45 protein-coding genes and 1 tRNA gene (2 of these 46 only partly in view) are annotated in these 57671 nt (G+C 41.0%); 27 read left to right on the top strand and 19 right to left on the bottom strand.

The genetic code is table 11. The features are described 5' to 3' along the window. The 10 genes from QVH07_RS02680 to QVH07_RS02635 all read left to right on the top strand — a co-directional run. Positions 1 to 275, top strand: the 3' end of a protein-coding gene (locus QVH07_RS02680) for a DUF1549 domain-containing protein (RefSeq protein ID WP_435367052.1). 2173 nt of this gene lie to the left of the window's left edge; the window shows 275 of its 2448 coding nt (coding positions 2174-2448); its start codon lies off the left edge, out of view; it ends in the stop codon at positions 273 to 275. A gap of 3 nt (positions 276 to 278) precedes the next feature. After that, positions 279 to 1706 (top strand): DUF1501 domain-containing protein, encoded by a 1428-nt coding sequence (locus QVH07_RS02675; RefSeq protein ID WP_289998585.1) that lies wholly within the window; start codon positions 279 to 281, stop codon positions 1704 to 1706. 307 nt (positions 1707 to 2013) lie between these two features. Next, positions 2014 to 2832 (top strand): MotA/TolQ/ExbB proton channel family protein, encoded by an 819-nt coding sequence (locus tag QVH07_RS02670; protein ID WP_289998584.1) that lies wholly within the window; start codon positions 2014 to 2016, stop codon positions 2830 to 2832. Between the two features lie 50 nt (positions 2833 to 2882). Then, entirely contained in the window at positions 2883 to 3212 is a 330-nt protein-coding gene (locus tag QVH07_RS02665) for a hypothetical protein (protein WP_289998583.1), read from the top strand. 1 nt (position 3213) lies between these two features. Continuing rightward, positions 3214 to 3846, top strand: a complete 633-nt coding sequence (locus QVH07_RS02660; protein ID WP_289998582.1) for an ExbD/TolR family protein — start codon at positions 3214 to 3216, stop codon at positions 3844 to 3846. A 1-nt stretch (position 3847) separates the two neighbouring features. Beyond that, positions 3848 to 4312, top strand: coding sequence for an ExbD/TolR family protein (locus QVH07_RS02655; RefSeq protein ID WP_289998581.1), 465 nt, complete (start codon positions 3848 to 3850; stop codon positions 4310 to 4312). 63 nt (positions 4313 to 4375) lie between these two features. Beyond that, on the top strand, positions 4376 to 5698 hold the full coding sequence (locus tag QVH07_RS02650) for an MFS transporter (protein WP_289998580.1): 1323 nt from the start codon (positions 4376 to 4378) through the stop codon (positions 5696 to 5698). After that, positions 5695 to 7158 (top strand): NAD(P)H-hydrate dehydratase, encoded by a 1464-nt coding sequence (locus QVH07_RS02645; protein ID WP_289998579.1) that lies wholly within the window; start codon positions 5695 to 5697, stop codon positions 7156 to 7158. Before QVH07_RS02650 ends, QVH07_RS02645 begins: the two co-directional genes overlap by 4 nt. 50 nt (positions 7159 to 7208) lie before the next feature. Further along, positions 7209 to 8396, top strand: a complete 1188-nt coding sequence (locus tag QVH07_RS02640; RefSeq protein WP_289998578.1) for an MFS transporter — start codon at positions 7209 to 7211, stop codon at positions 8394 to 8396. Between the two features lie 52 nt (positions 8397 to 8448). Further along, positions 8449 to 9291 carry a DUF3667 domain-containing protein gene (locus QVH07_RS02635; RefSeq protein ID WP_289998577.1) on the top strand — a complete coding sequence of 281 codons (843 nt, stop codon included), beginning with the start codon at positions 8449 to 8451 and terminating at the stop codon, positions 9289 to 9291. A 43-nt stretch (positions 9292 to 9334) separates the two neighbouring features. Here the strand turns inward: QVH07_RS02635 and asnS are convergent, their stop codons facing one another. Then, a complete protein-coding gene (asnS, locus tag QVH07_RS02630; protein WP_289998576.1) occupies positions 9335 to 10786 on the bottom strand; it encodes an asparagine--tRNA ligase in 1452 nt (483 codons plus the stop codon). A 175-nt stretch (positions 10787 to 10961) separates the two neighbouring features. Between asnS and rpoN the strand changes: the two genes are divergently transcribed. Next, on the top strand, positions 10962 to 12407 hold the full coding sequence (rpoN, locus tag QVH07_RS02625; RefSeq protein ID WP_289998575.1) for an RNA polymerase factor sigma-54: 1446 nt from the start codon (positions 10962 to 10964) through the stop codon (positions 12405 to 12407). Positions 12408 to 12466: 59 nt separating this feature from the next. After that, entirely contained in the window at positions 12467 to 13027 is a 561-nt protein-coding gene (locus QVH07_RS02620) for a phosphatase PAP2 family protein (RefSeq protein WP_289998574.1), read from the top strand. Positions 13028 to 13074: 47 nt separating this feature from the next. Here the strand turns inward: QVH07_RS02620 and QVH07_RS02615 are convergent, their stop codons facing one another. Then, complete coding sequence (locus QVH07_RS02615) at positions 13075 to 13824, bottom strand: porin family protein (protein WP_289998573.1); 750 nt, start codon at positions 13822 to 13824, stop codon at positions 13075 to 13077. Between the two features lie 169 nt (positions 13825 to 13993). On the opposite strand from QVH07_RS02615, the gene QVH07_RS02610 reads away from it, so the two are divergent. Both QVH07_RS02610 and QVH07_RS02605 read left to right on the top strand, forming a co-directional pair. Further along, positions 13994 to 14067, top strand: a tRNA-Arg gene (locus QVH07_RS02610). A 122-nt stretch (positions 14068 to 14189) separates the two neighbouring features. Then, positions 14190 to 14420, top strand: coding sequence for a hypothetical protein (locus QVH07_RS02605; protein WP_289998572.1), 231 nt, complete (start codon positions 14190 to 14192; stop codon positions 14418 to 14420). Between the two features lie 36 nt (positions 14421 to 14456). Here QVH07_RS02605 and QVH07_RS02600 read toward each other — a convergent pair whose 3' ends face one another. The 5 genes from QVH07_RS02600 to QVH07_RS02580 all read right to left on the bottom strand — a co-directional run bounded on the left by QVH07_RS02600 (position 14457) and on the right by QVH07_RS02580 (position 28446). Further along, positions 14457 to 15689, bottom strand: a complete 1233-nt coding sequence (locus QVH07_RS02600) for an MFS transporter (RefSeq protein ID WP_289998571.1) — start codon at positions 15687 to 15689, stop codon at positions 14457 to 14459. Between the two features lie 111 nt (positions 15690 to 15800). Continuing rightward, entirely contained in the window at positions 15801 to 18512 is a 2712-nt protein-coding gene (locus QVH07_RS02595) for a hypothetical protein (RefSeq protein ID WP_289998570.1), read from the bottom strand. 80 nt (positions 18513 to 18592) lie between these two features. Then, complete coding sequence (locus QVH07_RS02590; RefSeq protein WP_289998569.1) at positions 18593 to 22003, bottom strand: T9SS type B sorting domain-containing protein; 3411 nt, start codon at positions 22001 to 22003, stop codon at positions 18593 to 18595. A gap of 175 nt (positions 22004 to 22178) precedes the next feature. Then, entirely contained in the window at positions 22179 to 22931 is a 753-nt protein-coding gene (gene yaaA, locus QVH07_RS02585; protein ID WP_289998568.1) for a peroxide stress protein YaaA, read from the bottom strand. Between the two features lies 1 nt (position 22932). Continuing rightward, positions 22933 to 28446, bottom strand: a complete 5514-nt coding sequence (locus QVH07_RS02580) for a T9SS type B sorting domain-containing protein (RefSeq protein ID WP_289998567.1) — start codon at positions 28444 to 28446, stop codon at positions 22933 to 22935. Between the two features lie 82 nt (positions 28447 to 28528). Between QVH07_RS02580 and QVH07_RS02575 the strand changes: the two genes are divergently transcribed. From QVH07_RS02575 to QVH07_RS02560, 4 genes are all read left to right on the top strand, one after another. Beyond that, a complete protein-coding gene (locus tag QVH07_RS02575; RefSeq protein WP_289998566.1) occupies positions 28529 to 29575 on the top strand; it encodes a PorP/SprF family type IX secretion system membrane protein in 1047 nt (348 codons plus the stop codon). 5 nt (positions 29576 to 29580) lie between these two features. Next, a complete protein-coding gene (locus QVH07_RS02570) occupies positions 29581 to 30819 on the top strand; it encodes a M48 family metallopeptidase (RefSeq protein ID WP_289998565.1) in 1239 nt (412 codons plus the stop codon). Between the two features lie 524 nt (positions 30820 to 31343). Then, a complete protein-coding gene (locus tag QVH07_RS02565) occupies positions 31344 to 32525 on the top strand; it encodes a DUF4934 domain-containing protein (RefSeq protein WP_289998564.1) in 1182 nt (393 codons plus the stop codon). 196 nt (positions 32526 to 32721) lie between these two features. Beyond that, entirely contained in the window at positions 32722 to 33600 is an 879-nt protein-coding gene (locus QVH07_RS02560) for a phytanoyl-CoA dioxygenase family protein (protein ID WP_289998563.1), read from the top strand. 7 nt (positions 33601 to 33607) lie between these two features. Here QVH07_RS02560 and QVH07_RS02555 read toward each other — a convergent pair whose 3' ends face one another. Then, positions 33608 to 34429, bottom strand: coding sequence for a sugar phosphate isomerase/epimerase family protein (locus QVH07_RS02555; RefSeq protein WP_289998562.1), 822 nt, complete (start codon positions 34427 to 34429; stop codon positions 33608 to 33610). A gap of 91 nt (positions 34430 to 34520) precedes the next feature. Here QVH07_RS02555 and QVH07_RS02550 point away from each other — a divergent pair, with 91 nt between their 5' ends. The 6 genes from QVH07_RS02550 to QVH07_RS02525 all read left to right on the top strand — a co-directional run bounded on the left by QVH07_RS02550 (position 34521) and on the right by QVH07_RS02525 (position 40110). Next, positions 34521 to 35564 (top strand): twin-arginine translocation signal domain-containing protein, encoded by a 1044-nt coding sequence (locus QVH07_RS02550; RefSeq protein ID WP_289998561.1) that lies wholly within the window; start codon positions 34521 to 34523, stop codon positions 35562 to 35564. 16 nt (positions 35565 to 35580) lie between these two features. Beyond that, on the top strand, positions 35581 to 35961 hold the full coding sequence (locus QVH07_RS02545; protein ID WP_289998560.1) for a VOC family protein: 381 nt from the start codon (positions 35581 to 35583) through the stop codon (positions 35959 to 35961). 116 nt (positions 35962 to 36077) lie between these two features. Further along, positions 36078 to 37379, top strand: a complete 1302-nt coding sequence (locus QVH07_RS02540) for a sensor histidine kinase (RefSeq protein ID WP_289998559.1) — start codon at positions 36078 to 36080, stop codon at positions 37377 to 37379. 77 nt (positions 37380 to 37456) lie between these two features. Next, entirely contained in the window at positions 37457 to 38473 is a 1017-nt protein-coding gene (locus QVH07_RS02535) for a ThuA domain-containing protein (RefSeq protein WP_289998558.1), read from the top strand. A gap of 8 nt (positions 38474 to 38481) precedes the next feature. Then, a complete protein-coding gene (locus QVH07_RS02530) occupies positions 38482 to 39333 on the top strand; it encodes a sugar phosphate isomerase/epimerase family protein (protein WP_289998557.1) in 852 nt (283 codons plus the stop codon). A 39-nt stretch (positions 39334 to 39372) separates the two neighbouring features. Then, a complete protein-coding gene (locus tag QVH07_RS02525) occupies positions 39373 to 40110 on the top strand; it encodes a class I SAM-dependent methyltransferase (RefSeq protein WP_289998556.1) in 738 nt (245 codons plus the stop codon). 88 nt (positions 40111 to 40198) lie between these two features. Here the strand turns inward: QVH07_RS02525 and QVH07_RS02520 are convergent, their stop codons facing one another. Continuing rightward, positions 40199 to 40732 carry a dihydrofolate reductase family protein gene (locus tag QVH07_RS02520; RefSeq protein ID WP_289998555.1) on the bottom strand — a complete coding sequence of 178 codons (534 nt, stop codon included), beginning with the start codon at positions 40730 to 40732 and terminating at the stop codon, positions 40199 to 40201. Between the two features lie 68 nt (positions 40733 to 40800). Between QVH07_RS02520 and QVH07_RS02515 the strand changes: the two genes are divergently transcribed. After that, the gene (locus tag QVH07_RS02515) at positions 40801 to 42138 is read left to right on the top strand and encodes a sulfatase family protein (RefSeq protein ID WP_289998554.1); all 1338 of its coding nucleotides are present in this window, start codon (positions 40801 to 40803) and stop codon (positions 42136 to 42138) included. 54 nt (positions 42139 to 42192) lie between these two features. Here QVH07_RS02515 and QVH07_RS02510 read toward each other — a convergent pair whose 3' ends face one another. Continuing rightward, positions 42193 to 42669 carry a thioredoxin family protein gene (locus tag QVH07_RS02510; RefSeq protein WP_289998553.1) on the bottom strand — a complete coding sequence of 159 codons (477 nt, stop codon included), beginning with the start codon at positions 42667 to 42669 and terminating at the stop codon, positions 42193 to 42195. Continuing rightward, positions 42666 to 45029: a TonB-dependent receptor gene (locus QVH07_RS02505; protein ID WP_289998552.1), complete on the bottom strand. Its 2364-nt coding sequence runs from the start codon at positions 45027 to 45029 to the stop codon at positions 42666 to 42668. The genes QVH07_RS02510 and QVH07_RS02505 overlap by 4 nt, the downstream gene beginning before the upstream one ends. A 253-nt stretch (positions 45030 to 45282) precedes the next feature. Here QVH07_RS02505 and QVH07_RS02500 point away from each other — a divergent pair, with 253 nt between their 5' ends. Next, positions 45283 to 47499 (top strand): DUF5916 domain-containing protein, encoded by a 2217-nt coding sequence (locus QVH07_RS02500; protein ID WP_289998551.1) that lies wholly within the window; start codon positions 45283 to 45285, stop codon positions 47497 to 47499. A gap of 22 nt (positions 47500 to 47521) precedes the next feature. Here QVH07_RS02500 and QVH07_RS02495 read toward each other — a convergent pair whose 3' ends face one another. The 6 genes from QVH07_RS02495 to QVH07_RS02470 form a co-directional block, all read right to left on the bottom strand. After that, entirely contained in the window at positions 47522 to 48721 is a 1200-nt protein-coding gene (locus QVH07_RS02495) for an acetate/propionate family kinase (protein ID WP_289998550.1), read from the bottom strand. 1 nt (position 48722) lies between these two features. Next, on the bottom strand, positions 48723 to 50816 hold the full coding sequence (gene pta, locus QVH07_RS02490) for a phosphate acetyltransferase (protein ID WP_289998549.1): 2094 nt from the start codon (positions 50814 to 50816) through the stop codon (positions 48723 to 48725). A 148-nt stretch (positions 50817 to 50964) separates the two neighbouring features. After that, positions 50965 to 51612 (bottom strand): hypothetical protein, encoded by a 648-nt coding sequence (locus QVH07_RS02485; RefSeq protein WP_289998548.1) that lies wholly within the window; start codon positions 51610 to 51612, stop codon positions 50965 to 50967. Positions 51613 to 51761: 149 nt separating this feature from the next. Next, on the bottom strand, positions 51762 to 52367 hold the full coding sequence (locus tag QVH07_RS02480) for a low molecular weight phosphatase family protein (RefSeq protein ID WP_289998547.1): 606 nt from the start codon (positions 52365 to 52367) through the stop codon (positions 51762 to 51764). Positions 52368 to 52376: 9 nt separating this feature from the next. Continuing rightward, complete coding sequence (locus tag QVH07_RS02475; RefSeq protein ID WP_289998546.1) at positions 52377 to 52847, bottom strand: DUF6428 family protein; 471 nt, start codon at positions 52845 to 52847, stop codon at positions 52377 to 52379. A 16-nt stretch (positions 52848 to 52863) separates the two neighbouring features. After that, a complete protein-coding gene (locus QVH07_RS02470) occupies positions 52864 to 53193 on the bottom strand; it encodes an ArsR/SmtB family transcription factor (RefSeq protein WP_289998545.1) in 330 nt (109 codons plus the stop codon). Between the two features lie 146 nt (positions 53194 to 53339). Between QVH07_RS02470 and QVH07_RS02465 the strand changes: the two genes are divergently transcribed. Next, entirely contained in the window at positions 53340 to 54392 is a 1053-nt protein-coding gene (locus QVH07_RS02465) for an acyloxyacyl hydrolase (RefSeq protein WP_289998544.1), read from the top strand. Here the strand turns inward: QVH07_RS02465 and QVH07_RS02460 are convergent. Continuing rightward, positions 54369 to 55115, bottom strand: coding sequence for an SDR family NAD(P)-dependent oxidoreductase (locus tag QVH07_RS02460; protein ID WP_289998543.1), 747 nt, complete (start codon positions 55113 to 55115; stop codon positions 54369 to 54371). The two genes, QVH07_RS02465 and QVH07_RS02460, sit on opposite strands and share 24 nt — an antisense overlap. A 22-nt stretch (positions 55116 to 55137) precedes the next feature. Further along, on the bottom strand, positions 55138 to 57671 hold the 3' portion of the coding sequence (locus QVH07_RS02455; protein WP_289998542.1) for a PVC-type heme-binding CxxCH protein. Its footprint extends 610 nt past the window's final position; the window shows 2534 of its 3144 coding nt (coding positions 611-3144); its start codon lies beyond the right edge, outside the window — the gene reads right to left on this strand; it ends in the stop codon at positions 55138 to 55140.

Genomic DNA, 57671 nt, shown 5'->3' with positions numbered 1-57671 from the left:
GGGATTCACAAGCCAGTTTGCTACAAGCTCTCGAGATGAGTAATGGGGAGAGGCTAAACCGAGCTTTACTCGAAGGAGCTGAAAAATGGGTAGAGTCATTTTCTGATCCGGTGGCCCTGACTGAAAATTTGTATGCCCAAGCACTTCTCCGTGAACCTAGCCCTAAAGAATTGGAAGTTGCCCAAAAGGCTTTGGGTTCTGATCCAAGCTCTGAGGGAGTTCAGGATTTACTCTGGGCGGTTTTTCTTTTACCTGAATTTCAATTGATTTATTGAAGTATGAAAACTATCCAATCCCGACGTGAATTTTTGAAAAAAACGAGTGCAGCTGCCATGGCTACTATGGGTATGGGGGCTCCATTAGCTGGATTGATTTCTTCATGCGAAAGCAAAATTCCAACTACGGCCGATTCTGTAATTCTGTTGTTCATGGCCGGAGGAATGGCACATACTGAGACTTTTGACCCTAAGAGATACACTCCTTTTAGGAAAGGGATGGAGGCCAAGGAGGTATTAAGTACCTTTCCTTCAATACCGACCAAGCTGGAGGATATTTTCTTTTCGGAGGGACTGGAAAACATCGCTTCAGTAATGGATAAGGGTACTCTTATTCGTTCCTATCAAGCTGCCGACTTGGGGCATATTTTGCACACAAGACATCAGTATCATTTCCATACCTGCTATGAGCCACCTCAATCTGTGATTGTTCCCCATTTAGGAAGTTGGATAGCCAAGGAAAAAGGACCTCTTAACCCTGTCATTCCTCCATTTATCAATATCGGTCAAAGATTTACAGTAGGTGAGGGAGAAGAGCTGAAAGCTTTTCATTCCGCTGGATTCTTGGGCTCTGAATATGGCCCTTTCCTGATACCAGACCCATCTTCAGGATTGGATGCGGTAAGACCACCTATAGGGATGAACTCAAGTAGGTTTGAAGGAAGAAATCAGCTTTATAAGGATTTGATATCTGCTAGCCCAATGGGAGAATTTGGCTCAGATTATCAAAAAGAATCTCTCAAGCGATCCATGGAGCAAGCGTATATGTTATTGAACTCGCCGGAAGCAAAAGCTTTTGACCTAAATGAAGAGCCCAGAGAAAGTTACGATATTTATAATACAGGAAAATTTGGTTTGGGCTGTTTGCTTGCCAAAAGATTGGTAGAGCAAGGAGCTCGGTATATCACGGTGACTACCGAATACGAGCCGTTTTTAGGTTGGGATACACATGATAATGGGCATACTCGACTTAAGGATATGAAGAGAATGATTGATGCACCTATAGCTCAATTGATCTATGATCTGGATCAAAGTGGTAAACTGGACAGGACGATGGTAATTGTGGCTAGTGAGTTTAGTCGAGATATGCTTACAGAGGGCAGGCCAGACCTTAAAGTGAAAGACCAAGTGGAGGTACCCGATATAATCGATAACTTAAAAAATTATGGTATGCACAGACATTTTACCGATGGTTGTTCGGTACTAATGTTTGGAGGAGGTATAAAGCGAGGGCATGTCTTCGGAAAGACGGCCGACGAGCGCCCTTGCAAAACCGTCGAAAGCCCTATTAAAATTGATAGTATTCATCAAACGATTTATCACGCATTAGGGATTCCTCCCGACTTAAATTATGAGATAGAGAAGCGGCCATTTTACACCACTCCCGATGGTCATGGAGTTGTAGAGTATGGATTACTGTCAAAAAGTTAAATTCTTAATGGTGGAACCAATTGGCTGGATATCGATAAAAATTCTTTAATTCACTAAGAAATTAGCCATTTTGAGAATCTTTTCACTAAAAAAGTTAGTAATTACTTTAAATTGAGATCGGTCGTTTTTTTTCGATAAAAATGCCCATTTATGTAAAAAGACGAGGAATACCATTTTAAAAGCTCCATTTTTCAGAAAATCTAAAGTGGGCGGTTGTTTTTTGAATTTAAAAAATGATAACTTTAACGCTCGATTTTATTATAGAAACCATTTAACCTTTATTTAAAGTCTTAATCAATTTCACATTATGAGAAAGTTATTCGCTTTGTTCATGCTTGCAGGAATCTTGTTTGTACCTGCTTTCGCTAACGCACAAGAAGAAGAGGCAGCTGAGGCTGACACAACAGCCATGGAAGAGGCTGCAGCTCCAGTAGAAGAGCCAGTACAATCACCCACTATCGTTGACGATGAGATCGTTGCAGAGGAGCAAAGCTTCCACCAGGTAGTAAAGGAAAAGTTTATCGAAGGTGATCCAGTTTACATGACTCCAGTATTGATCTGTTTGATCCTGGGTCTTGCTGTAGCACTTGAGAGAATCATTACCCTAAACCTATCTACTACCAACACCAAGAAGCTTCTTTTGAAAGTAGAAGACGCTCTTGCATCTGGAGGTGTGGAAGCTGCTAAAGATGTAACAAAAGGTACTAAAGGACCTGTTGCTTCTATCTTTACGCAGGGTCTTATGAGATATTCTGAAGGTATTGAAATGGTAGAGAAGTCTATTATTGCTTACGGTTCAGTAGAAATGGGTAGACTTGAAAAAGGTCTGGTATGGATCTCACTATTTATCTCCTTGGCTCCAATGCTTGGGTTCATGGGTACGGTAATTGGTATGATCGGTGCATTTGACTCTATTGAAGCTGCCGGTGATATTTCTCCATCTCTTGTAGCAGGTGGTATTAAAATCGCCCTTTTGACAACAGTTGCAGGTTTGATCGTTGCGATTATCCTTCAGTTGTTCTACAACTATTGTGTAGCTAAAATCGATTCTTTGGTTAATGATATGGAGGATGCTTCTATCTCTTTGGTAGATATCCTTGTGAAGCATAAGTTGACTGGAAAGTAATCCAGACTTGATTTAGTTTCATTTAATTATTAACCCCAAAGAAATATATTATGGATACTTATGACATCTTACTATACGGCGCTTACCTCCTGATCATTGTCGGAGCAGCTGTCGGTATCTTGATGCCTCTAATTAAGTCTTTGGATAACCCAAAAGGCTTGTTAAAGACAGGAATTGGAATAATCGGTATCGGATTGATTTTCTTCATCTCCTACTCAATTTCGAGTAATGAAGTGCTCCCAAAGTTTGAAGCCGATCCTTTCAACTTAACCCCTGGTTTGTCACAGACTGTTGGGGGTGTATTGACAACTACTTACATTTTAGCGATCTTAGCACTTGTGGGTATTGTATTTACTGAATTCAACAAAGCGATAAAATAATATGGCTAGAAAGAAAAATAGAATGAGTCAGGAGGTCAACGCAGGGTCAATGGCTGACATTGCATTCCTGCTCCTGATCTTCTTTCTCGTCACTACGACCATCGCATCTGATAAGGGTATATTGAATATCCTTCCACCAAAACTGGATCCAAATCAGCCACCACCGGAGATTGATAAGAATGAGCGAAATATTTTCACCATTCTGATCAATGCTAATGATGATCTCCTTGTAGAAGGGGATTACCGCGAAAGTGCTGATGGGCTTGATCAAGAAGTGAAGGAGTTTGTCTTGAATTTTGCGATTCCTGATGAAGAGACCCTTCCTCTTTACAACAGCCTTCCGGCATCTTTAAAGGCAGTAGCCAGACGAGATCCGGAATCTTCTGATAATCCAAAAGAAGCTGTCGTGTCAATCAAGACAAACAGAGGAACCAGCTATGACAAATACCTGGAGGTTTTTGACATGGTGAAAAAGGGATATTTTGATATTTACGCTGAAAGAGTTGGTCTTGACACAGATGAATATAGAGCTTTGACAGGTAAAGACGATGCGGAGAAAGCTCTTCAGGATCGAGGAAAAGAGGGAATCCCAATGGCGATTTCAATTGCAGAACCAGATAAAATAGGAAGTTGATATGGGAAAGTTTGGAAAGAAAAACAAAGTTTCGGAAAATATTCCGACCTCTGCACTGCCTGATATTATCTTCATGCTTCTGTTCTTCTTTATGGTTACCACCGTATTGAGAGACCAAGAGATTCTGGTGGAGCAAAAACTTCCTCAGGCTACTCAGCTTCAGAAGCTTCAGAAAAAGTCCTTGATCTCTTACATTTTCATTGGTAAGCCAAAGAATACGGCCCTTTACGGAACGGAGCCAAGAGTTCAGGCTAATGATGCTCTTTTGAATACTGCCGACATCGTTCAGTGGGTAAACAGAGAAAGGGATGCTTTAGCAGAAGCTGATAGAGGATTGATCACAATTTCAATGAAAGCTGATCGAGATGTAAAAATGGGTCCTATTTCAGATGTTCAGACCGAACTTAGAGAAGCAGATGCCCGACGGGTTCTTTACGCTTCAGTAGGTAAAGTCTTGAATAACTAAAAAGAAACAATTCTGTATATTGAAAGCTATTCCGATTATCGGAATAGCTTTTTTTTGTGATCTATGCTTAAAACCACCAAAGACAAAAAGCGTGTCCAAAATGGATGGGCTATGTATGACTGGGCCAATTCGGTGTACTCTCTTGTCATCACTTCTACGATCTTCCCAGTATATTACAATAGTGTAACTAGTGCAGCTGACGGTGGAGATACCGTTTCATTTTTTGGATTCGAAATTGTCAATACGGTCCTTTATTCATATTCGATTTCATTTTCATTTCTTCTCATTGCCTTGCTTTCTCCCTTGCTATCAGGGATTGCAGATTCCAGTGGAAAGAAGTTGTCCTTCATGAAGTTTTTCTGTTATCTGGGATCCTTTTGCTGTGTTGGATTATTTTTCTTTGATGGCTCAAATCTTGAATGGGGAATTTTATGTAGCATCATGGCATCGGTTGGCTATGCGGGAAGCATTGTGTTTTACAATGCATTTCTGCCTGAAATCTCATCGGAAAACGAATATGACCTTTTAAGCGCAAAGGGATTTTCTTTAGGCTACATTGGTTCAGTGATTTTATTGATTTTGAATCTGATGATGATTCAAAAGCCTGATTGGTTTATGATTCCGGACGATGGGGTTGCGGCAAGACTTTCTTTCCTAATCACCGGCCTTTGGTGGGCTGGATTTGCCCAATTCACTTTTCGGGTTTTACCTGATAATCCTTATGGGAAAAGGATAAATAAAGGGCTTTTAGCGAAGGGCTATCAGGAAATAAGGAAGGTTTATACGGAGGTTCGAGGCTTAAATGTGATGAACAAGTTTCTTCTGGCATTTTTCTTTTATTCTATGGGAGTACAAACCGTCATGTATCTCGCGGCTTCATTTGGCGATAAAGAGCTGCAGCTCCCTGGGGACCAATTAATTCTTACGATTCTTATCATTCAAATTGTGGCGATAGGTGGGAGTTATCTTTTTGCCTTTCTATCAAAGAAATATGGAAATAAGATCAGTTTGATGATCATGGTTTTTATTTGGATAGGCATATGTGTCGGAGCTTATTTTGTCTATTCCTTATACGAATTCTACTCTTTAGCCTTTGTTGTTGGATTGGTAATGGGAGGTATTCAATCTATCTCCAGATCGACCTTTTCAAAACTTATCCCCGAGTCTACCACCGATCATGCTTCGTATTTTAGTTTTTATGATGTGACCGAAAAGCTAGCCATTGTATTAGGAACTTTTTCTTATGGCCTTATCGAACAGATTACAGGAAGTATGAGAAATAGTTCACTCACATTAGGGCTTTTCTTTGTGGTGGGGTTAGGGTTCCTCACCCTGGTCAGTATTCCGAAATCTGAATTATCCGTGAAAAAAACAGGTGTGGTATGATTAAGATTTTACCCGGCGAAAAGATTTCAGCTTTAGATAAAAGACATCTTGAATTAACTGGGCAAAAAGGAATCGAACTAATGGAGCAAGCAGCAAAGGCGTTTAGCTCTTGGTTTTGCAAAAATTTCGATTCCAAAAATTCCATAATTATATGGTGCGGAGCAGGAAATAATGGCGGAGATGGATTTGCTATAGCCAGGATTCTTAAAGAAAAAGGGTTTACCGTCTCTTTGATCGAGTGTTTTGAACCTTCAGATAATCTATCTACTGACTGCGAAATTAATCGGAATAGGATTCTTGAAAGTATTAGGTCCTCTAAATGGAGAGGACAAATTCCAGAATCTTCTATTGCCATAGATGCCTTTTTGGGGGTTGGTTTAAAAGGTACCCTAAGAAATGAGGCAAGAGATAAGATTAAAGCTTTTAATTCTCAAGAGGCCATCAAGGTCAGTGTGGATATTCCGAGTGGTTTGAAGGCTGAGGGAGTTGCAGGTTCTGATGTAGTTCTTTCGGATTATACCATTTCTTTCGCCCAGCCGAAACTTTCCCTGTTGTTGCCGGAAAATGAATTTTGCGTGGGTGATTTGAAAGTGTTGGACATTGGCATTGATAGTCGGTCTTACCACGATTTTCAATCAGATTTTTATTTCCTGCAAAAACAAGATGTAAAAACAAGGCATAAACTTTTCCATCGGTTTAGTCATAAAGGAGATTTTGGAAAAATAATGCTGGTTGGCGGTGGAGCTGGTAAAGTTGGGGCCATTTTGCTTTCAGGAGAAAGTGCTTTAAGGACGGGTAGTGGGCTGGTATTTTTGAATGTAAATTCCAGTGAAATTTTAATTACCCAAATTGGTCTTCGGGAAGCCATGACCTCCATTGAAAAGTTTCCAAGACTTGATGGTTTTGATGCCATTGGGATAGGGCCCGGTTGGGGAATGGGAAATAGGGAAGAGCAGCTTGAGTATTTTCTGAATATGGCTAAATGTCCTTTAGTGCTTGATGCAGATGCATTGAATCTCATTGGGGAAAATCCAGCTTTATGGAATTTGATTCCGGTAAAAACCATACTTACACCGCATTTAAAAGAATTCGATAGGCTGGCAGGAGAATCTTCAGACCAACTGGAAAGATGGGCCAAGGCCAAAGAATTGGCGGTTAAGTTTAAGGCCATAATTGTCCTCAAAGGAGCAAATTCCCTTATTTCCTTGCCTGATGGAAGACAAGTTTTTAATTCCTCTGGTACTCAGTTTATGGCCACGGCAGGAGCAGGTGATGTGCTCACTGGGATGCTCACTTCATTATTAGGACAGGGTTACAGTCCTGAAAATGCGGCTTTATGTGGAGTATTTCATCATGGTCTTGCAGGGGAGTTAGCTGGAAAAAGATTTGGACGGGGCACCATTGCTCGGGATATAATCAAAGCTATTCCCATGACTTTTTCCGAACTTGGCATTTCATAGTAGGAACTGCTTTTTACAACTTGAATCCCTTAATGAATTTTTACTGAGCCATGCGAAATGAGAAGCTATTACTCTGGACCCTGGCCGTCATCAACTTTATCCATATTGTTGATTTCATGATCCTTATGCCCCTTGGCCCTCAGTTGATGAGGATCTTTGATATCTCACCTAGGGAATTTGGTTTATTAGTTTCTTCTTACACCTTCAGCGCAGGTATTTCCAGTTTTTTTGGAGCATTTTTTCTCGATAGATTTGATCGAAAAAAAATTCTTCTTTGGGTTTATGTGGGCTTCACTCTGGCCACTTTAGGATGTGCACTGGCAAACTCCTATTCCATCTTGCTATCGGCCCGGGTTCTCTCCGGACTTTTTGGTGGACTGAATACAGCTTTAATTCTGGCGATTATTGGTGATGTAATTCCTGATGAGCGGAGAGGAAGAGCTATGGGTTTGGTCATGGCTGCTTTTTCTGTTGCCTCTGTGCTTGGGGTGCCATTAGGTTTGTTTCTGGCAGGCCTATCTGATTGGCATACTCCTTTTTACATTCTTACAGCATTGTCAGCAGGGAGTCTTGTTATGATTTTCCAATACATCCCAAGTATTTCCGATCACTTGAATTCTGAAGTGAAACGACCTAATCCAATAGTGGTAGTAAAAAGAGTTACAAGCAACTCAAACCAAATGAGGGCTATTTTACTTTCGGTCATGATTATGTTTGGTCAATTTATGATCATCCCATTTTTGAGTCCATTTACTGTAGCCAACGTGGGGTTTACCGAAATTGAACTGACTTACATTTATATGGCAGGGGGAGCAGTCACTATTTTTACTTCTCCTTGGGTGGGAAGAATGGCGGATAGATATGGAAAACTTAAGGTGTTTACTGTGTTCATGTGCTTGAATATCATTCCTATAGGTGTAATCACGAATTTAGGGGTTACACCGATTCCATATGTACTACTTATCTCTACTATGTTCTTTGTAACTTCAAATGGTCGCTATGTCCCTGCAGCGGCGATTATTACAGGAACTGCCACTGCGGAAAACAGAGGTAGTTTTTTGAGCTTCAATTCATCCATACAGCAAATAGCTACAGGAGTTGCCTCTTTGATTGCTGGTGTAATTATTGGTGAAAATGCAGCAGGTGAACTGACCAATTATAATATCGTAGGTTATCTGGCTATATTTTTTAGCCTGATGTGTATCCCTGTTGCGAGAAGAGTCAAAATAGTTAGCTGAGGGTAAAGTATTATTTCCACTTTTTTCACATCTTCTTGGAGCCAAAGAGAATATGTTAGAAGAAAAAGAATTTTGTAAGAACTGTGGTGCCGAGTTATATGGAAAGTTTTGCCATGAGTGTGGCCAAAAAAACTTGACCAGTAAAGACAAAGGGCTTTTATCATTCTTTTCAGAACTCATTTCTTCGATTTTTGTGGCAGATGGGAAATTTTTCTTGACCATGAAATTGATGATTACCAAACCAGGTGAACTTAGCCTTTCTTTCATCAAGGGAATTCGGAAGAGGTATCTTTCACCTTTGCAGATGTTCTTTTTCGCTAACCTGATTTATTTTCTTTTTCCAATTATCTCCAGTTTTAATACTTCCCTATATACCCAATTAAATGGCCTTCCATACAGTGATTGGGTTCGTCCAAAAGTGGAGCAGAGGGTTGAAAATAGCTCCTTGTCAATGGAAGAATTTACATCTGTTTACGAAAGACATTCTAATTCGAATGCAAAACTGCTCTTGATTTTACTGGTGTTTATGCAAGGGCTAGTTTTGAGGGTCCTGTTCTGGAAAAGAAAAGACTTATTTATGGTGGATTTATTTGCGGAATCAGCTTACTTCTACAGCTTTTATATTTTAGCTTTCTTAGTGGTTTTGCCCGGTGTTTTTCTTTTTCTTATAAACCAATTTGATGTCCCCTTGGGCTGGTTATTTTCAGAAGTCTCTTTAAGTATTTCTCTTTTCTTCATTATTTGGCTGTATAGCTTTTTTCAGATAAAAAGGGCCTTTGCAATCTCTTGGTTAGAGGCAGGATTAAAAAGTCTTGCTTTGGGGCTTTGGGTAATTCCTGGATTTTTTCTTTATCGTTTTGTTCTGTTTTGGATTTCCTATTGGATGAGCATATAAAAAAACCTGACAGAAATGTCAGGTTTAAATTGGATTAATTCATTTAAAACTCGGCATTACCCGGTGTTCTTGGGAATGCAATCACATCGCGAATATTCCCCATCCCGGTTACGAACTGCACCATTCTTTCAAATCCCAAACCAAATCCAGAGTGTGGTGTGGAACCAAATCGTCTTGTATCTAGAAACCACCACATTTCTTCCTGTGGGATATTCATCTCTTCCATTTTTGCGGTAAGGACATCTAATCTTTCTTCTCTCTGGGATCCTCCCACTATTTCTCCGATTCCCGGGAAAAGAATATCCATAGCGGCCACTGTTTTTCCATCCTCATTTTCTCTCATATAGAAGGACTTAATTTCCTTCGGATAGTCGGAAAGGATGACTGGCTTTTTGAAATGCTTTTCTACCAGATACCGTTCGTGCTCGGATTGGAGATCTGCACCCCAATCCTCGATCACAAACTGGAATTTCTTCTTTTTATTTGGCTTAGAGTTTCTTAAGATATTTATAGCTTCCGTATAGGTTACCCTTTCAAAATTACTGTCGGCAACGAACCTTAATTTATCCCTGAGCGCCATTTCTGATCTTTGATCAGCAGGCTTTGATTTTTCTTCGTCGAGAAGTCTTCTCTCAAGGAATTCCAGATCCTGTTCACAATTTTCAAGGACGTAACCAATTAGATATTTCAAAAAATCCTCAGCGAGATCTGCATTGTCCTCAGCATCATAAAAGGCCATTTCTGGCTCAATCATCCAAAATTCAGCCAAGTGTCTGGTGGTATTTGAGTTCTCCGCTCTAAAAGTAGGACCGAAGGTGTAAATTTCAGAAAGAGCCAGAGCGGCTAGTTCGCCTTCTAACTGACCCGACACAGTAAGATTAGCTTCACGCTCAAAAAAATCCTTTTTGAAATCTACTTCTCCATTTTCATTTTTCGGCGGATTACCAAGATCAAGAGTGGTCACTTTAAATGTCTCACCCGCTCCTTCTGCATCCGAGGCCGTAATGATAGGGGTATTGATATAGAAGAATCCCTTATCATTAAAGTATTTATGGACAGCAAATGATAATGCGTGACGAACACGGAACACGGCACTAAAGGTGCTGGTACGCATCCTCAAATGCGCAATTTCCCTCAAAAATTCCAATGAATGTTTTTTGGGCTGAAGGGGGTATTTTTCTGGATCTGCCGATCCAAGAACTTCAATGCTGTCAGCAACAATCTCCGAGCTCTGGCCTGAGCCTTGTGATTCTACTACCTTTCCCTTCACTTTTATACATGCCCCAGTGGTACATGCCTTCAATACATCCTCCTGGATAGCATTCGGATCTGCTACGATTTGATAATTCAAAATCGTAGAGCCATCATTCAGCGCGATAAAATTCACATTTTTATTTCCTCTTTTTGTTCGGATCCATCCCATTACGGTGACGGTATCTCCTATAGGACTTTGCGCTAATAAGCTCTTGATTTTTACTCTTTTGTTGAATGACATGCTATCCTTTTTTAAGGCTTTTCGGTCGTATATGAGCCGATTTATTTAGTTTGCAAAAAAACGATTAAATAAGCTTTTTATCAAAAATTACCTTGTTTTTTCTAACTTTGATCACAAGCCGATCACCTAAGTTAAGGCCTTTCAAATTGCGTTATTTGGTGTAATCTTTATCTGAATGCAGAAGCTAAATTTAAGTCAATCTCTATCACAAAAATTATCTCCCCAGCAGATTCAATTTATCAAGCTGTTGCAGGTGCCTACAGCTGAGCTGGATACAAGGATTGAGGAGGAATTAGAGGTTAATCCTGCACTCGAAGAAGGTAAGGATGAGGATCCAAAGGATGACATGGATGACCCATACGATGAGGAGCCGATGGCTGAAGATAGGGATGTGAACCTGGACGACTATCTCTCCGATGACTATGGCGGTTATAAGATGCATGGAGACGGAAACTACAACCCTGATGATGAGGGTAAAGAAATTCCGATTTCCAGCAATGCTTCCTTGCACGAGTTGCTTATGGCTCAGTTGAATTTCCTTAAGCTGGACGAAAGACAAAAACTAATTGGCGCTCAACTTATAGGCAGCATAGAAAATGATGGTTACATCCGAAGGGACTTGGATTCCATTATAAATGATTTGGCTTTCAGCCAAAACATAGAAACTGATATCGATGAGCTGGAAGAATTACTCCGAAAAATTCAAAACTTCGATCCAGCTGGGATCGCATCTCGAAATTTGCAGGAGTGCCTTTTACTTCAACTTGAAAGAAAGGAACATCCGGATGATCCGGCGGTTCAGAATGCCATCATGATCATCCAGGATTGTTTTGATGAATTCACAAAGAAGCATTTCTCTAAAATTCAAAAGAAGTGTGATCTGAGTGATGAAGAGACCAAGGAGGCAGTAAATTTAATCACTAAGCTAAATCCAAAACCAGGTGGAATTTCCGATGGTTTGGTTAAAACTCAATATATAATTCCTGATTTCATTTTGAATTCGAATGATGGAAAGATGGAAGTCACTTTGAATTCGAGGAATGCACCCGAACTTAGAATCTCAAGATCTTATTCTGAGATGTTTGAAGCGTATGACAAGAGCAATAAAAAGGACAAGAAACTAAAGGAGACAGTCACTTTTGTAAAGCAAAAATTGGATGCAGCAAAGTGGTTTATTGACGCCATTAAGCAAAGGCAAAATACGCTTTTGAAGACCATGGAAGCCATTCTCGAGTATCAAAAAGATTTTTTCGTAGATGGAGATGAGACCAGACTTCGACCCATGATCCTTAAAGACATTGCCGAGAGAATTGATATGGATATTTCCACTGTCTCCAGAGTTGCTAATAGTAAAGCAATCCAGACGGAATTTGGAGTTTATCCCTTGAAGTATTTCTTTTCTGAAGGAATCTCAACGGAAAGTGGTGAAGATGTTTCTAATCGGGAAGTGAAATCAGTTTTGCAGGGATTGGTTAATTCCGAAGACAAGAAAAAGCCGCTTTCGGATGATAAATTGGTGAAGTTACTAAATATTAAAGGCTATAACATTGCCCGGAGAACTGTGGCTAAATACAGAGAACAGCTTCAAATTCCAGTAGCCCGCCTAAGAAAAGAATTGTAGTGCTGCGGCAAATAGCTTTAATCATATCGGTTGTCTTTCAGCCACTGCTCATCCCTTCAATGGTATTTGCACTTATCTTTTATTCGGTACCTGAGGCCAGCTCGATTCCGGTTGAATTTAAGGATAGGCTCTATTCACTTATCGTACTTTCCACGCTTTTGATTCCGTTAATTACCATTATTGGCTTTAGACTTTCGGGAGTGGTTAAAAGTCTCCACATGGCCACCATGGCAGAGCGCTACATTCCTTTTACTATTATTTGTATTTATTTCGGTCTGACGACCTATTTTTTATACGACAAAACTGAGTTTGATCCTGTGATTTGGAGATCTCTATTTGTGATCACCCTGACAATTATTGGACTGACTATAGTGACTTTTTTCTGGAAAATGTCTGCACATATGACTGGAGTAGGAGGCTTAATGGCTATCATCATTGTGATGGCTTCATTTTTCCCAAACTTCCAAGAGCTTTATTATTTGCTGGGGGCAATTTTACTAGCAGGGATTGTTGGGACTTCAAGATTATACTTGAATGCTCATAGACCACAGGAGATTTATGCTGGTCTGGTTTATGGATTTCTTTGTTGTTATTTAGGGTTCCAGTTTGTATGGACATAAAAAAACCGAAGAGCGATCTTCGGTTGATTTATTTTTCAGTCGATTTCTTAAAAGAGGACTGCCGCAATTCCAAAATTGATTTGACTCGCTCTGGAGTTGTCAGGCCCTAAGCCAGTTTGCCAAATTTGATTTAAGCCAAAGTATCCCCAGGCATAAAAGCCAGGTGTACCTGCTTTAACACTTATTCCGTAACGTATTTTCTCCAATCCGTAATTTTGAGAATCCTTCACTTTTCTCTGCAGACCATTGGCATCAGTGAAGGTGATTTTTGAGTGAGCATTATAAAGGAACCCAATTTTACCTCCAACACTCGCACGGAAACCTGAAGTGTAATTTGACTTATTCAAGTGCCAAACCAGATCCAAGGGAATATCAATATAGTTTGCTGCGAAAGTATTGTTTTTGATCCTGATATTATCTCCAAAAACTTCTGTAAGTTCCAAGAGCTGACTAGATTCGGGGCCTAGGTCTGGGTTATTGAACAGGTTTTTATTTTCCTGAAAAGCCATTTTATCTGTTCCGATTCCTATTCCTGGTTTTAAAACAAAACCAGAATTATCACCGAAGATGTTAATGGGGTACTGATAATAGACATTGAAAGTACGGGACCGGAAGAACCTTACTCCCAAATCTTCAGCTCTATTGGTAAGTTGATTAAAACCAAACTCCACAGACAGATCACTGGGGATATTTGGTCGGCCACCTATTGGTGTTTTTGGGATTCTGCTTTCTTGATCTTGGGCCTGAACTCCTTGAAACAAAAATATCAGGAAGAATAAAGTATAAATTTTTTTCATCAATCGAGTGGGACGATTTTGCTATCAATGCCCGCAAAAATAGGAATTATCGCAAGATTTATACCCCTTTCCCTCTTAATAATTCTTAAGCTGTTTTTACCTATTTCGATGTTGTAATTTTAATGATATTGGTTGGGAATGGAAAATTAAATACCTTTGCAGCGCAAAAGGCCTCGTAGCTCAACTGAATAGAGCACCTGATTACGGCTCAGGAGGTTTCAGGTTTGAATCCTGACGAGGTCACAAAGCTCTGCTATTAAAGCAGAGCTTTTTTGATTTTCAGGTAAAAGATTTTTTGAAGAGCGAGTAGCACAATTTTTTTATGTGCCATATCTTTTGGTCATATTTGGTTTTCAAGACAAGTAATGAAAAGACTAATTTCCTTTTGTTTGATTCTAATATGCACTTCCTGCGAAGAGCTTCTGGAAGTTCAAGAGTTTACGGGCTCATGTACTATTATTCTTTCTGATGGAAGTAGCCTAACTACCGACGGTTTAGAATTACTCGAAAGCACTGAGACCATCACCTACCGAGATGAGGATGGAAAGCTTTGGTCCCTATTTAGGGATGATTATGAAAGTTTTTCTTGCAATTAAGAATTAAAAAAAGCAGCCAAATGGCTGCTTTTCTTTTTAGTGGGCCGGAGAAACTTGGGCCCTTGTTTTATTACTTTTCTGCCAAAAGAAGAATATGGTAAATAGTATTATCAGGGTGCCAGGGAATAGGAGCATCTTGACTAAGGTGTCTTGACCGGCAGCCAGTTCCAATGCTTCTCCAGTTAAACCTTGTGCGGCGTTTACTGCATTAGCGTCATCAATCCAACTTCCAATTATTGGTTGAAATATGGCAGTGGAAAACATTCCGACACCGCCTATAATAGACATTCCAAGAGCACCACTAAGTGGTACCCTTTGGGCGACAGCCCCAACCATCACTGGCCAGAAATAGCCGACACCCAATGCAAAGATCACGGCAGCTACATACGCTAATGGACCAGTCACAGAGCTAAATAAATAAATCCCAATGGTAGCTAAAATTGACCCGGTTAGTAGCACTCCTGTCTGGCCTAGCTTACCTACTACTGGACCTGCAAAGAATCTAGCGACAGCCATCACACCAGTAGTCAATGCCAGAATGAGCATAGGGCTGGCTCCGCTTGAGCCCATGATCAAACCTACCCACTGCTGTGGTCCAAATTCTGAAATTGCTGTCAATGCCATACAGAAGAATAGAAAGATGAATACAGGACTGAACATGGCTTTCACATTTTCCAAAAGAGAATCGGAGCCCTGAACTTGAGGCCTTGGGAATTTTTTACCAAAGAAAAGCACAGCATAGATGACAGTTGGAATCATCATGATCCAGATTTGAGCTTCCCAACCCATACTCATGTCTGTCATAAATTTGGAGATCAGGCTTCCTAACACTATTCCTCCCGGGAACCACATGTGGAACCTGTTTAACATTTTATTCATTTTTACTCCAGTGTACATGTCTGCAATCATTGGGTTACATGCTGCCTCTGTACATCCATTTCCAAACCCTATAAATAGGGTTGAAATCAAAAGGGTCGTATAGCCACCTGCGTAGATGGTCATCAGAATCCCCACTGTATGGGCTACAAAAGCGATTCTCATAATATTAGCAGGTCCTACTTTGTGATAAAAAATTCCGCCTAGGATCATTGAAATTGGGAATCCAAGGAACCACATAGAATTTATAAAACCGAGTTCTTCGGCTGTAAGACTAAAGTTCTCGCCAAGCTGATCAAGAATCCCCGCTCTAATAGCAAAGGTAAAAGCGGTGGTAATCAATGCGAAACAGCTGGCATTAAACAGGGCTGACCGATTAATATTGTCACTCATAGGTAAGGTTGTTTGGTTTTGGGTTTGAATTAAGTCAAATGAATCTGATGAAAATATGAAAAATATTGGATTTGGACTTTTCCGTTTAAAAAAATAATCTCCAGACTGGAATTATTGGATCACTAGCAATGAACTTGTGATTTTATCTTCGAAGCCATAAGTGGTGTTTCTTACCTGGATTACTACCACATAAGTTCCCAGTGGAATTTGCTTTCCCTGAACCTTTCCATCCCATTTAAAGAGAGCAGACCTGGGCTCGAACTGATTAGCAAAGTCATAGTGAATTAGGGCCCCCTGTCTGTTTAAAACAAATAGTTCTACCTCATCAACTCCTTCGTCTACCAAAAGCCTGAAATCTCTGGTTGAGTCTCCTAGAACCATGGCGTTTGGGTGAACTACATTGAAGTTACATACTTCGAATGTTTCAAACTCCTTCACGAACTCACACCCATCCACTGTAGTCACCACTAAGGTGTGACTTCCTACTTGGGTTGGTTTAAATAATCGCTTTGAAGAAACCAGACTCCCTTCAAAAAACCATTCATAAGTTTCGTACTCGCCGGGATCAAGTGGAGGTATGGAGTTTTCTTTTGAGCAGGCCGGTACTCGATCTGCAATTTCCGGTTGATCCAATAAGGTGCTTTCTTCAACGAAAATAAAATTTCTTCCAATTTCACAACCCAATTTATTGAATACCACGGCCTCATAAGCACCTATTTCGAATACCTGAATCTCAAATTGATCTGCAAGCTGGTCCAGCTCCTGCCTATCATTTGATTCATCATAATAAATCCAATCTACCCGGGTAACTTCTTCTTCATTTGTTTCCAAAGTTATAGTGGCAAAGTCAGGATTTGGACAAAACTTAGTGGCAGATAAGTCTACTGGTACTTCAAAAATTGGTGGTTCGATTTCAAAGTTTTCTGGTTCAACTGGACAAAACCCACTTTCCAAAGGCTGAACAATTAGAGAAAAAGCCCCAACAGATGTGGGATAAAATAAGGCTCCTCTTCCTACTATTTCTGCATCTTCATTTAACCAACGAATGCTAGCCTCGCTTTCATCAATTGAAACCAGTTGGGCTTCATAAACTTTGTTTCCAAAACAATCTTCTTCAATCAGAACCGCATCAAATTCAATTCTTTGAGAAAGAGTAGCTGTGAAGGTTTTAAATTTCGAACATAAATTTTCTCCACCTCTTGGACTAGCTTCAAGCCGATAAGAACCAGCCTGAGTAAGATTAAAGGAGTTTTGTGAAGATTTAGATTCTACCTGTCCATCTGGATAATAGAGGGTAAAGGTTAAGTCCTGATCAGTTTCAGGTATAAAATCAAAAGTCTCACAAATATTAATGGATGGTGGAATACTGAATTCTACTTCAGGTTGATTTTCTATAGAAAGTTCCTGAATGGGGTAAGTACAACCATCTATTTTGAGCTCAAAAAGGTAGTTTCCATCTGGCAAATCGACTCGCAAGGTGTCTTGATCTGAAATATTTCCCCCTCGGATTGTTCCTTTTCCCAAAGCTAGAATTCTATATTCTCCATCTACTTCACCATCTGGAAAGTCTAGGTCAATCCATCCATTACGCACCGAAAAGTCCGAACAGGATTCCGCTCCAACACTATAATTTACTTCCATCTGGACAGGAGGATTTGAACTGCTTGGTGGATCTTCGGATTCGAGGATCATGAGACTCGTATACTCACAGCCATTTCTGTAAGCAGAAATAGTGTAGACCTGGGGTTTTAGATTTTCGAAAAGGATTTCTGAACCTGAACCCAAATTCACATTAGAAAAATTAATCTCAGGAATTATAAGTGAGTCCAAATTACTCGGCGGAGTAACAGAGAATGAGCCGGTGTCATCAGCACAGTCCTTTGGTTCACTAATTTTGAGCACATCGATTTTCGGAGCTTCAACTACTTCAAATCGAACTTTTCTCTCAGAAGGACAGTCTGGATAATCTGGATCGACAGCAACAAACGAGGCTTCATAAACGCCGATATCCTGTAAGTCTCCTGCTTCAATGTTCAAAGAGAATGCATCTCCAATTTCGACTTTTGAATCCGTCCCAGGTCTTTTAAGTAGCCATTTACCAGAAATAGGAGTGTCTGTAGTTAAGAATACGCTCTGCCCTTGGCAAATGGTTTCAGCCGACGTCAGAACCTCAAAATCCAAACTTGGCCCCACGAAGGTGCTTCCAGAAATGAGACAGGTTCGGCTACCCCCAGAGCCGGACAAGAAGAGTTCTACGAAATAGAAACCTTCTTCTCTAGTGTAAAACCTATTTTGATTCCCTACAATGTTCCCGTCATAATCTTTCCAAACGAAGTAGTATTCTGAAAAATTGGGCGTGTTTTCGTCAATTGCGACTAGCTCGACGGGCTCATCTCCGCAGAGTAAGTAATCAGGAAGTAAGTCAATTTTTGGACCTCTAGTCACAGAGACCTCTAAGGTGCTTTCATAAATATTTTCAGTACCTCGCCGTACTGATAGAGAGACTGTGTAATTTCCGATTTCATTAAATGAAACCTTGATTTCATCGAATTGGTCACCTCCTGTACGGTTAAAGAGGGTTTCTCCTGTTTCGCTTGTGACCAGCCAGGAATAAATATCTGTGTTTGGATTTCCTCCTCCGGAGAATGTGCCAATTACACCACCAAAAACAATGCATAGCTGATTTGGTCCAGATAATTCGGGCTGATTTGCTTGAGAAAAAACATTCAAAGAAATGCCCAAAAGCAAGTTTAGGACCATCAAAAAAGGCAAGTACAGCCTTTTGATAAACCCAAAAGGATAAACCGATTTACTACTGGCCAAGAAACGGAGAATTTAAGGGATTTAATTAAGCTCGAACTCAAAATTGAGTGGTACACTCATAGCAAAATATATTCCATATTTTACTCGATTACGAGAATTGTTCCTAATTGATATTCATCAATATTTTGTTCAAAATTCCGGAAATTTAAGCGGATCGCATAAGAGCCATTTGGAATCTTTTTGCCCTGATAAGTTCCATCCCAGAAGCAAGTTGCTTCTTCAGTTAAAAGGTCCGATTGATTACAGTAAAAAATTAATCCTCCCCATTGATTATAAATAGAAACTTCCAGTTCATCAATCAGATAGTTTGTGTAAACAAGGAAGAGCTTATCAGGATTAGCGGGCTCTATGGCATTAGGATATGAAACTCTTAGCTCACATTCTTCGATAGTCGAGAAAGTCTCGGAGAAAAAGCACCCTTCATTCGACTCTACGATTAAAGTATAGTTTCCTGGTAAGGTGGGTTTGAATATTGGTGAAGTAGAAAGCAGTTCATCTTCGAGATACCACTCGTATCCTATAAAGTCTCCAGGATCTAAATCTGGTCCAATTTCATATCTTGGACAAACTTGGTAAGTTTCTTCTAATTCAGGCCTATTGGTATCAGGAATTTTTAGTACCAAGGTCATATCACTGCCTAGGATACAATTGATTTCATTAATAACGCGAACCTCATAAGTACCTTCTTCACTTACCTCAATCTGCATTTGCCCAGTTTCTTCCATTAGCTCTATTTCGTTTCCATCGAAATCCGTATAAAACCAGCGAGTCTCACCGACTCCATCGAAGTCTCCAGAAGCAGTAAGTAAGTTGGTTTGGCTATCTGCACAGAAAGGTTCTGTCTCCAAGTTTACTGAAACCTCTAGAACAAGTTCTTCCACTTCAAAAAATATTCGAGAATCCTCACAGGGTTCTCCAACAAGGGGTTGAACTTCAAGACTGAATTCTCCAAATCCTGAAGTAGTAAATACCTGATCTGTGCTAAGTTCAGTTCCCAATGAATCCATCCATGAAAAAGAAACTTCTTCTGGGGTGTAGTTTTGGATCTGAGCTATGAAAGTTTGATTTCCTTGGCAGTCCTTACTTTGAAAAACAGCATCAAAAACCGGAGCTTCATTGAGTTGAACAGTTAATTCTTTCAGTTCCGGACAAAGCGTGGTAGAGTTCTCATCAAAACCATAGAATTCCCATATTCCACTTTGATCAAGCAGAATCTCTTCCCCGGCTTCGATAATCAGGACGTTTCCATCTGGGCTATTCACTTCAAAGGTTAAAGGTTGGCTCGTCTCTGGAGTGAAGAGAAATCTTTCACAAATGGTGAGTTCTGAAGGAATTTCAAAATCTATTTTGTTTGGATTGATTTCAATTTCAATTGTTTCTCTACCCAATTCACAGTCCTTATTTGTGTTTGGGTTTCTACTAAAAACTGATGCTTCATAAACTCCAGGTTCTTCGATGATTATTTCTGTTTGATCCTTAAACTCAGGCAGTAATTCAATATTTCGGCTTGCATCGTATCTCCGCCATTCAACATCAGTCACTTCATCCGGGAAAGTAGTGCTTAATGTGATGGTGGCTCCAGGACCTAATTCACAAAGCTGTGTCTTTTCCAATGTCAGATCTACGGAAAGGACAGGTTCCGTGATTTCAAATTCTTTAGGTGGAAAAGGGCAGGCTTGGCTACCTCTGGGTTGTACATCTAGCTTAAAGGTGCCGGTAGTCGTAGGAATTAAAAACTCTTCTCTACTCACTACATTATCCTCTTCATCAAACCAGGTAAATACAGCATTTTCAGGTTCACTATCCTGAAGTATGGCCTGATAAATTCTGTTTCCAAAACAATCCTCTTCAACTAATACCGGTTCAAATTCAATAGGATCTACCAGGGTAACATTGAAAGTTTCAAGTCGGGGACAAATTTCATTTTGGTTCTCAATTTCACCTAAAAGTAAATACTCACCTTCCTGATCCAATGTGAATGCCTCTCCGGCTAATTGCTGCTCAGTACTACCATCAGGTCTTGTTAGGGTAAATAGGAGGTCCTGAGTGGTAGCGGGGACATAATCAAAGGTTTGACAAACATTAATTTCAGATTGAATGAAAAATTGTACAAGGTTTAAACCCTCGATAACTACTTCTTGGCTTGCAGGCAAACTACAACTGTCTAAGTCAAAAACTTCCACAAAATAAGTTCCTCCAAATAAATCGATAGGATAGGATTCTCTGTTGTCAAAGCTGCCATTTCGTACCACTGAGCCTCTTTCGTTTAGGACGCGATAACCGCCTTCTGCAGGACCATTGAGGAGATCAATAATAAATGAGCCATCTACTTTCCCGGTTTCCGTACACATTTCAGGCATGACCTCACTTACTTCAAAATCAATTTCAGATGGAGGATCATCAAGAGCTACCACGGTGGCTAATCGAAAAACGCAATTACCCAAAGTTCCAAGTCCAGTATAAGTCCCCGATTTCAGACCTGTAAATTCAAAAGTATCCCCGGGGCTTAAAGGACCACTGAATTGTCCTGTACCATCTATAGTGACGTCATCGAGCTCAGTTAATGCTTCTATGATAACAGTCCCATCTGGAAGCTGGCAACCTGAAGAAGCCTGACCAGCGATTACGGTAAACTCTGGTCGTGGATTAAAGGTAAGGTTCACTCTATCAACAAGGCTACACTCGGGAGTTTCGGGGTTATCAATCCTGAAAATGATTTCATACTCACCGGGTCCATCCAAAAAGAAACTTGGCTCCAGATCCAATTCTCTGGAGGTACGCATGAATATCTCATCTGGGCTGCCTTCCTTTTGATAATACCAGTCTCCTAGCAAGTCCTGTTCTGTACGGAACAGAACCGGTTCTCCTGGGCAGGTTGTACTAGCCTCAGCAATAATCTTTACGGTATCCGCTAGATCGACTCTAGTTTCTAATGTTCTTTCACAGGAAAGGTTTCCTTGAGAATCCTCCTGAAAAAAGGAAACATTGTAGGTCCCTGGTTCTGGATTAACCAAGTCATTTTCAGTTGAAATAATGGTATTTGTATCATCACGCCATTCAAAAATGTAATCTTCAAAATTATCACTGCTGGGACTGATTGCAGAAAGCGTAAGATCCTGGCCCGAACAGGTAGTATAACTTTGGCTGAGTAGGATTTCAGCCCCGTTAATTACTTCCACCTCCAAAGTATCCTGGAAAATGGAAATAGCTCCCCGAAATATTTCTAGACTTATCTGATGGGTTCCGATTTCAGAAAAGGTGTAACTCAAAGTTTGGAAACCAGCCCCCCCCGAACCATCAAATAAAATGTCACCACTCGGACCGGTTATCACCCATGCATAAACATCTGTTTCAGGGTCTCCCGCACCAAAAAAATCACCAATAACCGACCCAAAAACCACACATAGAATTTCGGGCCCAGTAAGGGCAGGATCTTCGAGAGATCTCAATCCAAAACTTGAATCTATCTCATCAGAGGAATAACCTTCCAATGTTCGAATTGGGGAATTCGGATAATTGGTGAGGAGAAGAAGGGTAATACTCCAAAAAAACAGGTACTGAGGTTTGAGCAAAACAAGAATTAGTGGCTACTGTGAATTATAAAAATACCACAATTCCCATGCAATAAAGAAAACTCTCCCTCTTAAGTATTTGAAAATTATTGAATTACCTTACAAAGGTCCATTGAGACTCCTTACTTAAAGCTTCGGAGTACTCATAGCCCTCCTCATTAAAAGTCTTTAGCATTTCAGGATCCTCAATTCGATTTTTGATCGCAAAATTAGTCATAAGACCTCTAGCTTGCTTTGCAAAGAAGCCAATGGTTTTATAGCTTCCATCTTTAAATTCCTTGAATTTAATATTGATCACAGGACTTTTTAGGGCTTTCTTATCGACTGCTTTAAAATATTCGTTTGAGGCTAAGTTTACAATCGGCTGACCTTGAGCGGCTTTATTGATTGCCTTGGCAATTTTTGTATCCCAATATTCGTAAAGGTTCTTACCTTTTTTGTTTTCAACTTTGGTCCCCATTTCGAGGCGGTAAGGCTGGATAAGGTCAAGTGGCTTCAAAAGGCCATATAAACCTGATAAAATTCTTAGATGTTCCTGAGCGAAATCGAAATCCTCCTCGCTGTAGTTTTCTACATCTATTTTTGTATAAACATCTCCTTTGAAGGCCAAAAGCGCCTGCTTGGAGTTATTGAAGTTAAATTCCTTTTGGAAAGACTTAAATCGCTCTCGATTCAATTCTGCCAGATTGTCGCTGATACCCATAAGCTCTTTCAATTGAGCTGGGGACTTTTTTTTCATGACAGAAACTAGTGACTTTATATCGGATTGGAATTCCGGAATGGTGTGTCCTTTATAATCTGGGGCGCTATAATCTAAAGTCTTTGCAGGTGAAATAAGAATCAACATGTTACTCTATTACTGTTATCGCTTTGGTTTGCGTTTGGGTTAAATTTTGATCTCTACTGGTAAACTCAACTACTACGGCATATGTTCCATTTGGTACAAATTCTCCACCAACCGTTCCATCCCAAGGGCAAAATTCCTGTCTAGGCTCGATATTTTCATGCTCACAGAAGAAAATCAATTCACCCCAACGATTGTAGATGTAGACATTTACATCATCAATGTATTCATTAGCATAGAGGATGAAGTTTCGGTTAGGATCATTGAGAACCAAGGCATCCGGGAATACTATTCTTAAAGCACAATCTTCAAAAACTTCAATAGTTTCCACGAATTCGCAACCTAAATTATCCGAAACTGTAAGCTCATAAATCCCAGGTTCGGTTGGGGTAAAGACGGCATCGGTAGAAACCTCTTCTCCATTTAAAACCCATGAATAATTATCATAAACCCCAGGGTCTATGGATAGTGTCACTCCTTCAACTGCACAAATGGTAAATCCACTTGGTACAACCGGAGGTAAAATAGTAGACCTCACCACGGTTCCGTTCGCTCTTCCCAGATCACACCCGGCAGCACTTCGCAAAAGAACTTCATAAGTTCCTTCCTGATCAGTTTCTACTACAGGAAGATCATCCCATTGAGGGATTCTGGTTCGAGTTCCACCCTGAACAGAATACCACTCAATGTTTGCTACACTTGTGAGATCTGCTTCTAGAGTCATTATTGTGGTGGTCTGATCACCACAAAATGGAGTTACATCCAAGTTTACATCTACAGATTCCTCCAGATTTTCAGCTACGAAATCAATGCTATTCACTGGGCAAAGTCCTCCCGAAGCAGGTTGGACTTCGAGTGAGTAATTCCCATCTCGCGGAGGAGTAAAGGATTGTGATCTACCTACGATCACTCCACCTTCATCCTTCCAAAGGAAAATAACATCAGCAGGATCAGCATTATTCAAAATCGCTTCATAAGTCGTTCCTGCCTGGCAATCTGTGATGGGGCCAGAAAGATCGAAATCAATGATTTGAGTAATGTCTGCATTTAAGGTTAATTCCAACGGGCAATCAATTCCAGCCGGATCTTCACCCAAAAGCGTGTAAGCTCCACTTTGAGAAATAGTAAAAGTGCCGTCCGCATTGGGATTAATTATTGCCCCACCCGAATCTCTCAAAGTGTAATCTAATGCCGATTCCGAACTTGGCTCAAAAGTAAATTCACCGCAGGCTGTAAAATTGGAAGGAGCTGAGAATACCACTTGATTTCGCTCGGCCACTTGGTATAAATTTGGATCGGGAATCGAGCAATTCGAAGGATCTAAAAGCTCTATGGCATATTCACCCTCAGGAACCGGAACTTGTATGAAATCGACACTGGTAAAAGTTCCGCTAAACTCAAGACCATCACCCTGCCGAGTCAATAAATAGCTTCCTGAAATGGGTGCACCAAAAGTGATAGTGAGGCTGCCATCTCCAACACCGTTTGGAGTACAAATTTCATCATTTACGGTAACTGTATTTGAGTAACCAGCTGGAGGATTAAGATTCTCTACTGAAACTGTTGCGGTGTAGAAGCAGCCCGTTCCATTCTCGGCCTCAATGGTGTAAACTCCAGGGTTTAAGTTTTGGATTTCCAGAATATCACCGGCATTAACATTCATGAAGCTCTCCCCTGTTTCTACGACTGTCACTGTTTCAGCAGCTGCCTGCATGGTAATGCTGAAGGCCCCATCCGCAGATGCACAGTCCGTCGCTGCTGTTGTCTGAGTTGCCTCAAATAGAGGTAATTCATTGACAAGAAGATCAATCCTTTTCTCAATGGTACATCCATCAAGAATTGGATCCTGAGTTACGAAGATGATTTCATATTGTCCTGGGCCAGGGAGGCTTTCTATATTTAGGTCCAGCTCAAAGAAGGTTCCCAGCGAAACCCTATTTCCATCACCATTTAGCTCATAGAAATACTGTCCTTCTATGGGAGTATTCGGAGCAAATAGCACATTAATGTCTTCATAGCAGACTTCTTCCGAGGTTTGGTCCAAATCAAATTCAAAAGCAGGTCCAACAAATACTTCGGCAGTTGACGGGCAGGATTCAAATAGCAAAGCCTCATCATCCGACAACCCATCAGGCACTCTGTAGCTCACTTCTACAGTATATATTCCCTCTTCATCCACAGTTATGGAATTGGAATTTTCGTCACCAAAAACTTGACCTCCGGCGTCGGTCCATAGGAAATCATAAAGACCTTCTGATGGATCATAATCATCTATGGCTGTCAAGGTAGCAGGTTCTTCGGAGCAGAAGGTAATGGCATCTGGAAGGGTTAGCTCCGGTGGGGCTTCAACTAAAACCTCGCCTTCGGCAAAGAAATAATCAGGGTCGCCACATCGATCCACTCGCAAAGACACGGTGTATGTTCCGGGCTCAGTAAAAATTTGTTCCAAGGTCTGGAATTGGTCACCTGGTCCTCCGAATTCATCCTGAAGAACTGTACCATCATCACTGATTACTGTCCAGAAGTAAGAATCAATATCTGGTTCTCCTCCACCTTCGAATAAGGCTCCGGCTCCCTCATCAGGGTCCAAACACAACCTTGCAGGCAAAGCTAAAGCAGGCTCAGGAATTGAACTTCCAGAATTCCGCACAAAGGATGGCAAGCCAAGATTAGTCGTTCCGGGCATCGGATCCACAGCATCCTGATTAAAGGTGGAATTTGCATTACAACCAGCACCGACATTGATTTGACCAATTTGATTTGAGCCAACTACCGCAACGTAAATTTGTCCGTCAGGACCAATTTGAAGTGCACCGAGGTCCAATCCTGAAGTCTGATCAATGGTATTTCGGGTACTTAAAATACAGCTTTCAATTGCAGGCCGATCATCTGCATTTTGGAAGCAAGAAGGACAAGTGGCTGCATCAGGATCGTCATTATCTACTGCACGGATATTAAACTCTTCGACTCCAGGTCCACCATTCCGGTAGGAGACAAGTATCCGCTCACTACTGTCTGAAAATTCTAAACCATAAACATCGCCATCACATCCTAAATCTAATCTGGCATATTCTGTAAGTTCCCCTGTACTCTGATCGAAATCAAAAATCTCAAGCTTGTTACAGCCATTTTCGGAAATGGTTACGGCCAGCTGTGAGCCATCAGGGCTGAACTTCATGGCACCAACTCCAGAATTAAAGCCGTGATTACTTCCTACTGAGCTTAGGACGGGTTCACCAATTCCATTCTCAGTGACTGGGTAGGCCCTGAATGTGTTATTTCCCAACTCATGGAACATCACCCAAGTGGTGTCACCAGAGCTTAAGGCTGCGCTATGTTCTGTGGAAGGGCTGAAGAGGAAATTATCTTTGGTTGTGACGTTTCCCACACCATTCTGATTTTGGGCTTTAATATCAACCAGGGAGTACTTTACTTCATTTTGCCCATTTGCTGACCTTTGGGTGGTGAATAGGTAGTATAGGGTTTCATCTTGGGGAACTCCCACAGCGATCACGGACTGGCTTGAGGAATTATCTCCCCCGATGTCCTCTCCATTTTCCATCAGATTTCCATTCAAATCCCAAACAGACTGTCCATCTGTGTAGAAAAGAACTTGCCCATCTGAACCTGAAATCGTGGTAGTACCCGCAGGAATATCTCTCGGGTGCGCTTCTTCGATTGGTCTTGGTGTAGGGGCATCCGGATCATCTGGGTCTGGATTAAAATCCAGTCCTGCGCCGTCCCCGAAGAGCCAGACATTATTCGATTGGTCTTGAAGGTCCCAGACTTGAACTCTGATTTCAGCATATGCATAGCACTCAGAGCCTGGTTCTCTTACCAGCGCCCAATATGTTCCTGGTAAACAAACCTCATTTTCTTGCCTATTTGTCCACCCTTCGTCTCTGAAGTTAGACCAGAAATATTCGTAATTCTGCCCACCACCTCCTGGCGCTTCACCTCCTTGCTCGCCTTCCATGGCTTGTGCCTCCAGCAAAGCTCCAATATCCACACATTGGCCTTCACAAATGGTAGTGTCTTGGGGTGTGAAATTGGCTTCAAGATTATTTTCAGTCAATGGAATAGTATTCGTCGCGGTGCGGGTAACTCCATCAGCGAAGGTCACTGTTAAAGTAGCAGAAACACTTTGACCTGTAGCTGCATCTGCAGGTATTAAGAAATGCTCCTGATTATATTCTCCATCGACTGGGTTACCTAGAGAATCGACTAATGGTGGGTCAAACTCCCAGTTAAAGCTTACTGGCCGATAGTTCTCAGGTGTTATTTCACTTGTAAGTTGTATTGGGTTATTCGCACAAGGCATATCAGGTTGCCAGGTGAAACTCACGGTTGGGTCGATGTCCGCATTTGGGGCGAAAGTAGGAAAGATTGTACCGCAAAAATCTACTCCATTAAATGGGTCGGACTCTACATTAATGCCTAAAGGGTCTGTTTCGTCTGGATTGGTTACTCTGCCTATTAATTGAGGACCTCCATCCACTTCCTCATAGAGATAGTACAAGTTGCCATCAGGCCCTGTTTTGATATCATATACAGCCTCTAATGAATCATCCAGTGGCATAACTTCCGGATCAGCTGAAAGATCATCTGTAGGAACTCTGAGTAAATCATTTCCTCTGGAAAAATAAATAAAAGCTCCATCAGGGGAGAATTCGGCTCCACCAAATGGCTCGGCACCACCTGACTGATCAATGACTTGAGGATTTCCAAATGTTCCAGAACTTGTATCAAAATCCAGTACAACGATTTCACCACCAGTACCTGGAGGAATAAGGATTAGTTTCTGCTGATCAGCATCAAAAACAATTGCCTCTGGAGTAAAACCAATGCTTTCTGTATCGGTGACCGTAAAATTACCCTCCCCAGAATCAAGCCTTCTTGAAACAATATTGCCATTATCAAAACTGATTAAATAGGACGGAGAAGCCGGAGACTTAACCACCAATAATGCTCCTTCAGCATCTCCAATAACATTGTCCTTAGAAATAACCTCTCCCAGGGGTCTTTCATTTCCAACAGCCTGCCCTGGTGCATTCATATCTACCAGAGAGTATTGAAGCTGACCTCCTGGGGAAATGTAGAAGATGTAAAAAAGCTTATTTCCTTCTGGATCGTACTCCAAAAACCCTGTGGCTACGGTCTGTCGTCCATCAATATTGCCGTTAAGGCCTGGTGCTGATCCTTGCAAGGGATTTGAACTGTTGTCATAGACTAGTTCGCCATTGGTTAGAAATAATGGTTGGCCCGTAATCGGGTCAATAGCTATAGCATTGTTATTTTGTCCGATGAGGACAGTACCTGGCAATGTCTGAACTGTGGCGGTTTCACCTTTGCCGAAGGATAGATAATTATTTGGTGTTCCAGCACCACAATACCCAAAAATCCATTCATTGTCATTAAAGCCTTGAGCCAATGAGACAGATGAAAGACAGAAAGCAATAAAAAATGTACATAGAGCAAAAACTGACTTCAACCTTATGGAATTAAGTGGTCTTTTCATACTTTTCGTGTCGCTTATAAAACAAGAACAGACACTAAACGTTTTAAAGGGCGACTGAATATTCAAATTAACGAACAAATACTTGTTACGGTCTTCGATTTACATTGTTTTTTTTGTAATTCTCGGTATTTCCAGCATTACACCGGCGTTTGGGCAAGACCCTCAGTACAGCCAATACTATGCGGCCCCCTTATATCTCAATCCGGCAATGGCTGGAGGGGAGCTAACCGGTAGAATTGGTTTTAATTATAGAAATCAATGGCCCAGCATTGATGCACAGTTTACTACATTCTCTGCTTATTATGATACTTATCTGCCAGATTATAATAGTGGAGTGGGGGTAATGGTCATGCAGGATACCGAAGGTGCAGCAAAACTTCGCTCCACTACTATTTCGGCGCTTTATTCATATGAACTTCGATTAGGGGAGAATTCTTACTTCAGGCCTGGATTTCAGGCAAGCTACATCAGAAGAGAAATCGGTTTCTTCGAAAACCTAGTATTTGCTAATCAGATTAACCCAAGTGATCCCTTTGGTCCCCTTTTACCAGGAACAGATATTCCAGGTCTTGGTGATCCAGTCAATATGCTTTCGCTTTCATTTGGAGGGCTTTTCTTTACTGAAGACTTCTGGATAGGTGGTTCGGCCCATCATGTGAATAGCCCAAATCAGTCATTTATCGATGGAGTAAGCCCCTTGCCCACTAAATTCTCGCTTCATGCAGGGTATAGAATATCATTAGGAGAGGGTTCCTTAAGAAGGGATTTCACCCACATGCGTAAAGAGCGATATTTTACCCCTACCATTAACTATAAGCGCCAAGGACCTTTTGAGCAATTGGATGTGGGAGCGTATTTTTATGTGGAGCCTATTGTGTTTGGACTTTGGTATAGAGGTTTACCTTATAAGCCTGTGGAGGACCAAAGTAACCGTGATGCCATCGTGATGATGGTGGGAGTGAATCTATTAAGCGGTCTGAACATTGGTTACAGCTTTGATTATACCGTTTCCCAGCTGGGCATCCAGTCGGGGGGAGCACACGAATTAAGTGTTTCCTGGACTTTACCAAACAAGTATCAGGGCAAACCAAACCGGAGAGATACCATACTTCCGTGTCCTAAGTTTTAATTTACATGTCAGCTGAAATTCTCACCTATCTTTTGATTGGGGTTTTGGTTTTTGGGTTTTTCTGGGAGAAGCTGTTGAGTTTTTTAAATAATAAGCAGCCCGTCCCTGATATTCCTCCTAGCCTTAAAGATCATTTGGATCAGGATAAGCTTCGCAAAGCCAAGGAGTACCAAAAAGAAAATTTCTGGTTTGGACTTCTAACCGGGACTGTTTCCTTTTTAATCACATTGATTTTTATTGGCTTAGGTTGGTTTGGGAAGATCGATATCTGGGTCAATTCATTTGAAATTTCACCCTTACTTCAATCGGTTGTGTTTTTTGCCTTGATCTTTATCGGATCTGATTTGTTAAGTCTGCCCTTTGATTATTACGGAACATTTGTCATCGAAGAAAAGTATGGATTCAATAAAACCACAGTGAAAACTTTTTTTGCAGATAAGTTTAAGGGCTACCTACTTTCTATGATTATAGGTGGAGGTCTTTTGATTCTCTTCCTCTGGCTTATACATCAAATGGGCGAGAACTTCTGGTGGCAGTTTTGGATCATTGCCGCTGTGTTTATGGTTTTTGTGAACCTGTTTTACACTTCTATCATCCTTCCATTATTCAATAAACTCACGCCTTTGGAGGAGGGTCCCTTGAAGAAGAGGATCGTTGCCTATGCAAAATCGGTAGATTTTCCCCTGTCCAATATTTACGTGATGGATGGAAGTAAACGATCTTCCAAGGCAAATGCTTTTTTCTCGGGCTTTGGCAAACAGAAAAAAGTGGTTCTTTTTGATACGCTAATTGAACAGCACACCGAAGATGAGCTGGTCGCAGTACTTGCTCATGAAGTGGGACATTATAAAAAAAGGCATATCATCTGGGGGATGGTCGCTTCGATCCTCCAGATAGGTCTTCTGCTTTTTGTGTTGGCTCAGTTTATTTTTAATGAGCAAATGAGCCTGGCTTTGGGAGGTCAAGAATGGTCAGTAGAACTTAATCTGATTGGTTTCATTATGCTTTTTTCACCCATAAGCATGTTGATCGGAATCGTGATGAACTGGCTGAGCAGAAAGAATGAATTCGAGGCAGATGCTTATGCGAGAGATACCTTCGCCGGAAAGCCATTGGCGGAAGCGCTCAAAACGCTTTCTGTCAAGTCCCTTAGCAATATCAACCCGCATCCCTGGTTTGTCTTTGTGAACTATTCACATCCTCCATTGTTAGAGAGACTGGATAAATTAGAAAATAAGATTTAGTTTATGTTAGCTGAGGTAACCAATTGGAAATCAAAAATTTGTAAACTATCAGTCAACTAAGCATATAGAAAAAATCATTCAAACCTTTGATTATTTATTTTTTTTTTTTTTCAACTTCCAATAAGTTTCACTTTTAAACTAATTAATCATGAAAAGGGAAATCTTTTATTTATTCAGTTTTGCATTTCTTCTGTTTTTAGGAGTTCTGGCTGTTGATTTACGGAGTGACAGCCAAGAAAACTTAGTTACACAAAAATTTCGAATGTAGCCTTAGCGTTTGGATGTGGTGAAGGACATTTCAATCATCATGAAGGTTTCACGAATGGAACAGTATGCTATGGAAGTTCTGGAAACCCAACGGATTTTACAGTTCTTCCTTATGACGATTGCAGGGCAATGCTAAACCAGTGTTGTGCATTTCCAGCGGACGCACCTCAATGTCCTAGTTTCGGAGGTTGATAAATTCTTAATAACTTAAATGAATTGAGTATTCACAAAATGTGAATACTCAAATAAACCTTTTTATGAAGCAGCTGCTCCAATTGAGTCTTTTCAGTTTGTTTTTAATTTTTTCCTGCAAAAGGGTGGAAAATAATCAAACAAATTTTACAGAAATCGAGATTGATCTTGAAAACCCCAAAGAATTACTTTTTTCTCAATTGTTTGACACTTGTTTTTTCGTTCCCTTACCATCAGAAATTCCTCTTGGTGAGGTTCAACAAATGATCATTGGGGATAGGATAATTACAGTTTTAGATTCAAGGATAAGTAAAACGGTTTCAACCTTTAATTTCAAGGGAGAATTAATTGCACAATTTGCTGAAAATGGAGATGGCCCAGGGAAATATTTAAACCCACATGGCATTGTTTTATCTAGTGACGAAAATGAAGTCTTTGTTCACTGTAACATGTCAAGAAAGGTAATTGAGTATACCTTAGATGGAAAATTGTTAAGTGAACATATCTTAAGTTCGGTTGGTGCAATCGATGATATTGAAATATCATCTGATGGATTTATCACTTCAATCACAGATGGCTCATTTGTGGATGGTAGTAAAATAGCGTTCTACGATGAAGCTTTCTCAAAGCCGATTTTCCCTTTCGGAAATTACTCTCGGTTATCGTCTGAAGAAAAGAATGTAGGAAAAATTAATTTCCTGTATCCCGAGTTCGGAAAAGATAGTTTTTACTTTCAAGATATTCTTTCACCGATTTTTGTCCACATTGAAAAAAATCGAATTGATGATATTTTTCGATTTTCTTTTTCAAGTCGAGACTTACTTTTGAAGCATCCCGAACGTAATGCTAGCGAATACTTGTTCATAAGTCGCAATGAAGGCTTGGCTTACTTATTGGGAAATCATATCGACGGTGGAGATTTCATGTTATTGGATATCATGGACTCAGGGAACTTGGGTTTAGTTTTATGGGATAAACAGTCAAATGAGGCATTTAAAGTGACCAAACTAGTGAATGACCTCTCTTTGCTGATGAATTTTAATTCGATTCCTTCGAGCTATAATCATACGCCTGGGTATTTAAGTTTAATTATTCCTTTTTCTATGTTTTCAGAAATAAGGTCCAAAGTAGACTTGACCTTAAACCCCTATGAAAGCATAATTCAAGGCATAAATATGGATGATCCCGAAAGTTATATTTTGCTTACTTATCGAGTAAAGAAAGATGTGGAGTTGTCTATTGATTGAATATGGTTTATCAGGGAAAAGTTTTCTTTAAGTTTATCTCCCCTTAGCAATATCAATCCACACCCATGGTTTGTCTTTGTGAAATATTCACATCCTCCTTTAATGGAGAGATTGTAGAAACTTGAAACAGTCAACAGTTAGAAAGGGCAAGCGTCAGAAAATTATTTTTATCTTTTCATGAATAAAACTTAGGCTTATGCAAGATTTGGCAGATTTTCATGCACCCGTTTCTGATCTCTTTTCCCAGCCAAAAAGTGCCTCCGATTGGGAGCAATATCGCTTGAGCAATGAGCAGCTAGAGTTCTTTGAAGAGAATGGCTACATAGCTGGAATTAAGCTTTTGGATGAAAATCAGATCGAAGCCTTAAAATCTGCACTAGATGAGGTGATGGACCCTAAGCATCCTTTGCATGGTCTATTCCATGAATTTCATAGTAATGAGTCTGGTGATCCCAATAAGGTGCTTTTTCATTCTCTTGGACACTGGAGAATTCATCAGGCTTTTCATGATGTGATCTGGAATCCTGCATTTAGAATGGTGGCTTCCCAGCTGCTTGGTGATCGGCCTGTAAGATTTTGGCATGATCAGCTATTCTGTAAGCCTGCACACCATGGTGGGAATGTAGCTTGGCATCAGGATTACAGCTACTGGACCAGAACCATTGAAATGCAGCATCTCACCTGCTGGTGTGGGCTGGATGATGCAAATGAAGAGAACGGCTGCCTTCAATACGTCCCAGGATCTCATCGTTGGGGCTTGCTAGAGAAACCAGCTCTGGCAGGTGAGATGGATGGTCTGATGGAGATGATGACAGAGGAGCAAAAAGCAGATTTCAAACCTGTGGCCATTCCATTAAAAGCTGGATATGGGGCATTTCATCACCCACTTTTGGTACATGGGAGTTTTGCCAATTATTCTGATCGATCCAGAAAGGCCTTTGTGCTAAATGTATTTGCAGATGGAACCCTTTCTGACTCGGATGAGCCTTTGCTGGAAGGAGTTCCAGCCATTAAAAAAGGATCAAAGCTGGAAGGAAAATTCTTTCCTCTCATCTTTGATCCTGCTGAAGTTTAGTCTAGGCTTATTTCAGATGTTTCTGGATGAATTTGACGCTTTGGGGTATTTGAGCTACTGACCTGGAGCTTTCATCCTCAATGACCAGATATTCTGTGCCTTGCTTTTTGGCTTCTTTGATAATTCCCTTGATGTCTAAATCACCTGTACCCAGGACTACATTGGTTTCAACATCCGCGTGCCCATTTTTAGTGTCTGCTGTGCCTTTTTGTCTGTCCTTCATGTGAAGAACAGGAAACATACCTGGGTAATCTTTCATGTATTTAAGCGGATCTCCACCTCCTTGCTGAACCCAATAGACATCCATGTTAAACTTAAAATTCCTAGCGTTTTCAAACATATAATCTATTAAAAACCCATCTTCAGTTTCGGTGAATTCATAACCATGGGGATGATACAATAGTGTAATACCTTCCTGGGCTAGCTTTGCACCAGCTTCATTAAAAAGATCTGTAGCAGCGGTTAATTCTTCTTCAGAAATCGGACCATCTGGATGAGGGATCCAATAGCAGGTGGCATATTTGGCACCAAATCTTTTGGCGTTCGCGATGATGGGAGAAAGGTCCTCGGAAAGCTGATTGTAATCTGCACCCACTCCGATTATTCTCATATCATGATCAGCCAGCATCTGATCAAATTCCTCTTCGGTGTAGCCGTATCCGCCACCTCCTTCCAGCGCATTAATACCCCAAGTGGGAATCATTTCAAAATATTCACCTGGGTTATCTGCAAGTTCATTTCTAAGACTGTAAAGCTGAAGTGCTATTTCCTGGGCGCTAACCGCCAGTGAAGTAAGTAGTGCCAAAGCAAATAAGGTTAAGCGTTTCATGGTTTGTATTTTTTGGGTTGAACATCTAAAATAGCAAAATCTATTTGGCTTCCTGATGAAATCCGTAAATTGAAACATATCAATTTATTTCATGAAGACATCTCGAAGAGACTTTCTCAAAACCACCTCAACCCTAGGACTTGCCATGAGTATTTCACCTGCTTTTTCCATCAACTCAAAAAAAGAAGAATTAATCGGACATGGAGATTTCCAGTATAAAGTTGATCTTAAATGGGGGATGCTCGACCCGGCAAAGATTCCTGTGGTGAATTGCCATGAAATGGTCATGGATCGAAAAGGGAGAATGATCATGCTGACTGATGAAGCCAAAAATAATGTCATAATTTACGATCAATCTGGCAAATTGCTCAAAACTTGGACCCTGGGGCTGGATAGAGCACATGGCTTGAGTTTAGTGGACGAGGGAGATGCAGAGTATCTTTGGATAGTAGATAATGGTGGGAGAGTCTTGAAGACTACCTTGGACGGGGTGGTAGTTTCTGAAATAGTTCATCCACAAAAAGAAGGAATTTATTCAGAGGAAATGGGCTGGGTGCCCACTGAAACAGCAGTAGGACCTAATGGAGATCTTTACATAGCTGATGGATATGGTTCCCAATATTTTCTTCAATACGATAAAGAGGGTAATTTCATTCGAAAGTTTGGAGGCCCGGGAAATGAAGACGCTCAATTCAGCACAGCCCACGGGATAGCCATCGATAGTAGGGGAGGCAAGGCTCCTACGCTCATGTGTACATCCCGCGGGCATAATTCTTTCAAAAGGTTTACGCTGGATGGGGAGTACATGGAAACGATTTTTTTACCGGGGGCTTTTGTTTGCAGGCCTGTGATTCATGGGGATGAACTATATGCTGGGGTTTGTTGGTCCAGACTTCGATATCTAAATCAGACCGATAATTCAGGTTTCGTGACTATCCTGGATAATGAAAATAAAGTAGTTTCAAATCCAGGTGGAACAGCTCCAGAATATAAAAATGGGGAGCTTCAATTGATGATTCAGGCGGAACCAATTTTTAAGCACTGTCATGATGTATGCATCGACCAGGATGAAAACATTTATGTATGCCAGTGGAATGCAGGTAAAACTTATCCGATAAAGTTAATCAGATCCTAATTTTAACTCCAGAGATATGAAAGTAGTACACGCCATGTGGTTTGAAATACCAACAAAAGATTTAGATCGAGCTATTTCCTTCTATGAAAAGGTTTTTGAATGTGAGATCAAAAAGGTTGATATGGGAGATTTTAAAATGGGGTGGTTTCCTACTGATGGGAAAAGTCCTGGGGCTACTGGAAGTCTTGTTTACCATTCGGACTTTTACAAGACTAGTGATAAAGCTGGACCACTTATATATCTCCATTCGGATGATTGTAATGGGGAGTTAGCCAGGGTGTCAGAAGCAGGCGGAAAGGTACTAATTCCTAAAAAGGAAATTTCTCCGGAGCATGGGTTCATGGGGGTATTTATCGATCCTGAAGGAAACAGAATAGCTCTCCATAGCCTTCAATAGTATTAGTTTTACAATGTCGGCTTTAAATAGTCTAAAAAAATATTTAAATACTTAACTTTTTCTTTTGAGCCTTTTAGGGACTTTGTATATTCGCTTTCCCAGTTGAATACCTCTAAATGTTAAAAAAATCTGATTCCGGCCGCACGGATGATAATTTTTTCGGTTTACCCCAGCTTCAGGAAAGAGTAGCTTTACTCTTCACCTTGCTTGCGGCCATCCTCATGGTTTTTTTGGCTATCTCAGATTTCTTTTTGGGACTCAATTCTTTTTTGGTTCTACTTAAGCTAGGTTTGGCCATCCCTTTTCTAGCGGGTTACTTCATGGTCAGAAAAAGGGTTTACTACGAACCGGTACTGAATGTTTTACTGGTGATCGCCCATGTAGGGATCTTTTTTAATTATGTCAATAATGACGGTTACAGGGGGCCTACGATTTATACGTATTTTATTCTGATCGTTGTTTTTGCAGTTTTACTTAGAGGTTGGGCAAAACCTGCATGGTTTGTGGGTTCATTGGTCGCCTTTGGAACAGTTTTTTACCTCGAAGTTCAAGGGTATATCACTGTGGTAAGGAATTATGCAGACATTCCCAGTCTTTATCTGGATCACCTAATCACCATCTTCTGGTGTAGTTCATTTATTTTCATTGGTCTTAACCTCTTCATATCTAGGTATAAAAAACAAACTGAGCAACTCGAGGATTTGAGCCAGAGGCAAACTGAAAGCCTCATGCAAATCCAGCAAGTGAATGAGGAGAAAAACAGGCTTTTAGCTTTATTGGCTCATGATTTAAAAAATCCAATTGGTACTCTGAGTACCACACTTTCCTTGGTTGATGAGGGCTTTTTTGATAAAAAAGATTTAGATAAAATTCTTCTAAATCTCAGAGATCAATCCTACCACTTAAATAAGGTTTTGAATAATACACTAAGCTACGTAATGACAGAGCTCGAAATTGAAACCCAGAAAATCGAGGAGGTAGATTTGGTCAAATTCACTGATGAACTAAGGAAGGCTATGCAGGTGCAGGCAGATCAAAAGAAGCAATTGATTGAGTTTGAGGTGAAGGGACAGACTAGAGTCTTGCCATTGAAAATAAATGAAATCAGTATCATCTTAAAAAACCTTCTCGATAACGCCATTAAGTTCTCTGATATTGGGGCTCATGTATTTTTCACTTTGGAAATCCTGCCAAATCTGATTAGTTGGAGAGTGGTCAATGAAGGAGTGGAGATCCCAAAAGAAGAAAGGGATGAAATATTCGTTTTCCAGGCGAAAACCTCGTATGGTACTACTCAGGAGAAAGGGACAGGTTTGGGTCTTCCACTTTCAAAAAAGATTGCTGATGCTAATGGATTCAATTTAGGCTTTGAATCCAGCTCCTTTAAGACTGTCTTTTTTCTTGAAAAAAGTATCTGAAAACCGCTCAAAGGAATATGCATTTTAGATTTGCATTCATAGGCCTTTTTTCATTTCTTCTATTGAAATTCGACACTATGAAACCCAATATTAGCCTAGCTTTTTTATCTCTGTTATTCGCCTTGATTTTAGGCAGCGTTCAAGCTCAAAACGGAGAAACTTATTTGAACTTTCCATCAAAGGATGGTCCAGGGAAAGGAAAGCATGTGGTACTTTTAGCCGCAGATGATGAGTATAGGTCTGAAGAGTCCATGCCAATGTTGGCGAAAATTCTTTCACATCGATATGGTTTTGAAACGACTGTACTTTTTGCGATTGAGCCAGAATCAGGAAATGTAGTACCTAACTTTCAGAATAATATCCCCAATCTCCAGGCGCTGGAAGGTGCTGATTTGATGATCATGCTGATTCGTTTTAGAGAACTTCCAGATGAACAAAGCAAATTCATTGAGGATTATGTTAAGTCAGGCAAACCCATTATAGCTCTTCGTACATCCACACATCCCTTTGCCTATCAGAAAAATCTCGATTCTCCCTATGCTAAATGGGATTGGAAAAGTGATGTTCCCGGATGGGAAAGAGGTTTCGGTCAAAAGATATTTGGGGAGACCTGGGTGGCCCATCACGGTGTACATGGGAAAGAGGGAACCAGGGCACTGATCAGTGGTAGAGCCCAAAATGAAGACCACCCTATTCTGAGGGGGGTGAATGACATTTGGGGTCCATCGGATGTTTATGCCATTAAGAACCTGCCCAAAACAGCCGATATTTTAATTTACGGTCAGTCCACCTCTGGTATGACCCCTGACTCCCCTGTAAATCTTGATAAATCCATCATGCCGATTGCTTGGACCATTCCGTACCAGATAGAGGGCGGTAAACCTGGGAAAGCCTTCGTCACCACGATGGGAGCTTCTCTTGATTTCCAAAATGAAGATTTAAGAAGACTTATTCTGAATGCATCGATGACTTTATTGGGGATGGGTGATTTGGTATCACCAGACTTAAATGTGGATTACGTGGGAAATTATTCACCGACCATGTTTGGTTTTGGCACATTCCGAGAGGGGATGAGAGTTTCTGACTTTAAATAATCAAAAGCATGAATAAGATTGGTTTCAATGTGCTAGCCTGGTCCGCCGTAGTTTCGGAAGATTTATTCCCGATTCTGGACCGGCTAAAGGAAATAGGCTATGACGGGGTAGAATTTTTTGTAGGGCCCTGGGAAGAGAAAGCATTTAAAAGGGTGGGTAAGCACTGTGCTGACCTGGGTTTAGAAGTCACTACCGTGACGGTGATGGGAGAAGACGAAAACCCCATTTCTCCACATACCAAAGTTCGCCAAAAGGCAAAAGAAAAACTCCAGTGGGTGCTGGATCGGGCGGCCGATTTGGGATCAACAGTCCTATGCGGTCCATATCATTCGGCTTTTGCGACTTTTGAATCCCGGGCTCCTGAGCATGAGGATTATTTTCGCTCCGCAAAAGTCATGTATGCGACGGCTGAATATGCTGAGAGTCTCGGTATTTTATGCACTCCAGAAGCTTTGAACAGATTTGAGTGTTTTCTCTGTAACACCATGGAGCAGCTTGATTATTTACTCAAGGAAGTGGATCACCCAAATATGAAGGCGATGTTTGACACTCATCATGCAAACATGGAGGAGAAAAGTCTTTCTAAATCCATTGAATATATAGCTCCGAAACTAGGGCATTTTCATATTTCAGAAAATGATCGTGGTACGCCCGGCTCAGGTCATATTAATTTTGATGAAGTTTTTGCGGCTTTGGCGAAAGCCAAATATGAAGGATGGCTCACCATAGAAGGGTTCACCAGAAATGATCCGGATTTTGCGAACTCCATTGGAGTTTGGCGAGAATTTTCTGAGCCCTGGGAAATGGCTGAAAATGGATATAAGCTGATTAAAAGTATGCTGGAAAAGCATAGTGATTAGTTCTTCCCAACTTTTCATTCATAAAAAGGTTAGCTAAATATGAAAAAGCTAACCTTTCTTTTTGTCTCTTACCTAACGGTTTTATTGGGCTGGTCGTGCGAGGCTCAGAATGCTAATGATGAAAATTCTCCATATACCATAACCAACCCAACCCGTGACGGAACAGGTAAAATTTACTTGGGCCGGGAGATTTCTCAAATCATGGGTTTTGCAGGGAAAGATTGGCTTGAGCGCCAAAACAGGGAACAAGAGGAAAGTGTTTCCAAGGCAATCGAAAATCTCCCTGTAGATGGAAATAGTGTTGTCGCCGATATTGGCGCAGGTTCAGGATACTACACTTTTCGGGTGGCTCCAAAGGTTCCAGACGGGAAAGTCTATGCCGTCGAAATCCAGGATGCAGCCATTGACTATTTAAATCAGAAGGCCAATGATTTAGGTTTTACGAATGTTGAGACCATTAAAGGAAGTGAGAAATCACCAAATCTTCCTGAGGGTGCTGTTGATCTTGCCTTTATGGTCGATGTTTACCATGAACTTGAGTATCCGGTCGAGATGCTGGCCAATATTCGCAAGGCTCTAAAGCCAAACGGAAAACTTTTGTTGATCGAGTATAGGGGAGAGGACCCAACCATCATGATTAAACCTCTTCATAAAATGACTGCGGCTCAGGCCAAAAAAGAAATGAAGGCGAATGGATTTAAGTTTGTGGAAAACGGAAAATTTATGAAAATCCAGCACTTTCTGGTTTTTGAAAAGGATCCAAAATTCGAGAATTGAAGATCAATATTTTCAAAATCATTTTGGCCATAATAATAAACCATTTTTCGCTTGGTTTAAGAAGCTAAGGGCTTTTGACTTCTTGGATTTAGACCTTCCGTTTGTAGGTCAGGATGACTGCCCCAGTATCGAAGGGCTTTGTATTCACTAATTCAAATTGAGTTTCCTTTGGATGATTAGGGAAAAGTGGGATACCATTTCCAATGATGGTGGGAATAATACAGATAATCATCTCATCTATTTCATCCATGTTTAAGAGCTCCGTAATGATTTCACCTCCCCCTACTAGCCAGACACTTTTTTGACTTTTAGATTTAATCAGTTCTATATTTTGTTGGCTTAAGGCCAAAGCTTGGGTCCTTGTAGTTTTGGTTAAATACCCCGCTTTTCTGGTGAAAATGAAACTTTCATACTCCGAATATGGCCAATCAATACCAAAGCTTAGTATCTTTTCATAGGTGCTTCTCCCCATTATCACTGTATCGATTCCATCGATAAACTCACCGTATCCATAGTCAAGTTTATTTGGATTTGGAAGGTTTTCCAACCAGTCGATATCTCCATTTTTTCTTGCTATGAAACCATCAAGACTGATGGCTATATAAAGTTTGATTTGGGCCATAAGGGAAGTTATCCATTTCTACAATTATTCAGGGGAAAGCTATTAAAGACTTTTTGTAATTTGTTCAAATGAGATATTTCTGGACTTTTTTTCTTTGCCTTTTAATTAAAAGCTTTGGGCTGAATGCCCAAGAAAAGCCTAACATTATTTTTATTCTGACCGATGACCAGCGATGGGATGCCTTAGGCTATGCTGGAAATGAAATCATCCAAACACCAGAAATGGACAGATTGGCCTCAGAAGGTATCTACTTTGAGAATGCCTTTGTGACCACCCCGATTTGCGCAGCTAGTAGAGCTTCGGTTCTTACTGGCACTTATGAACATACCCATGGGTATACATTTGGGAAAGAGTTTGAAGAGAGCTTTGCTCAAAGTTCCTATCCTGTCCTCATGAGAAATTCCGGTTATGCAACGGCTTTCTTTGGTAAATTTGGAATCAATTATCCCAGGTTTTCGGAAATGTTTGATGTGGGAGATAGCTATGATCGAAATGGGAATTTCCAGGATCGAAGAGGTTATTTCTACAAAACCATTAATCAGGATACGGTTCACCTTACTAGATACACAGGTCATCAGGCAGCCGAGTTTATCAGAGATCAGAGCCCTGATCAACCTTTTTTACTGTCATTGAGTTTCTCCGCTCCCCATGCCCATGACCCGGCTGAGGATCAATATTTCTGGTCAGCAGAATACGATAACTTGTATAAAGATCTACAGATACCAGACCCAATTCTGAGCGATGACAAGTATTTTTTAGATCAGCCCAATGCCGTGCGGGAAGGGGAAAATCGGACCCGATGGTATTGGAGATATGATTCTCCAGAGAAATACCAAAAAAGTATGAGGGGATATTATCGGATGATTTCGGAGGTAGATTCAGAAATTGGAAGGATTCGTAAGATTCTAGATGAACAAGGCATAGCGGATAATACTGTAATTATCCTAATGGGTGACAATGGTTATTTCCAGGGTGAAAGGCAATTGGCAGGGAAGTGGCTCATGTATGAGAATTCGCTTCGTGTTCCTTTAATAATTTATGATCCAAGATCCGGTTTTAGCAAAACTGTAACAGATTTCGGATTGAATATAGATATCGCTCCGACTATTCTGGGATTTGCAGGTGTTCCGATACCAGCCTCTTGGGAGGGAGAAAACCTCGCAGATTATGTTCGCGGAAAAAGACCAGCCAAAAAGCGAGAAACCTTCACTGTGGAACATCTTTGGGAAGTGGATATCATTCCGGCTAGTCAAGGAACGAGATGGAAAAACTGGAAGTATTTCCGGTATTTGGAAAACCCGGAATGGGAGGAATTATATGATTTGGATTCAGATCCATTGGAGGTCAATAATTTGATTGATGACCCTAAGGCCAAGAAGGTTTTAAAAAAATTGAGGATGAATTAACCCTTGGATTAAAAGACAGAGCGGTTAAGAATTTCATTCTTCAATTTGGTTGAATCACTCCAGAGCTTGCAGTAACTTTTTGCTATCCAAATATTCGAAATACCTCGCCTTGACATTAAATTCATCATCCAGAATAACCATGGTTGGTGGGACAAATTGATTGTCCCTTGAAGCAAGTAGCTGAGCGATTTGATGAACGGGATTTCTTGATTTCCTCACCTGATCGTTAACAAAAGTTTTACCACCGAATTCGATCTCAGATTCAGATTCAGCATCAAATCGTACTGCGTAGTATTCATCATTCAGCTTTTTGATGACTTCAGTCTTGGTGAAAACCACCCTATCCATTTTCCTGCAGTAGGTACACCAGTCAGTCACAAATTCCAGAAAGACTTTTTTAGGGTTCTGCTCTAGGGAATCTTCGAGTTGTTCGAAAGTGAGCCAATTCACAGTTTCCTTTTCCTGTGCCCTCAAAGGAGTCCAGAGGAAAAAGGCTAAAATGCCGATGACGATATATCGCTCCCGGATCAATGTAGTCTTCCAAATTTCACTGAGAAAAATACCGAGCGTGGAGCAAGCGGGCCATAAACAAAGTCCGAATCCCGCTCAGGTCCTGAGTCAAATTCAGGCTGATAACTATTGAACATATTTCTCAAACCACCAGCTAATTCCATCTGGAAGTCATCAGATAAATCTATATGATAGGTCGCCTTTAGATTTACATCAAAGAAAGGATTTGTATCTATAAGCTCTACGAAGCCATCTTCACCAACAACACGAGGGACAATCATAGACCCGGTATAAGTACCAGTCAAATCCAGTCTGAAAGCTTTTGAAAAGGTGTAAAAACTAGTGAAGTAACCATATACATTGGGGTTTCGAACAAATTCATCTATCACCACTACATTTTCACTTCCTGTCTCTGGCTCGAAAAGGACCTGAGGCTCATCATACCTGGATTGCTGCAGCGTACCTCCAATTTGAAAAGCAAAGCTGGAAGAAGGAGAAAAACCGGCTTCGATATTCATCCCGGATACAGTGGCCCCTTCGCCATTTCTAACTTCTTCTACTATTGATCCATTGGGCAGTGTAGTTCCTGTACTTACTTGTGTGAAAGGATTCTGTAACTGCGTGTAGAAACCTTCTAAAAGAAGATTGATTTGAGTTAAGCCCAGATTTTTCGTGTAGTTAAAAGAACCTGTGTAGGCATTGGAAGTTTCTTTTTCCAAATCCTCCGAAAGAACAACAAAAAGTGGTTCTCCGCCTACTGAAGAAATGTGGAGGTCTTCATTAAAGGCCTGTGGAGCTCTAAACCCTCTTGCATACCCGCCTCGGAAACGAAGGTCTTCATTGATTTTATAGAGCAAAGTAAAACGTGGACTGAAAACTCCAAAGTTAGAATTGATCGTGTTGTTTATTTCTCCCAGTCGATAGATTCCATCCACTCCTGTGAAGTCATAGCGACCCCCGAGTAAAGCAGTGAGTTTTTCAGTTGGTTTCCATTCATATTGAGAGAAAATACCAGTACTATTGACTCTCTGGTCTATAAGCCTGCTATACCCCTTGATCTCATCCTCTGTATCGTATGTCTGGTTTTCAATTCCTACTGTAAGTACATCTTGATTATTAAAGCTGTGATTGTATTGGGTTCCGATAACGAATGATAAATCACTGGTCAGTCCGTATGCATTAAGTGCAAGAAGACTATCTGCGGGTGTTCTTCCACCTCCCAGACCTCCATAGAAGCTATCTCTTTGGGTACGTTGCGCAGAAGCATAAACTGCAAACTGACCTCGATCATTTTTGGTTCTTTGCTCATAATTAATTCCACCCATCAAGGTATTATGATCTAATTCCTCTGCGATATCCGTGAAGTAAGGTACCAGATCCAATCGGTCTCCTCCTCTGCGATACTCTTCCAGTGCGCTAAAATCCAGCGATATCTTGCTTCTATCTGTTGGTTTGAAAAAAGCTTTTCCGCCAAAAACAGTATTCTTCAATTTGACCAACTCCGTAAACCCATCCCCGTTGGCATCATAGCTATCCCGATTTCGGCTCATGCCATAAAGGGTAACGCCAGAAGTTAGGCTTTCATTGACGATCGATCCATTCATGCTGAAAGTTTGATCAATAGCATCACCGTCTATGACAGCTGTATTTGATTGTAACTCCCAAAGATTTTCAACAGGATCTTTAGTAATAATATTAATCGTTCCGCCGATGGCATTCGAACCGTAAAGTGCGGAACCTCCACTCCGAACCACCTCGACTCTTTCCACAATATTGGTTGGAATTTGCTCTAATCCATACACACTATTTAAGGCACTAAAGATGGCTCTGCTATTGATAAGGATCTGGGAGTACGCACCGTCAAGACCGTTTAAACGAACCTGAGTAAACCCACAGTTTTGACAATTCGCTTCTACGCGGACACCCGGTTGGTAATTAAGTCCTTCGGAAACTGAAATCGATTGGGTGGCATTAAAAATTTTATTATCGACCACATTCACAACGATTGGATTATTCACTCTGTCCTGCTCATACCGAGTTCCGGAAATGACCACACTTTCCATATTGAATTCGTCGCGGCGAAGGGTAATATTCTTTTCTAGATTTTGGCCTTCGGCTAAAGTGATATCTTGCGAAAAGGATAGATATCCTAACAAACTCACCAAGAGAGTGTATTCTCCTGGCGGTATATCCTCTAGGTAAAATCTACCCTCGGCATCAGTAATCGCACCAATTTGTGTCCCTTTTAGAATTACATTGGCATATTCCATCGGTCCATCTTCGAAGTTTACCGTTCCTTGGATAGTTGCGTTTTGGGCTTGGAGTTGGTTAAAAAAGCCCAAAATCATTATTGATAATAGTAATAGTTTTGCTTTCAACATTTTTAGATATGTCTAAAATTGTATTTAGAATACACAAAGATAAATATTTTGGTTTACCTAAATAACTTTACTAGATTTTTGTTTCGCAACAAAGTTGCATTTAAATTTTTTATTTCCATACCGCTTAAGTAAATCCCTGATTTTTTTGAAACCGCCTAAGAACTAACCGGGTTCTGATTTTGGATATGATAAATGGAAACCGCTGGTATAAATAAAGTATCCGGTCTTTTTCTGTTTAACCTAAATTTGCACTATGTCAAAAAAGCCTTTACTCCTATACGCCCTTTTGTGGTTATGTAGCGGGATGCTCTTTGCGCAGGATATCAAGTTCAAAAGAACAGATACTCCTATTGTAATCGATGGAGTAATTGATGAAAAATGGAGTGAAGCGGATTCTGCATATGATTGGATGCAGTACTTCCCTTATGATTCATCCCTAGCAGTAAATCAATCTGTCGCCAAAGTACTTTATGACGACAAGAATATTTATGTGCTTGGAATACTTTACGGCCAGAATCCAGATCGAGGGTATGTAACACCTTCCCTCCGAAGAGATTTCAGAGGTGCGGCTAATGACAATTTCACCATAATCCTGGATACTTTTCAGGACCAAACAAACGCCTTTACTTTTGGTATAAACCCCTTCGGTGTAAGACGTGAAGGGCTTGTGGCAAACGGAGGTACTGGGCAAGGTTCTTTCAGTTTGGATTGGGACAATGTTTGGAAGGGAGAGGCTCAGATTTACAGAGGTTACTGGGTTGCTGAAATGGCTATTCCCTTAAATTCTATAAGGTTTAATGAAGGCCAAAATGAGTGGAACGTCAATTTCTATAGAATAGACAGTGAAAATGCCGAGAGGTCTACCTGGACGCCAATATCTAGAAACTTCTCGCTTTTTAATCTGGCTTCGACCAGAGTAGCTAAGTGGGAAGAACCTATTCAAAACACTGGTAAAAACATTTCTGTAATTCCTTACATCGCAGGAAATTATGATCAAAACTTCGAGGAAGGAGGGGATCCAAATAAAGGGTTTAACGCTGGGTTTGATTTAAAATATGGTATTACCCCAGGTTTGAATCTTGACCTAACTGTTAACCCGGATTTTTCTCAAGTAGAGGTAGATCAGCAAGTCACCAATTTGGATCGTTTTGAAATATTTTTCCCCGAAAGGAGACAGTTCTTTCTGGAGAATGCAGACCTTTTTGCCAATTATGGCACAAGGGGAAATACCCCATTCTTTAGCCGGAGAATTGGGGTTTCCAGAGATGAAAGTACTGGTCAGAATATTTCTTCTGCGATTCCTTTAGGAGCGAGAGTTAGTGGAAAGGCAAATGACAATCTTAGAGTGGGAGTACTTAGTATGCAGGTGGCCGATGATGAAACCGCCAGCCTTCCATCCTATAATTATTCAATGATCTCTCTTCAGCAGAAAGTTTTTACCAGATCTAATATTTCTGCATTTCTTGTTAACAAACAGACTTTTCAGAGTGCAGAGGAGTATAGTGACAGTTTATACAATGAATGGGATCGGACTTTCGGGGTAGATTATAATATTGCCTCGGCTGATAATAAAATTACCGGTAAGGTTTTTTACCACCAAAACATCAGGCAGGAACAAGTCGATAGTACTTTTTCTACAGGATTGGAACTTCGGTATGATGTGCCTGAATGGTCACTCAATATGAGGGCACAGGCCGTGGGAGCAAACTATGACCCGGAAGTTGGATTTGTTCGAAGAAGAGACTTTCGACAGCTCGCCATGACTTATAGAAGGAGCTTTTTCCCGGAGGCAGGAGGAGTGCAAAGTCATGGGCCAGGATTTGACTTTGATATGCTCGGGAATGACACCTATGGGTTTTTGGATTGGGATATCAACCTTCTTTATGATATAAATTGGCGTTCTTCCGCTGAGTTCTCAATGAGACTTAGGAGGCAGTATACTTATCTATTTAATGGCTTTGATCCCAGTGGATCAGATGGACTACCTCTTCCAGCAGGTAGCGAATACACCAATAATGTCCTGATTGCAAGGTATCAGTCCGACCAAAGGAAACTACTTTCATTTGAGCTTAGTACCAGGTCTGGTCAGTATTTTAATGGGACCAGATGGAATCTGGAAGGTAGTATTCAGTGGAGGTACCAGCCGCTTGGCTTCACCAGTATTGATTTTGCTTACAATGGTATAAGACTTCCAGACCCATACAATAGCGCTAACTTATTTTTGATTGGGCCTAGGTTTGATTTTACCTTCAGCAAAAAGCTTTTCTGGACGACTTTTGTACAATACAATAGCCAAATAGAAAATGTGAATATCAATTCACGTCTTCAGTGGAGATTCGCTCCAGTATCTGATTTCTTCCTTGTTTACACGGATAATTACCTCGCACAAAACGAAGAAGGCTTCATCCAGTTTGGTAATTCCAAATCAAGAGCTCTTGTATTTAAAATGACCTATTGGTTGAACTTATAATGAGATTGAAATCCCTAGGGTTTTATTTCTTCAAAATCTCATAAGAGGCTTTTGCTATTGCCAGCTCTTCGTTGGTCGGGATCACTAATAATGAAATCTTGGATTCTTCAGAATGAAATGAGTTTTCTTCACCGTTGGCCTGTTGATTTTTTTCTGAATCAACTTTAATCCCCAAATGCTCCAAACCTTCTAAAGATTTTTCACGAATGATAGCGGCATTTTCACCGACTCCGGCCGTGAATACAATTGCATCTACCTCGCCCAAAACTGCGAGAAAAGCGCCGATGTATTTCTTAATTCTGTAGCAGTAGATTTCAAGGGCAAGTTTTGCATCCTGATTTCCATCCTTTTCCAAAGAGATAATTTCTCTGAGATCATTGGTTCCGCAAAGTCCAATCAGACCAGACTTTTTATTCAGTAAGTGATCAACTTCTTCCAAGCTCATTTTTAATTCCCTCTGAAGGAAAAGTAAGATCGTAGGATCAAGGTCTCCTGATCGACTCCCCATCACCAATCCATCAAGTGGGGAGAAACCCATGCTTGTATCAATGCACTTCCCATTCTTGACTGCTACCATGCTACAGCCATTACCCAGGTGTAGACTGATTAGACTAGTTTGATTGAGTGGTTTTTTAAGGAAATCGGATGTTTGGTGGGTAATGAATTCATGAGATGTTCCGTGAAATCCATACACCCTGATTCCATTTTCATCTGCCATCTTTTTCGGAATGGCATAGCGATAGGCTTTTTCTGGAATACTCTGATGGAAAGCTGTATCGAAAACACCGACCTGAGTTGCCTTTGGGAATAAGGTTTGGGTGACCTTTACACCTTTGAGATTGTGGGGGTTGTGCAGCGGTGCTAAAGTGGAAACTTCATCAATCTTTTCAAGGACTTCATCGGTTAGAATAATTGGCTCTGAAAAATGTGTGCCCCCATGAACCAGTCGATGACCAATTAATTGAATTTCACTAGTATTTGCTATCACCCCTAGTTGCTTATCTTCAATCAGCTTGATCACCTGTTTCAAGGCAAAATCATGATTCTGAATCTCAAGTTCCTGGTTCAGACTCTTTTCATCCCGCAGATTTTTAAAGCTTAACTGAGCATCTTTTTGGCCAATTCTATCCACTAATCCCTTACACAAAAGAACCTCCTCAGGCATCTGAAAAAGCTGAAACTTGAGAGAACTGCTTCCACTATTGATAACTAGTGTTTTCATTTTATGCCTGTGCTTGGATGGCTGTAATAATCACTGTATTTACGATGTCATCTATTGTGCATCCCCTTGAAAGATCATTTACGGGTTTGTTCAAGCCCTGCAAAACTGGTCCTATGGCCACAGCTCCTGTCTCTCGCTGAACAGCTTTATAGGTATTGTTTCCCGTGTTGAGATCAGGAAAAATGAGGACATTGGCTTGGCCCGCAATTTTTGAACCGGGCATCTTATTTTGACCAACTGTTATATCCACAGCGGCGTCGTATTGGAGTGGGCCTTCAATAGCGAGGTCAGGCCTCTTTTCTTTGGCTATCACTGTCGCTTTGCGGACTTTCTCCACTTCTTCTCCTTTCCCTGAAGAACCTGAAGAGTAGGACAGAAGTGCAACTTTGGGCTCCAGCCCAAATTCCATAGCCGTTTCAGCACTACTTATGGCAATCTCCGCGAGCTGCTCACTATTTGGTACTGGGTTTACAGCACAATCTCCATAGACCAAAACTTTGTCCTCGAGACACATGAAGAAAATAGATGATACCACAGATACTCCAGGTTTAGTCTTTACAAACTGCAATGCCGGTCGTATGGTATGCTGCGTGGTATTGATAGACCCGGAAACCATTCCATCAGCATCTCCCAGATACACCATCATGGTTCCAAAATATGAGGCGTCTGCCATTAGGTCTTTCGCCTGATCCAGATTCATCCCTTTCTTTTCCCGAAGCTTTTGAAGGGTGGAGGCATAGGCCAAATATTGCTCCGATTCAATGGGATTAATGATTTCCACCTGGCTTAGACTCTCATGAAGATTTAACTTGGCAATTTCTTCTTTTATAGTTTCGGGTTTGCCCAAAAGAACCAATTTCACAGCCCCCTTATCTAGGAGGATTTTGGACGCTTTTAATATTCGTGGTTCAGTACCCTCAGGAAGCACAATTTTTTTAATGTCCGACTTGGCTCTCTTGAGTAAATTAAACTCAAACATCTTTGGGGTGATGATGTCAGGAACTACTTTTTCTAATTGCTCATCTAGCTTTTCCAGATTCATATGCTCCTCAAAAAGTGTAAGACCCAATTCGGTTTTTTGCCGGTCTGAAGCCTTCAAATAAGGACTAATTTCCTTAAGCCGGGTAGCGGTCTCAAACGTATTACTCTCTACGGATAGGATAGGAAGCAAGGGACTGGAACCATCCAATAGTTTCTTTACCGAATCACATAGTTCTTTTTTCGTTGTAAGCAAAATACCTGCTGCGCTAGGATAATTTTTGGCCTGCTGGGCCTGGAGCAAACTGAGAACGATCTCCTCTCTATCCCCGGGAGTCAAAACCAGATTTTTTTCTTTTAATTCGGGTAATACATTTTGAAATCGCATAGCCCCGACCACAAAACTATCAATTCGGTTATTGAGATATTCACTACCATATAGGACTTTGGCATCTAAAAATTCCACTACATCGCTAATTCTTGGATTGCTTAGGTTTGGCTTCAGGGGCAAGGAAGAAATGATGATATCCCGATGTGAAAATGCTTTTTCAAGGTCCTTTTGTAGATTCTCCTGTGCGTTTTCATCCACCCTATTGGCGATGACCCCGTAAATCCGGCAATCTTTAGATTCTAATAAATCCATGGCCATATTTAGGCTGGAGATGGATTCTTCATTTGATTTTCCCTGGGCATTGCCCAAAAGCAGAACCGGAGTGCCCAGGTTTTTTGCTACGCTGGCATTGAGGTCGAACTCATGCTCAGAACTCACACCGAGGTAATCAGTTCCTTCACAAATCAGAAAATCAAATTCGGATTTTAGTTTTTGGAATTGTTCAATGATGAGGTCTAAAACGTCATCGCCTTTGCCATGATTAATCATGGCCAAAGCTTCTTTCTTTGTCAGGGCATAACTACTCTCATATTCCTCATCCAGATCAAAATGTTCAAGTAGTAGTTCCAGATTTCTATCCTTTGCATTCTCTTTGTTGGGAGTGATAATAGGTTTGTAAACCCCAACCTTCAGGGCTTTATTTAGAAGGTGGTTTACCAGTCCAAGAGAGATCAGGGATTTTCCACATCGTGGTTCTGAGCTGGAAACAAAGATTGCATCGGTCATGATCTAATGAGGTCAAAACCCTAAGTTAAAATGAAAAGCGTTAAAGCCGGAGTTGACTGCAATAAAAAATCGGGAACATATTCAGATCCAAGCATTAGTTCTGATAGAATGTTTTCTGAAAAAACGCTGGATTTGAATTTCCATTTCTTTAGCGCTTTATCCTTCTGCTCACTCTATACTTGAAACTGGTATTAAAACGCTCTTTTAAGAAATGGATCAATTGCTTTGTGGTGGGATTTACATAAATCAATTGACCACCGCCAGACCAAGAGTCAGAGGAGAAGGGCCCATCCTTTGAATTCTTAAAATCGGAGATACATAAGGTGTGCTTGTGATTAGGGAAAACCTCTTTCATGGTTTCGGTTTGGGCACCTCTGTGACCTTCAATAAAAATAACACCATGAGGACTGATTTTGCCCTTTATTTCTGTGATAGATTCATCCGATCCATCGATAATTATCAGATCATAGAGTATTTCAGAATTCATGGAATGCAAATCACTTGAAATAGAAACCCTGTCATAATGAGTGCCTAAGTTCGATTTTAATGCGTTAAGGCAAAACTCATTCGCTTCCGTTCCGTGATAAATTAAGTCCTCATTTTTATAATATGAACTATTTAGAATGGTGTAGGAGATACTGCCTATTCCTAAGCCCACTTCAAGAATTTTACTGGGTTGATTGATCTCAATAATATCGAGTATTTTTTCTAATGCATACTGTCCGGCGATATGCTGATTCCCTTCTTTTTTAGAGAAGTACTTATAACTGGCAATTGCCTGAGCCCGGTTTTTCATTAGGAGGTGGTTAAGTTAAGACTATCATAAAAAGGCACTTGAATTAAGCGAAAAGTGAAGAAAATGAAAAAGAAGTGCAACCTTTTCTAGATTTAAATACGATGCTTTAACTTTTTTACTTTTAACAAAAACTTGACAGACTTGTAATTTTAAACACTTCTCATTACATAAAGCATTTCTGAAGCTATCTGCAAGGAGCGTTCATCGTATTTTGAGGATTCTTCAGAGGTGTTGTCAAAAGCTTTCGGGTCCACATAGAGGACGGGAATCCTGATTTCGGCTCCTGGGATAAATGGACAATTTTCATCCGCATGATCGCAGGTCATTATGGCTGCAAACCCATCAACCGGATTTGCGGGATCATCAAAGAGCTTTGAATAAGCCTTTATCATTTCATCTCCACCGGCATACTTTATTTTGTAAGTAGGGTTTTCTCTACCAAAAGCACCCATTTGAAAACCGAGTCTTTTAAGTGAAGCCACTGTTCGTTGGTTACAGGCAGTCACTTCCACACCACCAGAATAAGTTTTGGCATCTATCCCATATTTTACGGCAGCTACCTCCGCCCAAATCTGAGAAAATTGGCTTCTGCGACTATTATGAGTACAAATGAAATTTAAGTGTGCCGTGACTTTTTCCGACTTTTTCTTTTGAAGATATTCAATCAACGGCCTTAGCGTTTCTAGGCGATCAGGAGGAATAGTAAGGCTTTCTGCCTTAATGATGGTTTCCTCAAGTTTTGGATAAAAAGCCATTTTTTCTTCTTAGCAGCAGCCGGAGCCAGGTTCGCAACTATTTGAGACTGTGCTTAATGCTGATAGCTTCAGCTTAGGTTTCTGTTCTGGAATTCCACACTTATCTCTTGCAAGGCAATCAGTTTGTTTGCTTGTGAGGAGGAAGTTCTTTCCATTGAAATCCAGACCATACTTTTCTATAGACTGGCCTTGATATTCGACTTCTATTTCTAAATCTCCCAATCCCAGAACTTTTTCTGATAGGTCGATGATTTTCACAAGCTTTTCAGGATGCAGTCTGTGGTCGTAATCATCAGCATTCCAAAGCTGAAAATTCGCAACTTCTTCATTTCTCACCGTTCCACCACAATCAATAAAGTGCTTGGTAACTTTCCCCACTTCAGTCACATGAAAGTGACTGGGTACCAAAGATCCATCCGGTAATTCGAAAGCAATGGTATCAAGGTTCTGTAGTGCTGATTTTATTTCTGAAAGTCTCATTTTTCGGTATTTTAATTTAGCAACAGGTATTTGAGGTCAAGTCTTGATCAAGAAATTCGGCCAGTGTATTTTTCATTCGGGACCAATTTTCCAAGTTAATACAGTAGCACACGCTGGTGCCTTCCACACTTCCTTTAATCAGACCCATACTTTTTAATTCTTTAAGATGCTGTGAAATGGTGGCTTGAGCCAGTCCTATTTCATCCACCAGATCTCCGCAAACGCAGGTGTTAAGTTTAAAAAGGTATTCTAATATTGACACTCTCGCAGGATGACCCAGAACTTTGGCCATGCTGGCGATAGTATTCTGCTCTTCGGTAAAGATCTCTGTTTTAGCCAATCCCATATTTCATCGTTTAATTGCAATATTACGATTAATTAAAATAAGTATCCAAATTTGTTTCCCTTTAATTTGCTTCCCCGACGCATTCCCCGATCGATTACCTATCCTTTTCATCAAAAGTTCGTAGGAATGAACAAAGCTTGACTCTTATGTGGAAGCGGATAGTTGGGATTGTTTTTTTTGGATGTTTGACTGCGAATCTATTGGCTCAGGAATCCAGCCATCGCTTTGGGCTGGAAGCCCAATACGGGACAATACTTGCTCATAACCCTGAATTAGTAGAAATCGCAGACACAAATCCCTGGTCCATTAGCCTCTCCTCTCAATGGATGGGTAGCAGCCGGAAAAATTGGGAAGCCTGTAATTGCTTTCATTACTTGGGGCTGAACCTCTCGGTTATGGATTTTCAAAATCCTGATGAACTTGGACAGGCGTGGAGCCTATCTGGGACTTTTGAGCCTTATCTAGTCCGTAGGGAAAAACTCTCTTTAAGCCTTTCCACCGGGTTAGGAGCTAGTTACATTACAAGGGTTTATGATGAAGTCGAAAACCCTGGAAACACATTCTTCAGCTCGCATTTGAGTTTCCTTATTTTTCTTTCGCCTCGAATTACCTGGGATTTTTCGGAAAATTGGGCTTTACAAGGTTCATTCACTTACGGCCATATTTCTAATGGAGGACAAAAACAGCCTAATCGAGGTATGAATTTCCCAACCTGGGGTCTTGGAATACTACATTACACCAATCGAGCTGATCTTCCTGAGTATGTTCGAACTCCGATTCCGAGAAAATGGAACTTCTATTTGGATGCAGGATTTAATACCCGAGATAATGGGACTGGCGGAAGAGAGCCGAACCTTTTTCTGGGTGGTGGGACCTACCGGCAGATTTCAGGAATTATCGGCCTTGGAGGAGGGGTAGAGTTAGCCAAAGATTTTTCTATTCCAGTAGAAGGAAGTAGGACAGAGGCTTTGATTCCAGCTGTATATGCCGAGAATCATTTTCTTTTCGGAAGGTTTGATTTCAGCCAAAGAATGGCGCTTTATCTCCATAAACCAAAAGGCTACCAGGAAGATCACAGCTTTTATCAGCGATATTCGCTTCACTACGTATTGTTCGATAGTTTCAGAATAGGAGCAGGGCTGAAAGCCCATGGCCATGTCGCGGAATATCTTGACTTAAGATTGGGCTGGGTATTCTGAGTCGAAATTTACTCCAGTAAGTTTTTCGCACAGTGAGATGAGTTTCTCTTGGTAGGAGTGGTCTTGGGAGGCTGGGTGTGGTTCTCTCTCCTCCATAAATTTCCAATATTTTCCTGAAACCAAAGCGGATGGACTGATGCTTTCTGCCAACCAGACTTGAGTATCCACGCCATTGTCAAAAGAGTCAGGAGCATTGGAGCCTCCCATTTTAGTAGGAACCCAACCTGGATCGACTGCATTTGAGTAGACGTCTGGGTATTTTTTGGCTACAGCCAAAGCTAAAGCAGTGACCATGAGCTTCGAGTCTGAATAGTTCACAGATTTCAGGTCACTTTCCCGGAAAAGCGGTCTACCACCTTTATGCATTCCAGAACTCAGGTAAATTAGGCGCTGTGGTTTTTGGACTAAACAGGTGAGAATAAATGGGGCAAGGACATTTACCTGCAAAAGAGTTGTAGCATCTGCTTGATAGACTCCCGCATTATGAATGATGGCATCCATTTTCCCTAATTTATTTAGCTCGGTTGCCAAAGCCTTTACTTCAACCAGATCGGCCAAGTCTGCCATGAAGATTTTTGCTGATTCTCCGAAACTTCGTTTGGTATCTTTTACTCGCTTCTCATTCCGTGCATGCAGAAATACCTCATGTCCCTGTTGGATTAATTTTTCTGCAGCCAACTTACCTAACCCGTCAGAGCTTCCTGTGATATAAATTTTAGACATATTCAGATTTCAATGTGCTGAATTACTTTTCAAGAGGGTGCATTTCTAAAAGCTCCTCTGCGGTCCAGAAACCTGTTTTTGCTTCAGTCTCAGCTCTGACTTTGGACACCATTTCCGGAGTAATAGCAGAGGCCTGATTACCGAATGAATTTCTGACATAAGTGATCACTGCAGCCACTTCTGTATCATCTAGCATTCCCCGATAGGGAGTCATAGGCACCTGGCCTGGGTAGGTTTTATTTGCAATGGTGATTGGTCCCATCAGACCATTCAGAACGATTTTAATCATTCGCTCTGGACTACCTGTTACCCAGGGAGTTCCTCGAAGTGGAGGGAACTGTGAGGCGGAAAGACCTCCACCGTCTGATTGGTGGCAGGTGCTACAGTAACCATCACGTGCATAGATTTCTTTTCCCAAGATAAATAGCTCCCGTTCGGAGCCTTTTAAATTTGATTTGATATCCTCTTCTTTCTTTTCTTCGACAGAAACACCATTTATATGAGCTACAGCCGTTTCAAAAGTTCCTCTTTGCCAAGTTTCGTCCAGGTCTTGAGTTTCGGCCACAGCCAACACTTCTAAACCTTCTGCTCTAGGCAACCAGCTCGCAGCAGCAATTGCCTCCATTCTTACCTGTCCATTTTCATCCTCTGCTGACCTTTTCAAGAGTTCAGTTTGGTTCTCCACTTGATGACCTGTATATCGCAATACTCGCGTCGCAGCTGCACGAACTCTGTGGTTTTCTGATTTTAATAATTCGGCAAGCAGCTCCTGATTGACCAGATTATTTCCCCAGCTTACCCAAAGTGCCTCTAACCTATGATGCTCATATTCGGGATCATTTGAATCGAGTGCCCCAAGCCAGGTTTTAATAGCTGAATCTACTTCCATCTGATCTCTTCCACGTAACTCTCTTCTCGTTCTGTACCGTGTTCTATATTCTGGTAGTTTAAGGTTTTCCAATAGTTCAGGGATACTCGCTCCATCAATTTTTGCTGGAGTTACCAAAGGCCGGCTGGGGTAAGTCACACGATATATTCTACCGTGTACATGATCCCTTAGTGGATCACGAGCATTATGCTGCATGTGACCGATCAGAATGTTGTGCCAATCTACAAGGTACAGTGAACCGTCAGGGGCAAACTCCATATCCACAGGTCGAAAGTTCCGGTCGGTGGAAGAAATAAGGTCCTGCCTCCATTTGGTATGAAATCCCACCTCATCTTCTATCATTTGATGCTGCTTGGTACCAAGGAATCCTATAGTATTGTTTATGATTAAATCTCCCTGAACTTCATCCGGAAAGTGACGACTCGATATAAACTCAAGACCTGAAGTCGGCCTTACCATTTGGGCCTTTTCAATCAGGTTTGGGCCTTTGTAATTCGCATTTCCATACCTTGGCAAGGTCGATCCGGGAAGCATCCAGTTTACATTCGGACCGGAAGTTTCTGCATAAAAATTTTGTCCCCAGCGATCGAAAGCAATACCCCAGGGATTCGGAATATTCACCTGATTTACTCTTTCTAAATGGTGTCTTTGAGGCTGAAACCGATAAAAACCGCCGTTTGTGGCCCGAACGGGCCCGTAGGAAGTTTCTACATTGGTGTGGAGGAAAACTCCCTCAGCCATGTAAATCGCCCCCGACTCATCAGTAGTAAAGGCTGAAATGGCATGATGTGTATCGTGATCGTCAAAACCACTTAAAAGAACTTCCTTTCTGTCGGCTTTGTCATCCTGATCATCATCGATTAATAGAACTAAATCATTTCCCTGAGAAACATACACTCCCTCTGGGGCAAGCTCGAAGCCAACCGGAATGTGGAGGTCATCAGAAAAAATGGTTTGCTTATCCGCTTTACCGTCATTATCCGTATCCTCAAGAATGATCAGCTTGTCCTGCGGTCTGGGATCGCCTGGCTTATAATGAGGATAGCTGGGCATGGTTGCCACCCAAAGCCGTCCTTTGTTATCGAAGGAAAGCTGCACAGGATTGGCTAAATCAGGGAAGTCTTCCTCGGATGCAAAGAGCTCAATTTTATAACCTGGCGCAGTTTGGATTTCTGCCAAAGCCTGATCTCCATAAAGATATTCCAAGGATCCATTTTGTTCAGGGTTATAATTGGTTTCCACTTCTGGAAGAGTTCTGGTTTTGGCGTCAGCCGCTGCTAAATCTATTCTTTGACCTTTAGTTGCCATCCAAATGGCTGAATCCCGAATTGAGGTCATTTGCCGGATTTTCTCTAATTCGAAAGGGTAGTTATCTGGTCCAAAAGGATCGTGTCTTCTTCCGAATACATGGACACCATTGGGGATTTTATAGTCATTGTGCCAAAGCCAATTCTTTTCGTTCACGGCTTCCGCGACCATCTCCCGATCTACGGAAGGCTTTGGGCTCCCACCAAATAACTCATCTGCCAATAATTCTCCGAAAAGCTCATACCCTCTTTGGTTCAACTGAGAACCATCAATCGTAAGTGGTTCATCGCTGGAATCATACCATTTCTGGCTGGCGGTAAAAGCATCCACCCAAGGGATATCATTGGCTTTTGCTACCT

It is taken from the genome of Algoriphagus sediminis (assembly GCF_030403435.1).
Classification (GTDB): domain Bacteria; phylum Bacteroidota; class Bacteroidia; order Cytophagales; family Cyclobacteriaceae; genus Algoriphagus; species Algoriphagus sediminis.
The sequence above is the reverse complement of the archived record's forward strand: the minus strand, read 5'-3'. Positions and strand labels throughout refer to the sequence as shown.

Coding starts and splice junctions, on each gene's coding strand:
- QVH07_RS02675 (WP_289998585.1), top strand. CDS start 279: ATGAAAACTATCCAATCCCGACGTGAATTTTTGAAAAAAACGAGTGCA.
- QVH07_RS02670 (WP_289998584.1), top strand. CDS start 2,014: ATGAGAAAGTTATTCGCTTTGTTCATGCTTGCAGGAATCTTGTTTGTA.
- QVH07_RS02665 (WP_289998583.1), top strand. CDS start 2,883: ATGGATACTTATGACATCTTACTATACGGCGCTTACCTCCTGATCATT.
- QVH07_RS02660 (WP_289998582.1), top strand. CDS start 3,214: ATGGCTAGAAAGAAAAATAGAATGAGTCAGGAGGTCAACGCAGGGTCA.
- QVH07_RS02655 (WP_289998581.1), top strand. CDS start 3,848: ATGGGAAAGTTTGGAAAGAAAAACAAAGTTTCGGAAAATATTCCGACC.
- QVH07_RS02650 (WP_289998580.1), top strand. CDS start 4,376: ATGCTTAAAACCACCAAAGACAAAAAGCGTGTCCAAAATGGATGGGCT.
- QVH07_RS02645 (WP_289998579.1), top strand. CDS start 5,695: ATGATTAAGATTTTACCCGGCGAAAAGATTTCAGCTTTAGATAAAAGA.
- QVH07_RS02640 (WP_289998578.1), top strand. CDS start 7,209: ATGCGAAATGAGAAGCTATTACTCTGGACCCTGGCCGTCATCAACTTT.
- QVH07_RS02635 (WP_289998577.1), top strand. CDS start 8,449: ATGTTAGAAGAAAAAGAATTTTGTAAGAACTGTGGTGCCGAGTTATAT.
- asnS (WP_289998576.1), bottom strand. CDS start 10,786: ATGTCATTCAACAAAAGAGTAAAAATCAAGAGCTTATTAGCGCAAAGT.
- rpoN (WP_289998575.1), top strand. CDS start 10,962: ATGCAGAAGCTAAATTTAAGTCAATCTCTATCACAAAAATTATCTCCC.
- QVH07_RS02620 (WP_289998574.1), top strand. CDS start 12,467: ATGGTATTTGCACTTATCTTTTATTCGGTACCTGAGGCCAGCTCGATT.
- QVH07_RS02615 (WP_289998573.1), bottom strand. CDS start 13,824: ATGAAAAAAATTTATACTTTATTCTTCCTGATATTTTTGTTTCAAGGA.
- QVH07_RS02605 (WP_289998572.1), top strand. CDS start 14,190: ATGAAAAGACTAATTTCCTTTTGTTTGATTCTAATATGCACTTCCTGC.
- QVH07_RS02600 (WP_289998571.1), bottom strand. CDS start 15,689: ATGAGTGACAATATTAATCGGTCAGCCCTGTTTAATGCCAGCTGTTTC.
- yaaA (WP_289998568.1), bottom strand. CDS start 22,931: ATGTTGATTCTTATTTCACCTGCAAAGACTTTAGATTATAGCGCCCCA.
- QVH07_RS02580 (WP_289998567.1), bottom strand. CDS start 28,446: ATGAAAAGACCACTTAATTCCATAAGGTTGAAGTCAGTTTTTGCTCTA.
- QVH07_RS02570 (WP_289998565.1), top strand. CDS start 29,581: ATGTCAGCTGAAATTCTCACCTATCTTTTGATTGGGGTTTTGGTTTTT.
- QVH07_RS02565 (WP_289998564.1), top strand. CDS start 31,344: ATGAAGCAGCTGCTCCAATTGAGTCTTTTCAGTTTGTTTTTAATTTTT.
- QVH07_RS02560 (WP_289998563.1), top strand. CDS start 32,722: ATGCAAGATTTGGCAGATTTTCATGCACCCGTTTCTGATCTCTTTTCC.
- QVH07_RS02555 (WP_289998562.1), bottom strand. CDS start 34,429: ATGAAACGCTTAACCTTATTTGCTTTGGCACTACTTACTTCACTGGCG.
- QVH07_RS02550 (WP_289998561.1), top strand. CDS start 34,521: ATGAAGACATCTCGAAGAGACTTTCTCAAAACCACCTCAACCCTAGGA.
- QVH07_RS02545 (WP_289998560.1), top strand. CDS start 35,581: ATGAAAGTAGTACACGCCATGTGGTTTGAAATACCAACAAAAGATTTA.
- QVH07_RS02540 (WP_289998559.1), top strand. CDS start 36,078: ATGTTAAAAAAATCTGATTCCGGCCGCACGGATGATAATTTTTTCGGT.
- QVH07_RS02535 (WP_289998558.1), top strand. CDS start 37,457: ATGAAACCCAATATTAGCCTAGCTTTTTTATCTCTGTTATTCGCCTTG.
- QVH07_RS02530 (WP_289998557.1), top strand. CDS start 38,482: ATGAATAAGATTGGTTTCAATGTGCTAGCCTGGTCCGCCGTAGTTTCG.
- QVH07_RS02525 (WP_289998556.1), top strand. CDS start 39,373: ATGAAAAAGCTAACCTTTCTTTTTGTCTCTTACCTAACGGTTTTATTG.
- QVH07_RS02520 (WP_289998555.1), bottom strand. CDS start 40,732: ATGGCCCAAATCAAACTTTATATAGCCATCAGTCTTGATGGTTTCATA.
- QVH07_RS02515 (WP_289998554.1), top strand. CDS start 40,801: ATGAGATATTTCTGGACTTTTTTTCTTTGCCTTTTAATTAAAAGCTTT.
- QVH07_RS02505 (WP_289998552.1), bottom strand. CDS start 45,029: ATGTTGAAAGCAAAACTATTACTATTATCAATAATGATTTTGGGCTTT.
- QVH07_RS02500 (WP_289998551.1), top strand. CDS start 45,283: ATGTCAAAAAAGCCTTTACTCCTATACGCCCTTTTGTGGTTATGTAGC.
- QVH07_RS02495 (WP_289998550.1), bottom strand. CDS start 48,721: ATGAAAACACTAGTTATCAATAGTGGAAGCAGTTCTCTCAAGTTTCAG.
- pta (WP_289998549.1), bottom strand. CDS start 50,816: ATGACCGATGCAATCTTTGTTTCCAGCTCAGAACCACGATGTGGAAAA.
- QVH07_RS02485 (WP_289998548.1), bottom strand. CDS start 51,612: ATGAAAAACCGGGCTCAGGCAATTGCCAGTTATAAGTACTTCTCTAAA.
- QVH07_RS02480 (WP_289998547.1), bottom strand. CDS start 52,367: ATGGCTTTTTATCCAAAACTTGAGGAAACCATCATTAAGGCAGAAAGC.
- QVH07_RS02475 (WP_289998546.1), bottom strand. CDS start 52,847: ATGAGACTTTCAGAAATAAAATCAGCACTACAGAACCTTGATACCATT.
- QVH07_RS02470 (WP_289998545.1), bottom strand. CDS start 53,193: ATGGGATTGGCTAAAACAGAGATCTTTACCGAAGAGCAGAATACTATC.
- QVH07_RS02465 (WP_289998544.1), top strand. CDS start 53,340: ATGTGGAAGCGGATAGTTGGGATTGTTTTTTTTGGATGTTTGACTGCG.
- QVH07_RS02460 (WP_289998543.1), bottom strand. CDS start 55,115: ATGTCTAAAATTTATATCACAGGAAGCTCTGACGGGTTAGGTAAGTTG.